Origin of the sequence: Embleya sp. NPDC056575, from assembly GCF_042793325.1 — a bacterium.
Classification (GTDB): domain Bacteria; phylum Actinomycetota; class Actinomycetes; order Streptomycetales; family Streptomycetaceae; genus Embleya.
Genome location: NZ_JBHTVA010000017.1, coordinates 1 through 56181, shown reverse-complemented (window position 1 = coordinate 56181; position 56181 = coordinate 1). Strand labels below are relative to the sequence as shown.

Annotated in this window: 62 protein-coding genes and 3 tRNA genes (1 of these 65 only partly in view); 60 read left to right on the top strand and 5 right to left on the bottom strand. The window is 69.0% G+C overall.

Features of this window, described 5'->3' with window-relative positions:
* The 8 genes from ACFRCG_RS15775 to ACFRCG_RS15740 all read left to right on the top strand — a co-directional run.
* Positions 1–2404, top strand: partial view of a DUF5682 family protein gene (locus ACFRCG_RS15775; RefSeq protein WP_380031815.1) — the 3' portion only. 1916 nt of this gene lie to the left of the window's left edge; 2404 of the gene's 4320 nt are visible here — the last part of the coding sequence; its start codon lies beyond the left edge, outside the window; the stop codon is at positions 2402–2404.
* On the top strand, positions 2401–4230 hold the full coding sequence (locus ACFRCG_RS15770) for a hypothetical protein (protein WP_380031814.1): 1830 nt from the start codon (positions 2401–2403) through the stop codon (positions 4228–4230). Before ACFRCG_RS15775 ends, ACFRCG_RS15770 begins: the two co-directional genes overlap by 4 nt.
* A 65-nt stretch (positions 4231–4295) precedes the next feature.
* Positions 4296–4368: transfer RNA gene (locus ACFRCG_RS15765), tRNA-Thr, on the top strand.
* 45 nt (positions 4369–4413) lie between these two features.
* A tRNA-Met gene (locus ACFRCG_RS15760) sits at positions 4414–4489 on the top strand.
* Positions 4490–4565: 76 nt separating this feature from the next.
* Positions 4566–4730, top strand: coding sequence for a 50S ribosomal protein L33 (gene rpmG, locus ACFRCG_RS15755; protein ID WP_004571794.1), 165 nt, complete (start codon positions 4566–4568; stop codon positions 4728–4730).
* 125 nt (positions 4731–4855) lie between these two features.
* On the top strand, positions 4856–5314 hold the full coding sequence (locus ACFRCG_RS15750) for a MaoC family dehydratase N-terminal domain-containing protein (protein WP_380031985.1): 459 nt from the start codon (positions 4856–4858) through the stop codon (positions 5312–5314).
* Between the two features lie 2 nt (positions 5315–5316).
* Entirely contained in the window at positions 5317–5745 is a 429-nt protein-coding gene (locus ACFRCG_RS15745; protein ID WP_380031812.1) for a MaoC family dehydratase, read from the top strand.
* Between the two features lie 81 nt (positions 5746–5826).
* Complete coding sequence (locus ACFRCG_RS15740; protein ID WP_380031810.1) at positions 5827–6879, top strand: UDP-N-acetylmuramate dehydrogenase; 1053 nt, start codon at positions 5827–5829, stop codon at positions 6877–6879.
* 909 nt (positions 6880–7788) lie between these two features.
* Here ACFRCG_RS15740 and ACFRCG_RS15735 read toward each other — a convergent pair.
* Together ACFRCG_RS15735 and ACFRCG_RS15730 are read right to left on the bottom strand one after the other, a co-directional pair.
* On the bottom strand, positions 7789–8862 hold the full coding sequence (locus ACFRCG_RS15735) for an adenosine deaminase (protein ID WP_380031808.1): 1074 nt from the start codon (positions 8860–8862) through the stop codon (positions 7789–7791).
* Between the two features lie 131 nt (positions 8863–8993).
* Positions 8994–10262, bottom strand: coding sequence for a pyridoxal phosphate-dependent aminotransferase (locus tag ACFRCG_RS15730; RefSeq protein ID WP_380031806.1), 1269 nt, complete (start codon positions 10260–10262; stop codon positions 8994–8996).
* A gap of 206 nt (positions 10263–10468) precedes the next feature.
* Here ACFRCG_RS15730 and ACFRCG_RS15725 point away from each other — a divergent pair.
* From ACFRCG_RS15725 to truA, 48 genes are all read left to right on the top strand, one after another.
* A tRNA-Trp gene (locus ACFRCG_RS15725) sits at positions 10469–10541 on the top strand.
* 119 nt (positions 10542–10660) lie between these two features.
* Positions 10661–10987: a preprotein translocase subunit SecE gene (gene secE / locus ACFRCG_RS15720; protein ID WP_078979280.1), complete on the top strand. Its 327-nt coding sequence runs from the start codon at positions 10661–10663 to the stop codon at positions 10985–10987.
* A 64-nt stretch (positions 10988–11051) separates the two neighbouring features.
* Entirely contained in the window at positions 11052–11927 is an 876-nt protein-coding gene (gene nusG / locus ACFRCG_RS15715; RefSeq protein ID WP_380031804.1) for a transcription termination/antitermination protein NusG, read from the top strand.
* Between the two features lie 172 nt (positions 11928–12099).
* Positions 12100–12534 (top strand): 50S ribosomal protein L11, encoded by a 435-nt coding sequence (rplK, locus tag ACFRCG_RS15710; protein WP_380031983.1) that lies wholly within the window; start codon positions 12100–12102, stop codon positions 12532–12534.
* A gap of 132 nt (positions 12535–12666) precedes the next feature.
* Entirely contained in the window at positions 12667–13383 is a 717-nt protein-coding gene (gene rplA, locus ACFRCG_RS15705; RefSeq protein WP_126636177.1) for a 50S ribosomal protein L1, read from the top strand.
* Between the two features lie 411 nt (positions 13384–13794).
* Positions 13795–14358 carry a 50S ribosomal protein L10 gene (gene rplJ, locus ACFRCG_RS15700; protein ID WP_380031802.1) on the top strand — a complete coding sequence of 188 codons (564 nt, stop codon included), beginning with the start codon at positions 13795–13797 and terminating at the stop codon, positions 14356–14358.
* Between the two features lie 93 nt (positions 14359–14451).
* Positions 14452–14835 carry a 50S ribosomal protein L7/L12 gene (gene rplL, locus ACFRCG_RS15695; protein ID WP_380031799.1) on the top strand — a complete coding sequence of 128 codons (384 nt, stop codon included), beginning with the start codon at positions 14452–14454 and terminating at the stop codon, positions 14833–14835.
* Positions 14836–15518: 683 nt separating this feature from the next.
* Positions 15519–18998 carry a DNA-directed RNA polymerase subunit beta gene (rpoB, locus tag ACFRCG_RS15690; protein ID WP_126636173.1) on the top strand — a complete coding sequence of 1160 codons (3480 nt, stop codon included), beginning with the start codon at positions 15519–15521 and terminating at the stop codon, positions 18996–18998.
* A gap of 138 nt (positions 18999–19136) precedes the next feature.
* Positions 19137–23012: a DNA-directed RNA polymerase subunit beta' gene (locus ACFRCG_RS15685; protein WP_126636172.1), complete on the top strand. Its 3876-nt coding sequence runs from the start codon at positions 19137–19139 to the stop codon at positions 23010–23012.
* A gap of 145 nt (positions 23013–23157) precedes the next feature.
* Positions 23158–23676 (top strand): DUF4190 domain-containing protein, encoded by a 519-nt coding sequence (locus tag ACFRCG_RS15680; protein WP_380031797.1) that lies wholly within the window; start codon positions 23158–23160, stop codon positions 23674–23676.
* 450 nt (positions 23677–24126) lie between these two features.
* Positions 24127–24501 (top strand): 30S ribosomal protein S12, encoded by a 375-nt coding sequence (rpsL, locus tag ACFRCG_RS15675; RefSeq protein ID WP_020549242.1) that lies wholly within the window; start codon positions 24127–24129, stop codon positions 24499–24501.
* On the top strand, positions 24501–24971 hold the full coding sequence (rpsG, locus tag ACFRCG_RS15670; protein WP_020549241.1) for a 30S ribosomal protein S7: 471 nt from the start codon (positions 24501–24503) through the stop codon (positions 24969–24971). Before rpsL ends, rpsG begins: the two co-directional genes overlap by 1 nt.
* A gap of 42 nt (positions 24972–25013) precedes the next feature.
* The gene (gene fusA / locus ACFRCG_RS15665) at positions 25014–27143 is read left to right on the top strand and encodes an elongation factor G (RefSeq protein WP_078975733.1); all 2130 of its coding nucleotides are present in this window, start codon (positions 25014–25016) and stop codon (positions 27141–27143) included.
* A gap of 132 nt (positions 27144–27275) precedes the next feature.
* Complete coding sequence (tuf, locus tag ACFRCG_RS15660; protein ID WP_380031794.1) at positions 27276–28469, top strand: elongation factor Tu; 1194 nt, start codon at positions 27276–27278, stop codon at positions 28467–28469.
* 523 nt (positions 28470–28992) lie between these two features.
* On the top strand, positions 28993–29301 hold the full coding sequence (gene rpsJ, locus ACFRCG_RS15655) for a 30S ribosomal protein S10 (RefSeq protein WP_020549238.1): 309 nt from the start codon (positions 28993–28995) through the stop codon (positions 29299–29301).
* 13 nt (positions 29302–29314) lie between these two features.
* Positions 29315–29959: a 50S ribosomal protein L3 gene (gene rplC, locus ACFRCG_RS15650; RefSeq protein ID WP_380005421.1), complete on the top strand. Its 645-nt coding sequence runs from the start codon at positions 29315–29317 to the stop codon at positions 29957–29959.
* 5 nt (positions 29960–29964) lie between these two features.
* Positions 29965–30642, top strand: coding sequence for a 50S ribosomal protein L4 (gene rplD / locus ACFRCG_RS15645; protein WP_078975730.1), 678 nt, complete (start codon positions 29965–29967; stop codon positions 30640–30642).
* A complete protein-coding gene (gene rplW / locus ACFRCG_RS15640; RefSeq protein WP_020549235.1) occupies positions 30639–30980 on the top strand; it encodes a 50S ribosomal protein L23 in 342 nt (113 codons plus the stop codon). Before rplD ends, rplW begins: the two co-directional genes overlap by 4 nt.
* 34 nt (positions 30981–31014) lie before the next feature.
* Complete coding sequence (gene rplB, locus ACFRCG_RS15635; protein WP_355532991.1) at positions 31015–31851, top strand: 50S ribosomal protein L2; 837 nt, start codon at positions 31015–31017, stop codon at positions 31849–31851.
* 11 nt (positions 31852–31862) lie between these two features.
* The gene (gene rpsS, locus ACFRCG_RS15630; RefSeq protein ID WP_020549233.1) at positions 31863–32144 is read left to right on the top strand and encodes a 30S ribosomal protein S19; all 282 of its coding nucleotides are present in this window, start codon (positions 31863–31865) and stop codon (positions 32142–32144) included.
* Between the two features lie 43 nt (positions 32145–32187).
* The gene (gene rplV, locus ACFRCG_RS15625) at positions 32188–32532 is read left to right on the top strand and encodes a 50S ribosomal protein L22 (protein ID WP_078979279.1); all 345 of its coding nucleotides are present in this window, start codon (positions 32188–32190) and stop codon (positions 32530–32532) included.
* Entirely contained in the window at positions 32532–33401 is an 870-nt protein-coding gene (rpsC, locus tag ACFRCG_RS15620; RefSeq protein WP_126636169.1) for a 30S ribosomal protein S3, read from the top strand. Before rplV ends, rpsC begins: the two co-directional genes overlap by 1 nt.
* Before the next feature lie 5 nt (positions 33402–33406).
* Positions 33407–33826 (top strand): 50S ribosomal protein L16, encoded by a 420-nt coding sequence (gene rplP / locus ACFRCG_RS15615; protein ID WP_020549230.1) that lies wholly within the window; start codon positions 33407–33409, stop codon positions 33824–33826.
* Positions 33826–34059 (top strand): 50S ribosomal protein L29, encoded by a 234-nt coding sequence (gene rpmC, locus ACFRCG_RS15610; RefSeq protein ID WP_020549229.1) that lies wholly within the window; start codon positions 33826–33828, stop codon positions 34057–34059. Before rplP ends, rpmC begins: the two co-directional genes overlap by 1 nt.
* Positions 34056–34337 (top strand): 30S ribosomal protein S17, encoded by a 282-nt coding sequence (gene rpsQ / locus ACFRCG_RS15605; protein WP_020549228.1) that lies wholly within the window; start codon positions 34056–34058, stop codon positions 34335–34337. The genes rpmC and rpsQ overlap by 4 nt, the downstream gene beginning before the upstream one ends.
* Before the next feature lie 62 nt (positions 34338–34399).
* Positions 34400–34768, top strand: a complete 369-nt coding sequence (gene rplN, locus ACFRCG_RS15600) for a 50S ribosomal protein L14 (RefSeq protein ID WP_078975728.1) — start codon at positions 34400–34402, stop codon at positions 34766–34768.
* A 15-nt stretch (positions 34769–34783) separates the two neighbouring features.
* Entirely contained in the window at positions 34784–35107 is a 324-nt protein-coding gene (gene rplX / locus ACFRCG_RS15595; protein ID WP_078979278.1) for a 50S ribosomal protein L24, read from the top strand.
* Complete coding sequence (gene rplE, locus ACFRCG_RS15590; protein ID WP_078975727.1) at positions 35107–35676, top strand: 50S ribosomal protein L5; 570 nt, start codon at positions 35107–35109, stop codon at positions 35674–35676. The genes rplX and rplE overlap by 1 nt, the downstream gene beginning before the upstream one ends.
* Positions 35677–35720: 44 nt before the next feature.
* On the top strand, positions 35721–35906 hold the full coding sequence (locus ACFRCG_RS15585) for a type Z 30S ribosomal protein S14 (RefSeq protein ID WP_020549224.1): 186 nt from the start codon (positions 35721–35723) through the stop codon (positions 35904–35906).
* 190 nt (positions 35907–36096) lie between these two features.
* A complete protein-coding gene (rpsH, locus tag ACFRCG_RS15580) occupies positions 36097–36495 on the top strand; it encodes a 30S ribosomal protein S8 (protein ID WP_020549223.1) in 399 nt (132 codons plus the stop codon).
* An 18-nt stretch (positions 36496–36513) separates the two neighbouring features.
* A complete protein-coding gene (rplF, locus tag ACFRCG_RS15575; protein ID WP_380031792.1) occupies positions 36514–37053 on the top strand; it encodes a 50S ribosomal protein L6 in 540 nt (179 codons plus the stop codon).
* A gap of 2 nt (positions 37054–37055) precedes the next feature.
* Entirely contained in the window at positions 37056–37439 is a 384-nt protein-coding gene (gene rplR / locus ACFRCG_RS15570) for a 50S ribosomal protein L18 (protein WP_380005417.1), read from the top strand.
* A gap of 46 nt (positions 37440–37485) precedes the next feature.
* Positions 37486–38091, top strand: coding sequence for a 30S ribosomal protein S5 (rpsE, locus tag ACFRCG_RS15565; protein WP_020549220.1), 606 nt, complete (start codon positions 37486–37488; stop codon positions 38089–38091).
* Positions 38091–38273 carry a 50S ribosomal protein L30 gene (gene rpmD / locus ACFRCG_RS15560; RefSeq protein ID WP_020549219.1) on the top strand — a complete coding sequence of 61 codons (183 nt, stop codon included), beginning with the start codon at positions 38091–38093 and terminating at the stop codon, positions 38271–38273. Before rpsE ends, rpmD begins: the two co-directional genes overlap by 1 nt.
* A gap of 1 nt (position 38274) precedes the next feature.
* Entirely contained in the window at positions 38275–38733 is a 459-nt protein-coding gene (gene rplO, locus ACFRCG_RS15555) for a 50S ribosomal protein L15 (RefSeq protein ID WP_380005415.1), read from the top strand.
* Between the two features lie 350 nt (positions 38734–39083).
* Positions 39084–40406 carry a preprotein translocase subunit SecY gene (gene secY, locus ACFRCG_RS15550; RefSeq protein ID WP_078975723.1) on the top strand — a complete coding sequence of 441 codons (1323 nt, stop codon included), beginning with the start codon at positions 39084–39086 and terminating at the stop codon, positions 40404–40406.
* Positions 40407–41060, top strand: coding sequence for an adenylate kinase (locus ACFRCG_RS15545; protein ID WP_380031790.1), 654 nt, complete (start codon positions 40407–40409; stop codon positions 41058–41060).
* A 94-nt stretch (positions 41061–41154) separates the two neighbouring features.
* Positions 41155–41946, top strand: a complete 792-nt coding sequence (gene map / locus ACFRCG_RS15540) for a type I methionyl aminopeptidase (protein ID WP_380031788.1) — start codon at positions 41155–41157, stop codon at positions 41944–41946.
* A 70-nt stretch (positions 41947–42016) separates the two neighbouring features.
* Positions 42017–42610, top strand: a complete 594-nt coding sequence (locus ACFRCG_RS15535) for a DUF1707 domain-containing protein (RefSeq protein WP_380031786.1) — start codon at positions 42017–42019, stop codon at positions 42608–42610.
* A 39-nt stretch (positions 42611–42649) separates the two neighbouring features.
* The gene (locus ACFRCG_RS15530) at positions 42650–43027 is read left to right on the top strand and encodes a DUF1707 domain-containing protein (RefSeq protein ID WP_380031784.1); all 378 of its coding nucleotides are present in this window, start codon (positions 42650–42652) and stop codon (positions 43025–43027) included.
* 236 nt (positions 43028–43263) lie between these two features.
* The gene (gene infA, locus ACFRCG_RS15525) at positions 43264–43485 is read left to right on the top strand and encodes a translation initiation factor IF-1 (RefSeq protein ID WP_018382544.1); all 222 of its coding nucleotides are present in this window, start codon (positions 43264–43266) and stop codon (positions 43483–43485) included.
* Between the two features lie 116 nt (positions 43486–43601).
* Positions 43602–43715: a 50S ribosomal protein L36 gene (gene rpmJ / locus ACFRCG_RS15520; protein WP_009740505.1), complete on the top strand. Its 114-nt coding sequence runs from the start codon at positions 43602–43604 to the stop codon at positions 43713–43715.
* A 187-nt stretch (positions 43716–43902) separates the two neighbouring features.
* On the top strand, positions 43903–44283 hold the full coding sequence (gene rpsM, locus ACFRCG_RS15515) for a 30S ribosomal protein S13 (protein ID WP_078975718.1): 381 nt from the start codon (positions 43903–43905) through the stop codon (positions 44281–44283).
* Between the two features lie 67 nt (positions 44284–44350).
* Entirely contained in the window at positions 44351–44752 is a 402-nt protein-coding gene (gene rpsK, locus ACFRCG_RS15510; RefSeq protein ID WP_020549211.1) for a 30S ribosomal protein S11, read from the top strand.
* Between the two features lie 28 nt (positions 44753–44780).
* Positions 44781–45407, top strand: coding sequence for a 30S ribosomal protein S4 (rpsD, locus tag ACFRCG_RS15505; protein ID WP_020549210.1), 627 nt, complete (start codon positions 44781–44783; stop codon positions 45405–45407).
* 99 nt (positions 45408–45506) lie between these two features.
* Positions 45507–46523 (top strand): DNA-directed RNA polymerase subunit alpha, encoded by a 1017-nt coding sequence (locus ACFRCG_RS15500; protein WP_020549209.1) that lies wholly within the window; start codon positions 45507–45509, stop codon positions 46521–46523.
* A 260-nt stretch (positions 46524–46783) separates the two neighbouring features.
* Positions 46784–47305, top strand: coding sequence for a 50S ribosomal protein L17 (rplQ, locus tag ACFRCG_RS15495; protein ID WP_380031782.1), 522 nt, complete (start codon positions 46784–46786; stop codon positions 47303–47305).
* Between the two features lie 99 nt (positions 47306–47404).
* On the top strand, positions 47405–48247 hold the full coding sequence (gene truA / locus ACFRCG_RS15490) for a tRNA pseudouridine(38-40) synthase TruA (protein ID WP_380031781.1): 843 nt from the start codon (positions 47405–47407) through the stop codon (positions 48245–48247).
* Between the two features lie 35 nt (positions 48248–48282).
* Here truA and ACFRCG_RS15485 read toward each other — a convergent pair whose 3' ends face one another.
* A complete protein-coding gene (locus tag ACFRCG_RS15485) occupies positions 48283–49344 on the bottom strand; it encodes a hypothetical protein (protein ID WP_380031779.1) in 1062 nt (353 codons plus the stop codon).
* Between the two features lie 356 nt (positions 49345–49700).
* On the opposite strand from ACFRCG_RS15485, the gene rplM reads away from it, so the two are divergent.
* From rplM to glmM, 3 genes are all read left to right on the top strand, one after another.
* Positions 49701–50144: a 50S ribosomal protein L13 gene (gene rplM, locus ACFRCG_RS15480; RefSeq protein WP_020549205.1), complete on the top strand. Its 444-nt coding sequence runs from the start codon at positions 49701–49703 to the stop codon at positions 50142–50144.
* A gap of 41 nt (positions 50145–50185) precedes the next feature.
* A complete protein-coding gene (gene rpsI / locus ACFRCG_RS15475; RefSeq protein WP_078975713.1) occupies positions 50186–50671 on the top strand; it encodes a 30S ribosomal protein S9 in 486 nt (161 codons plus the stop codon).
* A gap of 162 nt (positions 50672–50833) precedes the next feature.
* Positions 50834–52201 (top strand): phosphoglucosamine mutase, encoded by a 1368-nt coding sequence (glmM, locus tag ACFRCG_RS15470; protein WP_380031777.1) that lies wholly within the window; start codon positions 50834–50836, stop codon positions 52199–52201.
* A gap of 21 nt (positions 52202–52222) precedes the next feature.
* Here glmM and ACFRCG_RS15465 read toward each other — a convergent pair whose 3' ends face one another.
* Both ACFRCG_RS15465 and coaA read right to left on the bottom strand, forming a co-directional pair.
* Entirely contained in the window at positions 52223–53197 is a 975-nt protein-coding gene (locus ACFRCG_RS15465) for a DUF389 domain-containing protein (protein WP_380031775.1), read from the bottom strand.
* Positions 53198–53216: 19 nt separating this feature from the next.
* Positions 53217–54185: a type I pantothenate kinase gene (gene coaA / locus ACFRCG_RS15460; RefSeq protein WP_380031773.1), complete on the bottom strand. Its 969-nt coding sequence runs from the start codon at positions 54183–54185 to the stop codon at positions 53217–53219.
* 93 nt (positions 54186–54278) lie between these two features.
* Between coaA and glmS the strand changes: the two genes are divergently transcribed.
* Positions 54279–56129 (top strand): glutamine--fructose-6-phosphate transaminase (isomerizing), encoded by a 1851-nt coding sequence (glmS, locus tag ACFRCG_RS15455; RefSeq protein WP_380031771.1) that lies wholly within the window; start codon positions 54279–54281, stop codon positions 56127–56129.
* Positions 56130–56181: the final 52 nt, after the last annotated feature.

The following is a 56181-nucleotide window of genomic DNA, read 5'->3' as shown; positions in this document are numbered from 1 at the left end:
CCGCCTGGCCGCCGACGGCTCGCCGCTGATGTCCGCCGCCGCGGGCGCCGTCCGAGTCCTGCTCGGGCACGAGGACCCGACCACCCTCGGCGACCGGATCGGCTCCTGGATCGACACCGCGACCACCCCGGCGACCCGAGCCGAACTGACCCGCCGCCTCACCGGCCTGCTCACCGCGGCCGGTCCCCTCCTCCAAGCGGGCGGCCCGATCCTCACCCCCCTCCTGGACCGCGTCGACACCCTCCCCGACCGCCCCTTCCTGGACCGCCTCCCGGCCCTGCGTGGCGGCTTCGACACCCTCACCCCCGCCGCCCGGGACCGAGTCCTCGCCACCCTGGCCGACCACTTGGGCGACCGCGTCGACACCGACGCGGACCCCATCACCCTGGCCCTTTGGACCAGCACCGACCTGACAGCCAAATCAGCCCTGACCCAACGAGCCCTCCTCCCACCCTCCACCCCGGCACCCGACCCAACCAATCCGCAGCCCCCGAACGCCATCTCCGTCGCTTCCAACGAGGCGCGAGCCCAATCGGTCCACGCCGACGCCGAAAATCCCCAGCCCTCACATCCCAGCCACGCCCCGACCACCGGCAGCCCACAAACCCGACCCGACACACCAAACCCACAGCCCACGCCCGACGCCCAGAGCCGATCCGACGCCACTCCGCAGCCCCCGAACCCGACCCTCGCCCCGGCTCCCACCACCGGCGTCCCCCAAGCCCACCCCGCCCAGGCCGACGCGGCGGCTCCGCAGCCCGCAAACCCCGCTCTCACCCGGGTCCCCACCACCGGCGGCCCGCAGGACCAATCCGCCCCGGCCCACGCGCTGAATCCACAGCCCCCGAACCCCGCCCTCACCCGAGCCTCCTCCACCCCCGCCGGCAGCCCGGGGGACCAATCCGCCCCGGCCCACGCGGCGGCTCCGCAGCCCGCGAACCCCGCCCTCACCCCGGCCTCTTCCACCCCCGCCGGCGGCCCGCAGGACCAATCCGCCCCGGCCCACGCGGCGGCTCCGCAGCCCGCGAACCCCGCGCTCGCCGCCGGCGGTCCGCAGGACCGATCCGTCCCGGCCGACGCCGTGGCTCCGCAGCCCGCGAGCCCCGCGCTCGCCGCCGGCGGTCGGCAGGACCGATCCGTCCCGGCCCACGCCGTGGATCCGCAGCCCGTGAATCCCGCGTCCGCCGCCGTCCTTCCCGCTTCCGACGGGCGGCCGCGAGGCCGATTCGGCTCGGCCGATGCCGTAATTCCGCAGCCCGCAGGTCTCGCGGAACGGGTGGGCGGGTGGGCGCAAATCCACGACCTCCCCCCCGCCCAACGCTGGAAACTCATCCTCGGCCGCCAATCCGACCGCCTCCCCCCAACGGCATCCGGCATGGCCCGCGCGCTCGACGAGCTATACGGCACCGGCCAAGGCGAAGGCTCCCGCAGCGACCTCGGCGACGCCCCGGGCGCCGGCCGCGAAGCCCCCTACCCCGGCGTCCGCGAATGGTCCGAGGACCTGATCGCCCTCTTCGGCCCGGCCGTCCGCGAGGAGGTCCTGGCCGCCGCCGCGTCGGCGGGCCGCACCGATGTGCTCACCCATCTCGACCCCGCCGCCGCCCGCCCCTCCGTCGACCTGCTCAAGACCGTCCTGACCCACGCCGGCGGCCTCCCGGAGAGCAAACTCGCCCTCCTCCGCCCGCTGATCGCCCGCATCGTCGCCGAACTCGCCCGCGAACTCGCCACCCGGTTGCGCCCCGCGCTCACCGGCATCACCACCCCCAGGCCCACCCGCCGCCCCGGCGGCGCGCTCGACCTGCCGCGCACCCTGCGGGCCAACCTCACCACCGCCCGCCGCGCCGCCGACGGCTCGGTGCTCGTGGTGCCGGAGAGGCCGATCTTCCGCACCCGTGCGAGCCGCGGCAACGACTGGCGGCTGATCCTGGTGGTCGACGTGTCCGGCTCGATGGAGGCGTCGACCATCTGGTCCGCGCTCACCGCCTCGATCATGGCCGGCGTCCCGTCCCTGAGCACCCACTTCCTGACCTTCTCCACCGAGGTCATCGACCTCACCGGACACGTCCACGACCCCCTCGGCCTGCTCCTGGAGGTCAAGGTCGGCGGCGGCACCCACATCGCCGCCGGCCTGCGCGCCGCCCGCGACCTCGTCACCGTGCCCTCGCGCACCCTGATCGCCGTGGTCAGCGACTTCGAGGAGGGCTACCCGATCGGCGGCCTGCTCGCCGAGGTCCGCGCACTCGCCTCCTCGGGCTGCCACATCCTCGGCTGCGCGAGCCTGGACGACGCCGGTCGACCGCGCTACTCGACCGCCGTCGCCGGCCGACTGGTCGCCGCCGGCATGCCGGTCGCCGCGCTGAGCCCCACCGAACTGGCCCGCTGGGTCGGAGAGAAGGTCCGATGAGCACGCAGGGCCTCCCGCCGGTCGCCCCCGACGTCACCGCCGACATCGTCGAAGCACTCACCCCGCGCCTGCGCAAACGCCTCGACGCCGCGATCGGCAAACTCGCCGCCTGCCCGATCGAACACGACGGCGACACGGTGCGGATCACCGTCGGCGAGGACGCCGAACTGACCCTGTACATCCCGACCGGAGCCGTCACCACCACCGCCGACCTGCGCTGCAGCTGCCTGCTGGCCCCCGCCTGCGTACACCGCGCCGCAGCCGCCGCCGCGGCCCCGGTGGCCGAGCCCCAAGCCCCCGACGAAAACGCCACACCCGACGCGCCGGCGACGACCGAGCCCACGGATCCGGCGGAACCGGCGGAAGCAACCGCCGAGTCCGCCACCCCCGCCGAGCCCACGCCCGCCGAACGCACCGCCGCCGACGCCCTCTGGACCGCCGGCGCCGCGATCGTCGACGCCGGAGTCGACGGCGCCGGCGCCGTCCTCCAGGCCGGCCTGCTCCGCGCCGCGCACACCGCCCGCCTCGCCGGCCTGCACCGCGCCGCCGCCGCGGCCGTCACGGTGGCCACCGGCCTGCGCGCCGCCCGCGACCGCGACCCCGCGTACCGGCTCGCCGACCTCGTCGCCGCCATGCGCGAACTGCTCGACGTGGCCCACGCGTTGCGCACCCCGGCGGCGACCTACCCACAGTCCCTCGACGTCCTGCGCGGCACCTCCCGCCGCGCCTACGCCCCGGCCGGCTCGCTGCGCCTGTACGGCCTGTTCACCGAACCCGTCCTGACCGCCCGGGGGTTCGCCGGCGCGGTCACCACCACGGTCGACCCCGCCGGCACCCTGCGCACCATCGGCGACGTCGCCCCCGGCGGCGCCGAGCGAGCGATCGGCGCCGCCACCCGCGCGATCCGGCTCGGCGACACCTCGATCGACCCCGTCGCGCTCACCCGCGCCGGCCTCGTCGTCTCCGGTGCCACCGTCTCCGCCAACGGTCGGCTCGGCGCCGGCCAGGCCGTCCGCGCCGCGCGCGCGAGCGGCGCGGCCTGGACCGACGAACCGCTGCGCGCCCTGTGGGAGACGCCGCTGTCCGCCCAGATCGACCGGATCGTGGGCCACCGCGACCTGCCCCCCGACGACCGCCCCGCCGGCGCCGACCTGCTCTTCCTCGACGTCACCGTGCTCGGCACCACCCCCGGCGCCCGGGACCGCCTGCTCGCCGACTGCGCCGGGCAGTCCGTACACCTGCTCGTCGCGCACGCCGACCCCGTCTTCGCCTACCGCGACAACCTGCGCCTGCTCGCCGACCGCCCCGGACTGCGCCTGCGCGTGGTCGGCCGCCTCGAACCCGGCGCCGACCGGGCGATCCGGGCGCTCGCGGTCGGCGTCGCGCCCGGCGAGGGCCCGACCCTGCGGCTCGCCGAGGACCGCCTGGGCCGGATCGACCTGGGCCTGGAGCACCTGCACCGCGCCGACCTGCCCGCCGCCGACCCGACCCCGTCCATACCGGGCGCGGCCGAGGAACCCCCGCCCGCCCCGCTCTACCTGATGCACCGTCACGTCGAACGCGCGATCAGCGGCGGCCGTCCCGTCCTGGCCCTGGCCGGCTCCACCGCCGGCGACACCGCCCGCCTGCGCCGGGTGGGGCTGGCCACGGGGGCACTGCTCGTGGAGCGTCTGACGCACGTCGCGGCGGGCCGCGAACGGGATGTTTTCGGGCGTCTTCGCGCGGGCGACAACGACCTTTTGTCCGCTGCGTGGCTGGCCGCCGCCGTGTACGCGCAAACCGTGGAAGGGGCTCTGACCAGGGCTGTTTGGTCCACCGAGGGCTGAGGCGGGGGGCGTTGCGCCAATCGATTTCCGATCGGTGTCGGGCAGCGTGTATGGTTTTCCTGCTCGCCCCAATAGCTCAGTCGGTAGAGCGTCTCCATGGTAAGGAGAAGGTCTACGGTTCGATTCCGTATTGGGGCTCAGACGATGAGATCCCCGCTTGGCAACAGGCGGGGGCCTCGTCGAGGCGGCGTAGCTCAGACGGTAGAGCAAGCGGCTCATAATCGCTGTGTCACCGGTTCAAGTCCGGTCGCCGCTACCAAGCGAGCCGATTCGGGGGAGACTCCGCATCGGCTGCTTTTGCTGTATTCACCCCTGACCGCAAGGAAGGCACTCCAGTGGCTGCCACCGACGTCCGCCCGAAGATCACGCTGGCCTGCGTGGAGTGCAAGGAGCGGAACTACATCACCAAGAAGAACCGGCGCAACGACCCGGACCGTCTTGAGATGAAGAAGCACTGCCCCCGCTGCAACGCGCACACCGCGCACCGCGAAACCCGCTAGGCGTTTCGCACTCCGACACCGACGAGGCCACCCCCCACGAGGGGGTGGCCTCGTTGTCGTATTCTCCGCAGCGTTGCCCCGCCGGCTCGCCGGCCATCGCCGCCTCCACCAGGGAGAACCGCTTCATGCCGCTGGACGCGAAGTTCATCGGGCGGACCTACCCGCCCACCGAGCCGTACGAGGTGGGTCGGGAGAAGATCCGCGAGTTCGCCGCCGCGATCGGTGACCCCGATCCCGCGTACAACGACCCCGAGGCGGCCAAGGCGCTCGGCCACCCCGACGTGATCGCGCCGCCGACCTTCGCGATCGTGGTCACGATGCGCGCCGCGGACCAGGTCGTGTACGACCCCGAACTGGGCCTGGACTACTCGCGTGTGGTGCACCGCGACCAGAAGTTCACGTACACCCGACCGGTCCGCGCCGGCGACCGACTGACCGTGGTGACCACGGTGGACGACATCAAGTCCCTCGCGGGCAACGACGTCCTCACCACCCGCGCCGAAGTCAGGACCGTGGAGGGCGAGCACGTCGTCACCGCGCTGTCGAGTCTGGTGGCCCGCGCCGCCGACGAATCGGAAGGCTGACCATGACCGCCAAGATCTCCTTCGACGACGTCGCGGTCGGCACCCAACTGCCCACACGCAGCTTCCCGGTCACCCGGGAGACCCTGGTCCGCTACGCGGGCGCGTCGGGCGACTTCAACCCGATCCACTGGAACGGCCGGTTCGCGACCGACGTCGGCCTGCCCGACGTGATCGCGCACGGGATGTTCACCATGGCCGAGGCCGCCCGCGTGGTCACCGACTGGCTCGGCGACCCGGGCGCGCTGGTCGAATTCGGCGTGCGCTTCACCAAGCCGGTCGTGGTCCCGGACAGCGTCGAGGGCGCGACCATCGAGGTCACCGGCAAGGTCGCGGTGCTCCTGGACGACCGCCGGGCCCGCGTGGACCTCGTGGTCACCGCCGACGGTGCCAAGGTCCTGGGCGTACCCAGAGCCATCGTGCAACTGGCCTGAGCCCAGGCGCCGGGGTGCGCCCGGCGCCCCGGGGCGGCCGGCCCGAGCCCGGTGCCGGGCCGGTGATGCGAGAATCCAACGGTGCAGCCTGAAATCGACGCGCCCCTCGCCGCCCTGACCACCCTCCGCCTCGGCGGCCCGGCCCGTCGGCTCCACACGGCAACGACCACCGACGCGGTCCTGGCGATCGTCCGCGCCGCCGACGAGCAGGGCATCCCGCTGCTCGTGCTCGGCGGCGGCAGCAACCTGGTCGTCGGCGACGACGGCTTCGCCGGCGACGTGCTGCGGATCGCCACCACGGACCTGCGCATCGACGGCACCGAGCTGAGCGTGGACGCCGGCGTGCCGTGGGACGACGTGGTCACCGCCGCCGTCGACGCGGGCCTGTCCGGCATCGAATGCCTCGCGGGCATCCCCGGCAGCGCGGGCGCCACCCCGGTGCAAAACGTCGGGGCGTACGGCCAGGAGGTCGCCGAGACGATCACCTCCGTCGAGGTCTACGACCGCACCGAACGCCGCCCGCGCACGCTCACCGCCGCCGACTGCCGCTTCACCTACCGGCACAGCGTCTTCAAGGGCGACGACCGCTTCGTGGTGCTGCGGGTGCACTTCCGGCTGCACGACGACGACGGCCGCTCGGCCCCGATCCGCTACGCCGAACTGGCCCGCGTGCTCGGCGTCGAGCCGGGGGAGCGGGTCGCGCCGGCCGCCGCCCGCGCCGCCGTACTCGAACTGCGCCGCGGCAAGGGCATGGTCCTGGACCCCGCCGACCACGACACCTGGAGCGCGGGCTCCTTCTTCACGAACCCGATCCTGACCCACGACGCCTTCGCCGACCTCTTGGCGCGCGTCGCCCGACACCTGGGCCCCGACGTCACCCCGCCCCGCTACGCGTCCGGCGCCGACCACGTGAAGACCTCCGCGGCCTGGCTGATCGAACGGGCGGGCTTCACCAAGGGCTACGGCGAGGGCAGGGCCCGCATCTCCACCAAGCACACCCTGGCCCTGACCAACCGCGGCAAAGCCACCACGGAAGACCTCCTCGCCCTGGCCCGAGAGGTCCGCGACGGCGTAGCGACAACCTTCGGCATCACCCTGACCAACGAACCAGTCCTCATCAACGCCAAGCTCTGACCCACCCACCCCCAGCCCACAAGCCCGGGACACCCACCAAAGCCCGAAACCCGCCCACGCCCGCCCAGCCGCAAGGATCCACCGCCCCCGGGCCCACACAGAAGCCCCCAACCCACCGCCGCCCCACACCCAACCCCGGCACCCAACCGCCCCCGCACGGCCCCCTGCCCACGAGGCCCCTACCGCCCGGCGCCCAGCCCCCGGCGCCCGAGCCGAGCCGGCCGCCCCGGCCCCGGCTCACGAGGCCCCTACCGCCCGGCACCTACCGAAGCCCGCAGCCCACCCACGCCCACCACCCAACTCCCGGCGCCCGGGCCGAGCAGGCCGCCCGGGCCCTGGTTCACGAGGCCACTACCGCCCGGCGCCCGCCGAAGCCCGCAGCCCGCCCACGCCCGCCACCCAACTCCCGGTACCCGGGCCGAGTCGGCCAGCCGGGCCCTGGTTCACGAGGTCCCTACCGCCCGGCGCCCGCCGAAGCCCGCAGCCCGCCCACGCCCGCCACCCAACTCCCGGCGCCCGGGCCGAGTCGGCCGCCCGGGCCCTGGTTCACGAGGCCCCTACCGCCCGGCACCTACCGAAGCCCGCAGCCCACCCACGCCCACCACCCAACTCCCGGTACCCGGGCCGAGTCGGCCGCCCGGGCCCTGGTTCACGAGGCCACTACCGCCCGGCGCCCGCCGAAGCCCGCAGCCCGCTCACGCCCGCCACCCAACTCCCGGCGCCCGGGCCGAGTCGGCCGCACCGGCCCCGCTCGCGAGGCCTCGCCGCCCCCGGGCCCGCATCGCAGGGTGCAGTCCAGAGCCCACCCATGCCGCACACCCAGCCGTCGGCACCCGACCCGCGCCCCGACGCTCGCGGCCGCGGGGCCCGATTCGCTCACCGCCTGCCCGAATCCCGCAGCCTTTCACCTCACGCAGCGGGTGGGCGGGTGGGCACAAACCCCGCCCCCACCACCGCCCCGGGCTTCGCCAGCCACCCCTCCACCCCGTCCAGCAACGCCCGCTGCACCTCCGCCGGCGCCACCGAGCCCAGGATCGACTGCCGCGCCAACTCCGCCAACTCCGCGTCGGTGAAGTCGTGTTCGTCCCGGGCCAGCTCATACTGCGCGGCCAACCGCGACCCGAACAGCAGCGGGTCGTCCGCGCCCAGCGCGATCGGCACCCCCGCCTCGAACAACGTCCGCAACGGCACATCCGCCGCCTTGTCGTAGACGCCGAGCGCGACATTGGAGGCCGGACACACCTCGCACACGATCCGCCGCCGGGCCAATATCGCCATCAACTCGGGATCCTCCACCACCCGGATCCCGTGCCCGAGCCGCCGCGCCCCCAACACGTCCACGCAGTCCCGGATGCTGCGCGGCCCGTCCAACTCGCCGCCGTGCGGATTCGCGAACAGCCCCGCGTGCCGGGCGATCCCGAAGGCCCGCTCGAACGCCGGCGCCCGCCCGCGCCGCTCGTCGTTGGACAGCCCGAACCCGACCACGCCACGATCGGTGTACTGCGCCGCGAGCCGCGCGAGCGTACGCGCCTCCAATTGGTGCTTGGTGCGATTCGCCGCGATCACCACGGCGATCCCGATCCCCGTCGCCGCCCGCGCCGCCTCCACCGCGTCCAGCACGATCTCCACCGCCGGGGTCAGCCCACCCAGCCGCGGCGCGTACGAGGTCGGATCGACCTGGATCTCCAGCCACCCGGACCCCTCGGCCCGATCGTCCTCGGCCGCCTCACGGACCAGCCGATGCATGTCGTCCTCGGAGCGCACACACGAGCGCGCGATGTCGTACAGCCGCTGGAAGCGGAACCAGCCGCGTTCGTCGGTCGCCCGCAATCGTGGCGGCCGACCCGAGGTCAGCGAGTCGGGCAGCCGCACACCGTGCAGGTCCGCCAGTTCCAACAGGGTTTCCGACCGCATGGATCCCGTGAAGTGCAGGTGGAGATGAGCCTTCGGGAGGGTGCGGACATCGCGTGCGGGACGATCCATCCACAGATCATGGACCACCGGCCCCGCACGCGTGAGGGGTACCGCCGATGATCCCCCTGAAGGAGAGCGGAAACTTCGGCGGCGCCGACGTGAACGACGACGCGAACGTCGACACGAACGACGAACCGCGGCTACTTCGCCTCGGCCAGCAATTCCGCGATCCGGCGTACGCCCTCGACCAGGTCCTCGTCGCCGAGCGCGTACGACAGGCGCAGGTAGCCCGGAGTGCCGAACGCCTCGCCCGGCACCACCGCCACCTCGACCTCGTCCAGGATCAGCCCCGCCAACTCGGCCGAGGTCGCGGGGCGCGCGCCCCGGATCTCCCGGCCGAGCACACCCTTCACCGACGGATAGGCGTAGAAGGCGCCCTTGGGCTCGGGGCACTCGACGCCCGGGATCTCGTTCAACATCCGCACGATGGTGCGCCGGCGCCGGTCGAACGCCGTCCGCATCGTGTCCACCGCCGACAGATCCCCGCTCAGCGCGGCCAGCGAGGCGGCCTGGGCGATGTTGCAGACGTTGGAGGTGGCGTGCGACTGCAGGTTCCCGGCGGCCGCCACCACATCCCGAGGGCCGATGATCCACCCGACCCGCCACCCGGTCATCGCGTAGGTCTTGGCCACCCCGTTGACGATCACGCAGCGGTCCGCCAGCTCCGGCACCACCACCGGCATCGAGACGAACTCGGCGTCGTCGTAGACCAGGTGTTCGTAGATCTCGTCGGTCAGCACCCACAACCCGTGCTCGACCGCCCAGCGCCCGATCGCCTCGGTCCGCGCCCGCGAGTACACCGCGCCGGTCGGGTTCGACGGCGAGACGAACACCAGCACCTTGGTGCGCTCGGTCCGGGCCGCCTCCAACTGCTCGACCGACACGAGGTAGCCGGTGGTCTCGTCGGCGACCACCGCCACCGGGACGCCGCCCGCGAGCTTGATCGACTCGGGGTAGGTGGTCCAGTACGGCGCCGGCACCAACACCTCGTCGCCGGGATCGAGCAGGGCCGCGAAGGCCTCGTAGATGGCCTGCTTGCCGCCGTTGGTGACCAGGACCTGTGCCGGATCCACCGCCAGGCCCGAGTCGCGCAGCGTCTTGGCCACGATCGCCGCCTTCAACTCCGGCAGCCCGCCGGCCGGGGTGTAGCGGTGGAAGCGCGGTTCGCGACAGGCCGCGACCGCGGCGTCCACGATGTAGTCAGGCGTCGGGAAGTCCGGCTCTCCGGCGCCGAAGCCGACCACGGGACGCCCGGCGGCCTTGAGCGCCTTGGCCTTGGCGTCGACCGCGAGCGTCGCGGACTCGGCGATGGCGCCGACGCGGATCGAGACCCGTCGCCCGGCGGCGGACCCGGACCCGGACGCGGACCCGGACGCGGCGGACGGGGAGCTGGGGGTGGAAGCCGTCATGCCGGCCATCGTCGCATTCGTCCTCGCCGAGAGCACGCCGATTCCGCGCCGCGAGCACACCCGAACTTCGGTACCGTCACGGCACGGGTTCGACCTGACGCACCCGACCCCGTACACTCGACGCTTGGCGGTCCCAACCTGCGTGCTGCCGCGCCCGAAACCTGTGTTCTCGGGCCGGTGACTCCGCTAGGTTGATGACCAAACGAAGGGCACTAGCTCAATTGGCAGAGCACCGGTCTCCAAAACCGGGGGTTGGGGGTTCAAGTCCCTCGTGCCCTGCGATGTGCGAGAGCGGTCGATCCTCGGATCGACCGTGACGTGCACGCAGTCAGCGCAAACTGTCGGCGCCGACAACCCCGTCGGTGATCCACGGTCGGACCGGATCAGGTGAGGACGAGTTGACGGAGGCCCACGGCTCCACGGCTACGCCTGAGCACAGCAGCTCTGATGGCCACGGCTCCGACGACGTGCCCCCCGGCGGTCGCCGGGCCAATCGCCCGAAGGGCTCCTCGGGCAAGCCGGAGCAGAAGAAGAAAAACCTGTTCGCGCGGGCGGCTCTCTTCTACCGGCAGATCATTGCCGAGCTGCGCAAGGTCGTCTGGCCGACCCGCAACGAGCTGAGCACGTACACCACCGTGGTCATCGTGTTCTGTCTGATGATCATCGGAATCGTCTACGGACTCGACCTCGCCTTCGCGAAGGCCGCACTCGCCGTCTTCGGCTGAGCCCCGTCCCTCGCAGCGCGCCTGCAACGACCGTTCGACCCCCAGCCAGGAAGAAGCACCCAACGTGTCTGACCCGAACCTGTCCGCCGACAACTCCGCCGATGAGACGGGGACCCTGTCGGAGCAGGCGGAGGCCGCGGCTCCCGAGGACATCGCCCTCGAGGACGCGGCCGAGGCCCCGGCCGTCTCCACCGATGACGACGTGGAAGATGTCGAGGCCGGCGAGGAAGACGCCGAGGGCGCGGAAGCCGAGTTCGCCGACGACGAGGACGAGGACGACGACGAGTTCGCCGACGCGTCCGAGTCCGACGACGAGGCCGAGGCAGCCGAGGACGTCCCCGAGGGCGACCCCGTCGAGGACTTCAAGGAAGTCCTCCGTCGCGCCCCGGGCGAGTGGTACGTCATCCACTCGTACGCCGGCTACGAGAACCGGGTGAAGGCCAACCTCGAGTCCCGCACCACCTCGCTCAACATGGAGGACTACATCTTCCAGGTCGAGGTGCCGCAGGAAGAGGTCGTCGAGATCAAGAACGGTCAGCGCAAGACCGTCAAGCGCAACAAGTTCCCCGGCTACGTGCTGGTCCGGATGGACCTGACCAACGAGTCGTGGGGCGCGGTGCGCAACACCCCCGGTGTCACCGGCTTCGTCGGCAACGCGCACGAGCCCTTCCCGCTCACCCTCGACGAGGTCGTCAAGATCCTCGCCCCCGAGGAGGAGAAGGCGACCGGCGGCGGCAGCGGCGCCAAGAGCACCACCGAGGTCAAGGTGCTCGACTTCGAGGTCGGCGACTCGGTCACCGTCATCGACGGCCCCTTCGCGACGCTGCAGGCGACGATCAACGAGATCAACGCCGACTCGCAGAAGGTCAAGGGCCTGGTGGAGATCTTCGGGCGCGAGACGCCGGTCGAGCTCTCGTTCAACCAGATCCAGAAGAACTGATACTTCCCCCTGGTGGGGCCCCGGTTCGCCGGGGCCGCACCCGGGTGGTGGACAAGGCGCCCTCACAACGGTGGTTATCGTTGAGTGGGCGCCGCACCGCGTGGCGGGCCCGAACACGTCCGCGCTCCGCGTGGTGATCGGGACGTACATCTCGTCGAAGGACCCGGAAAAAATGCCTCCCAAGAAGAAGAAGCTGTCAGCGATCATCAAGCTGCAGATCAAGGCCGGCGCAGCCACGCCGGCCCCGCCGGTCGGCCCCGCGCTGGGTCAGCACGGCGTCAACATCATGGAGTTCTGCAAGGCCTACAACGCGGCGACCGAGTCGCAGCGTGGCGACATCGTCCCGGTGGAGATCTCGGTCTATGAAGACCGCTCCTTCACCTTCGTGACGAAGACGCCGCCGGCCGCGCGCCTGATCCTCAAGGCCGCCGGTGTCGAGAAGGGCTCGGGCGAGCCGCACAAGACCAAGGTCGCGAAGATCTCTCGCGAGCAGATCCGCGGCATCGCGCAGACCAAGATGGCCGACCTGAACGCCAACGACCTCGACGCCGCCGAGAAGATCATCTCCGGCACCGCGCGTTCGATGGGCATCACGGTCGAGGGCTGATCCAGCCCCCGCAGCACTCGGCAGTACCGAAACAGCGCGGGAAGGTGTGCGTACGCCCACCGACTCGCGGAGTGGAAGGGTCCGCGCGACCCGCTCCCACCACAACTCCTTTCAGAATTCCAGGAGCTTTCAGTGAAGCGCAGCAAGTCCTACCGCGAGGCCGACACCAAGGTCGACCACGAGCGTCTCTACTCGCCGCTCGAGGCCGTTCGCCTGGCCAAGGAGACCTCGCCCACCAAGTTCGCCGGCACCGTCGAGGTGGCCATGCGCCTGGGCGTCGACCCGCGCAAGGCCGACCAGATGGTCCGCAGCACGGTCATCCTCCCGCACGGCACCGGCAAGACCGCCCGGGTCCTGGTCTTCGCGACCGGTGACCGTGCCGAGGCTGCCAAGGCCGCCGGCGCCGACATCGTCGGCTCCGACGAACTCATCGACGAGGTCGCCAAGGGTCGGCTCGACTTCGACGCCGTCGTCGCCACCCCGGACCTCATGGGCAAGGTCGGCCGCCTGGGCCGCGTGCTCGGCCCGCGTGGTCTGATGCCCAACCCGAAGACCGGCACGGTCACGCCCGACGTGGCGAAGGCCGTGAACGAGATCAAGGGCGGCAAGATCGAGTTCCGCGTCGACAAGCACTCGAACCTGCACTTCATCATCGGCAAGACGACGTTCGACGACGCCCAGCTCGTCGAGAACTACGCCGCCGCCCTCGAAGAGGTGCTCCGCGCGAAGCCGTCGGCCGCCAAGGGCCGCTACATCAAGAAGGTCGGCGTCTCGACCACGATGGGCCCCGGCATCCAGGTCGACCCCAACCGCACCCGCAACCTCCTGGTGGAGGAAGAGGCGGTCTGATCCGCCCCGCACGCGAACGAGGCCCGGCACCCCACACGGCGTGCCGGGCCTCGGCACGTCCGGCCCCGGCGAAGCCCGCGCCGCCCGCCCGACGGAAAGCGATTTGCTCCGAACGAGTGCCGTCGCGTACCTTTATCCCAAGCCAAAGACCGTCGGTCGTTGTCGTCGCGCCGCAAGGCGGATCGACAAACGAAGGTTCCGCATCGCGGACGGCCTGCGCAGGTGTGAACGTGAGACGTTACCCCCGATACATACGGTTGCCGTGTGGATCGAGGATGTACGCCCCGTGCGCCTGCGCCGGGGCGTTTTTCGTGTGTGGACCCCTTCCGCCCCGCGGACCGGCGAATTCATCCGGCACAGGTCGACCGCCACGGTCGACCGGCAATCGCATCGCGGAAGGAGGCCAGCCCCATGGCGAGGCCCGACAAGGCGGCCGCGGTCGCCGAGCTCACGGACCAGTTCCGTGACTCGAACGCCGCAGTGCTGACCGAGTACCGCGGGCTCACCGTCGCGCAGCTCAAGGAGCTGCGTCGTTCGCTCGGTGAGAACGCGCAGTACGCCGTGGTGAAGAACACGCTGACCAAGATCGCCGCCAACGAGGCGGGCATCGATCAGCTGGACGACCTCCTCGAGGGCCCGTCCGCGATCGCGTTCGTCACGGGTGACCCCGTGGAGGCCGCGAAGAGCCTGCGTGACTTCGCCAAGGCGAACCCCCTTCTCGTCATCAAGGGCGGCGTCCTTGAGGGCAAGGCGCTCAGCGCCGACGAGATCAAGAAGCTCGCGGACCTCGAGTCCCGCGAGGTGCTGCTCGCCAAGCTGGCGGGTGCCATGCAGGGTTCCATGGCCAAGGCCGCGGCGACCTTCCAGGCTCCGCTCACGCAGTTCGCCCGCACCGCGGACGCGCTTCGGGCGAAGGTCGAGCAGGGCGGTGCCGGCGAGCCGGCTCCCGCCGCGGAGGCCGAGACCGCCGAGTAGTTCGGCAGTCGCGACCGACGTCGCCGGGGGCAGCGCCCCCGCCCATCCACACCACCCGGCACCAGCCGAATTGATCAGGAAGGAACGCCGATCATGGCGCTCACGCACGAAGAGCTCATCGAAGAGTTCAAGGCCATGCCCCTCATCCAGCTCGCGGACTTCGTGAAGCTGTTCGAGACCACCTTCGACGTCAAGGCCGCCGCCCCGGCCGCCGTCATCGCCGGCCCCGCCGGCGGCGGCGCCGCTGCCGAGGCCGTCGAGGAGCAGGACGAGTTCGACGTCATCCTCACCGGTGCCGGCGACAAGAAGATCCAGGTCATCAAGGAGGTGCGCGCGCTCACGAGCCTCGGTCTGAAGGAGGCCAAGGACCTCGTGGACTCCGCCCCCAAGGCGCTCCTGGAGAAGGTCTCGAAGGAGGCCGCCGAGAAGGCGAAGGCCGCCCTCGAAGGCGCCGGCGCCTCGGTCGAGGTCAAGTAATTCGACGCCGCCCATCCGGGCGGCATCACCGAAGGCGATCGTCCGTCAGGGCGGTCGCCTTCGGGCTTTTCGGGGCCGGTTTCGGGCTCGCCCGCACCCGGTCGGCCGGCTCCGGCGGGCCGTCGGAAGGGGTCGCGCGGCGCCCGATACGCCCCGATCGGCCTCGCCCGAAAGGGTGATACTCCCAACACCCTGAGCAGTCGCCGAACCCCCGCGCACCAGCGTCGTCGTGCCCTCGCCGAGGGCGTGCGCCACGGCGCGCGCCGCCGGTTCGAAGCGCGCCGTCCGGGCGTTGTCGGACCGGCGGTCTACCGTGTTTTCCCGGCTTCCCGAGGCTTCTCGCCAACTCGGTCGGCCGCTGTGACGAGACTCTCGCCGCAGGCCGCGAGTTCGGGACGGAGGTCCTGTTTTCTCGGCGCTCGGAAGGGTTCCGTCGGCCGTCAGGGGGAAAGCAACCCCTTGACGAACGGATCGGGGCGCGCAATTCTTCGGACGCACCCCTGAAGCACGGTTGCCGGATGGTTCACGAATCCGGGTGGTGGACCGGCCCTTCATAGGGGCTGGACAGCGGTGTGCCTTGTGGCTACACTGACCCTTTGCGCTGCCTATTGACTTATCCCGGTGTATGAACCCGGGCCGTCCAGTATGCGCATAGTGAGTCCGAGCCCTCGGAAGGACCCCTCTTGGCCGCCTCGCGCACCGCCTCCGCTACCAACCCCGGCGCCGCCACTGCCCCGCTCCGCATCTCCTTCGCCAAGATCAGGGAACCCCTGGAGGTTCCGAACCTTCTCGCGTTGCAGACCGAGAGCTTCGACTGGCTGCTCGGCAACAGTGCGTGGAAGGCACGGGTCGAGGCCGCCCTCGCGGGCGGACAGGATGTGCCCACCAAGTCCGGACTCGAAGAGATCTTCGAAGAGATCTCGCCGATCGAGGACTTCTCCGGTTCGATGTCCCTGACGTTCCGGGACCACCGGTTCGAGCCTCCGAAGAACTCCATCGAGGAGTGCAAGGAGCGCGACTTCACCTACTCGGCGCCGCTGTTCGTCACGGCCGAGTTCACCAACAACGAGACCGGCGAGATCAAGAGCCAGACGGTCTTCATGGGCGACTTCCCGCTCATGACCAACAAGGGCACCTTCATCATCAACGGCACCGAGCGTGTCGTGGTGTCCCAGCTGGTTCGCTCGCCGGGTGTCTACTTCGACAGCCAGGTCGACAAGACGTCCGACAAGGACATCTTCAGCGCGAAGGTCATCCCCTCGCGTGGTGCCTGGCTGGAGCTGGAGATCGACAAGCGCGACACCGTCGGTGTCCGCATCGACCGCAAGCGCAAGCAGAGCGTCACCGTGCTGCTGAAGGCGCTCGGCTGGACCGACTCCCAGATCCTGGAGGAGTTCGGCCAGTACGAGTCGATGCGCCAGACCCTGGAGAAGGACCACACCCAGGGCCAGGACGACGCGCTGCTCGACATCTACCGCAAGCTGCGTCCGGGGGAGCCGCCGACCCGCGAGGCCGCGCAGACCCTGCTCGAGAACCTCTACTTCAACCCGAAGCGCTACGACCTCGCCAAGGTCGGCCGCTACAAGGTGAACAAGAAGCTCGGGGTCGAGCAGGCGCTGGACGCCGGCGTCATGACCGTCGAAGACGTCATCGCGACCATCAAGTACCTGGTCAAGCTGCACGCCGGCGAAGAGGCCATGGAAGGCGCGTCGGGCCAGGAGATCGTGGTCGAGGTCGACGACATCGACCACTTCGGCAACCGTCGCCTGCGCAACGTCGGCGAGCTCATCCAGAACCAGGTCCGCACCGGCCTGGCCCGGATGGAGCGCGTCGTCCGCGAGCGCATGACCACCCAGGACGTCGAGGCGATCACGCCGCAGACGCTGATCAACATCCGGCCGGTCGTCGCCTCCATCAAGGAGTTCTTCGGCACCAGCCAGCTGTCGCAGTTCATGGACCAGACGAACCCGCTGTCGGGCCTGACCCACAAGCGTCGTCTGTCCGCGCTCGGCCCCGGTGGCCTCTCGCGTGAGCGGGCCGGCTTCGAGGTCCGCGACGTGCACCCCTCGCACTACGGCCGCATGTGCCCGATCGAGACCCCCGAAGGCCCGAACATCGGCCTGATCGGCTCGCTCGCCTCCTACGGCCGGGTCAACGCGTTCGGCTTCGTCGAGACGCCGTACCGCAAGGTCGTCGAGGGCCGGGTCACCGACGGCATCGACTACCTGACGGCCGACGAGGAGGACCGCTTCGTCATCGCGCAGGCCAACGCCCCGCTGAACGAGGACGACTCGTTCGCCGAGGCCCGTGTGCTCGTGCGTCGCCGCGGCGGCGAGATCGACTACATCCCCGGCGACGAAGTCGACTACATGGACGTCTCGCCGCGCCAGATGGTGTCGGTCGCGACCGCGATGATCCCGTTCCTCGAGCACGACGACGCGAACCGCGCGCTGATGGGCTCGAACATGATGCGCCAGGCGGTGCCGCTGCTGAAGGCGGAGTCGCCGCTGGTGGGCACCGGCATGGAGTACCGCGCCGCGGTCGACGCCGCCGACGTGATCACCGCCGAGAAGCCCGGCGTGGTGCAGGACGTCTCGGCCGACTACATCACCGTGATGAACGACGACGCGACGTACACCACGTACCGCGTGCAGAAGTTCATGCGCTCCAACCAGGGCACGTCCTTCAATCAGAAGGTCGTCGTCGACGAGGGCGCGCGGGTCGAGGCCGGCCAGGTGCTGGCCGACGGTCCGTGCACCGAAGAGGGCGAGATGGCCCTCGGCAAGAACCTCCTCGTGGCGTTCATGCCGTGGGAGGGCCACAACTACGAAGACGCGATCATCCTGTCGCAGCGTCTGGTGCAGGACGACGTCCTCTCCTCGATCCACATCGAGGAGCACGAGGTCGACGCCCGTGACACCAAGCTCGGCCCGGAGGAGATCACCCGGGACATCCCGAACGTCTCCGAAGAGGTCCTCGCCGACCTGGACGAGCGCGGCATCATCCGGATCGGCGCCGACGTCGTCCCCGGCGACATCCTGGTCGGCAAGGTCACGCCCAAGGGCGAGACCGAGCTGACCCCGGAGGAGCGCCTGCTGCGCGCGATCTTCGGCGAGAAGGCGCGTGAGGTGCGCGACACCTCGCTCAAGGTCCCGCACGGCGAGTCCGGCAAGGTCATCGGCGTGCGCGTGTTCGACCGCGAGGCCGGCGACGAGCTGCCGCCGGGCGTGAACCAGCTGGTCCGCGTCTACGTCGCGCAGAAGCGCAAGATCACCGATGGTGACAAGCTCGCCGGCCGGCACGGCAACAAGGGCGTCATCTCGAAGATCCTGCCGGTCGAGGACATGCCGTTCCTGGAGGACGGCACCCCGGTCGACATCATCCTCAACCCGCTCGGTGTCCCGTCCCGGATGAACCCGGGTCAGGTCCTGGAGACGCACCTCGGCTGGATCGCCAAGACCGGCTGGAGCGTCGAGGGCGACGACGAGGACTGGAAGGGTCGCCTCCGGGCGATCGCGGCCGACCAGGGTGCCCCCGGCACCAACGTCGCCACCCCGGTCTTCGACGGCGCGCGCGAGGAGGAGATCACCGGTCTCCTCGACTCGACCAACAAGACCCGTGACGGTGTCCGGCTGATCGACGGCACCGGCAAGGCGAAGATGTACGACGGCCGCTCCGGCGAGCCGTTCCCGCACCCGGTCTCGGTCGGCTACATGTACATCCTCAAGCTGCACCACCTGGTCGACGACAAGCTGCACGCCCGGTCGACCGGTCCCTACTCGATGATCACCCAGCAGCCGCTGGGTGGTAAGGCCCAGTTCGGTGGCCAGCGCTTCGGTGAGATGGAGGTGTGGGCGCTCGAGGCATACGGTGCCGCCTACGCCCTCCAGGAACTGCTGACCATCAAGTCCGACGACGTCCTCGGCCGCGTGAAGGTGTACGAGGCGATCGTCAAGGGCGAGAACATCCCGGAGCCGGGCATCCCCGAGTCCTTCAAGGTGCTCATCAAGGAGATGCAGTCGCTCTGCCTCAACGTGGAGGTCCTCTCCAGCGACGGTATGTCGATCGAGATGCGCGACACCGACGAGGACGTCTTCCGCGCTGCGGAGGAGCTTGGAATCGACCTGTCGCGGCGCGAGCCGAGCAGCGTCGAAGAGGTCTGAGGCTCCCTCCCGGGTCCGGCCGCGAGGCCGGACCCGGGATTTCGACCCCAGTCCTGATGAAGACACACACTGGTGGACACGGCACAGCCCCCGCCGTGACCGCCGGGACCAAACCCCGAAAGAGGGATTGACGAAACAGTGCTCGACGTCAACTTCTTCGACGAGCTGCGTATCGGCCTCGCTACCGCAGACGACATCCGCCAGTGGTCGCACGGCGAGGTCAAGAAGCCCGAGACCATCAACTACCGCACCCTGAAGCCGGAAAAGGACGGGCTCTTCTGCGAGAAGATCTTCGGTCCGACCCGGGACTGGGAGTGCTACTGCGGCAAGTACAAGCGTGTCCGCTTCAAGGGCATCATCTGTGAGCGCTGCGGCGTCGAGGTCACTCGCGCCAAGGTGCGTCGTGAGCGCATGGGCCACATCGAGCTCGCCGCGCCGGTCACGCACATCTGGTACTTCAAGGGCGTGCCCAGCCGCCTCGGCTACCTGCTCGACCTCGCCCCGAAGGACCTGGAAAAGGTCATCTACTTCGCGGCGTACATGATCACGTACGTCGACGACGAGCGTCGCCAGCGCGACCTGCCGTCCCTCGACGCCAAGATCTCGGTCGAGCGTCAGCAGATCGAGCAGCGCCGTGACGCCAGCGTCGAGGAGCGGCAGAAGAAGCTCGAAGCCGACCTCGCCGAGCTGGAGGCCGAGGGCGCCAAGTCCGACGTGCGCCGCAAGGTGCGCGAAGGCGCCGAGCGCGAGATGAAGCAGCTGCGCGACCGCAACCAGCGCGAGCTGGACCGGCTCGACGACGTGTGGACCCGGTTCAAAAACCTCAAGGTCCAGGACCTCGAAGGCGACGAGATCCTGTTCCGCGAGATGCGGGACCGCTTCGGCACCTACTTCATGGGCGGCATGGGCGCGCAGGCGCTCCAGCGTCGGCTGGAGTCGTTCGACCTCGACGCCGAGGCCGAGAAGCTGCGCGAGATCATCCGCACCGGCAAGGGCCAGAAGAAGACCCGCGCGCTCAAGCGCCTCAAGGTCGTCTCCGCGTTCCAGCAGACCCGGAACAGCCCCAACGGCATGGTCCTGGACTGCGTCCCGGTGATCCCGCCGGACCTGCGTCCGATGGTGCAGCTGGACGGTGGCCGCTTCGCGACCTCCGACCTGAACGACCTGTACCGCCGCGTGATCAACCGCAACAACCGCCTGAAGCGCCTGCTCGACCTCGGTGCCCCCGAGATCATCGTGAACAACGAGAAGCGCATGCTCCAGGAGGCCGTCGACGCGCTGTTCGACAACGGCCGCCGCGGTCGTCCGGTGACGGGTCCGGGCAACCGGCCGCTGAAGTCGCTGTCCGACATGCTCAAGGGCAAGCAGGGTCGTTTCCGGCAGAACCTGCTCGGCAAGCGTGTGGACTACTCCGCGCGTTCGGTCATCGTCGTCGGCCCGCAGCTCAAGCTGCACCAGTGCGGTCTGCCGAAGGCCATGGCGCTCGAGCTGTTCAAGCCGTTCGTGATGAAGCGCCTGGTGGACCTCAACCACGCGCAGAACATCAAGTCGGCCAAGCGCATGGTCGAGCGCGCCCGCCCCGTGGTGTGGGACGTGCTCGAAGAGGTCATCGCCGAGCACCCGGTGCTGCTCAACCGCGCGCCGACGCTGCACCGTCTGGGCATCCAGGCGTTCGAGCCGCAGCTCGTCGAGGGCAAGGCCATCCAGATTCACCCGCTCGTGTGCACCGCGTTCAACGCGGACTTCGACGGTGACCAGATGGCCGTGCACCTGCCGCTGTCCGCGGAGGCGCAGGCCGAGGCCCGCATCCTGATGTTGTCCAGCAACAACATCCTGAAGCCGGCCGACGGCCGCCCCGTCACCATGCCGACCCAGGACATGGTGCTCGGGCTGTTCTTCCTGACCTCCGAGCGGGAGAACACCAAGGGCGACGGGCGCGTCTTCGCGTCCACGGCCGAGGCGATCATGGCGTTCGACGCCCGTGAGCTCGACCTGCAGGCGAAGATCGAGCTGCGGCTGCCGGCGGGCACCGTCCCGTCGCGCGGCTGGGTCGCGCCCGAGGGCTGGGAGCCCGGTTCGCCGCTGCGCGTGCGCACCTCGCTCGGCCGCGCGTTGTTCAACGAGCTCCTGCCGGCGGACTACCCGTTCGTCGACGAGGAGATCGGCAAGAAGACGCTGTCGGTCATCGTCAACGACCTGGCGGAGCGGTACCCGAAGGTGGTCGTGGCGGCGACGCTCGACAACCTGAAGGAGGCCGGCTTCCACTGGGCCACCCGTTCCGGTGTCACCGTCTCGATCTCCGACGTCGTCGTCCCGCCGGCGAAGAAGGAGATCCTGGAGCGCTTCGAGGCCCAGGCCGAGAAGGTCCAGAAGCAGTACGAGCGCGGCCTGATCACCAAGGACGAGCGTCAGCAGGAGCAGATTCAGATCTGGACCAAGGCGACCAACGAGGTCGCCGAGGCGATGAACCTGAACTTCCCCAAGACGAACCCCATCTTCATGATGGTCGACTCGGGTGCTCGCGGAAACATGATGCAGATGCGCCAGATCGCGGGTATGCGCGGCCTGGTGTCGAACGCCAAGAACGAGACGATTCCCCGTCCCATCAAGGCGTCCTTCCGCGAGGGCCTGTCCGTGCTCGAGTACTTCATCTCGACGCACGGTGCCCGTAAGGGTCTGGCCGACACCGCGCTGCGTACCGCCGACTCGGGTTACCTGACCCGTCGTCTGGTGGACGTCTCGCAGGACGTCATCGTGCGCGAGGAGGACTGCGGCACCGACCGCGGTCTGGTGTTGTCGATCGCCACGCGTGGCGCCGACGGCGTGCTCCGCAAGGACGACGACGTCGAGACCAGCGTCTACGCCCGCAACCTGGCCGAGGACGTCGTCGTCGACGGCAAGGTGCTGGCCCCGGCCAACGCCGACCTCGGCGACGTGATCATCAACCACCTCGTCGCCGAAGGCGTCGAGTCGGTGAAGACGCGGTCGGTGCTGACCTGCGAGTCCAAGGTCGGCACCTGCGCGATGTGCTACGGCCGTTCGCTGGCCACCGGCAAGCTGGTGGACATCGGCGAGGCGGTCGGCATCATCGCCGCCCAGTCGATCGGTGAGCCCGGCACCCAGCTGACGATGCGTACCTTCCACACCGGTGGTGTGGCGGGTGACGACATCACCCAGGGTCTGCCCCGTGTCGTCGAGCTGTTCGAGGCGCGCACCCCCAAGGGTGTCGCCCCGATCAGCGAGGCGGCCGGTCGGGTCCGCATCGAGGACACCGAGAAGACCCGCAAGGTCGTCGTGGTGCCGGACGACGGTTCCGAGGAACTGGCGTACGCGGTCAGCAAGCGCTCGCGCCTGCTGGTCGAGGAGGGCGACCACGTCGACGTCGGCCAGAAGATGCTCGTCGGCGCGGTCAACCCGCACGACGTGCTGCGCATCCTCGGCCAGCGCGCGGTGCAGATCCACCTCGTGGCGGAGGTCCAGCAGGTCTACCGCTCGCAGGGTGTGTCGATCCACGACAAGCACATCGAGATCATCATTCGGCAGATGCTCCGCCGCGTGACGATCATCGAGTCGGGCGACGCCGAGCTGCTTCCGGGCGAGCTGGTCGAGCGCGGTCGCTTCGAGACGGAGAACCGTCGGGTCATGTCGGAGAGCGGGCACCCGGCCTCGGGCCGTCCGCAGCTCATGGGCATCACCAAGGCGTCGCTGGCCACCGAGTCGTGGCTGTCGGCGGCCTCCTTCCAGGAGACCACCCGGGTGCTCACCGACGCGGCGATCCACGCCAAGTCGGACCCGCTCCTTGGCCTGAAGGAGAACGTGATCCTGGGCAAGCTCATCCCGGCCGGTACGGGCATGCCCCGCTACCGCAACATCCGGGTCGAGCCGACCGAGGAGGCCAAGGCCGCCATGTACTCGATGTCCGGGTACGACGAGGCCGACTACTCCGCGTTCGGCTCCGGCTCCGGCCAGGCCGTCCCGCTGGAGGAGTACGACTTCGGCGGCTACCAGGGCTGATCCGTCCCGGTACCGGACAGGGCCGCCATCCTTCGGGGTGGCGGCCCTGTCGCGTGTCCGAGGCCGGGTGCCCGAAGGACTCTCCACGAGGGCCCCGGGAGTGCGACGATGCTCCCAACGCTCCGTCGTACCCCGGGAGAACCCCATGAGCACCCCCGGCGGGCCCGGCCCGTACGGCTCCTTCGGCGAACGACCCCCCGGCGACTCCGAGGGCCCTTACGGCGCCCCCGGCGGGCAGCCGCCGTACGGCGACCCCGCCTCGCCGTACGGTTACGGTCAGGCGGCGTACGGGCAGCCCTACGACCCGCACGCCCCCTACGGCCAACCGCCCTACGGCTACGGCTACTACCCGCAGCCCGGCTACGGCGGCTACCTGCCCCAACCCGGCACCAACGGCCTGGCCATCGCGTCGATGATCCTGGGCATCGTCTGGATCTACTGGATCGGCAGCCTGCTCGCGGTGATCTTCGGGCACATAGCCCTGGCCCAGACCGCCCGTACCGGCCAGGAGGGCCGCGGCATGGCGATCGCCGGCGTGGTGCTCGGCTGGGTCGGCATGGCGGTGCTCGCGCTGGTGGTCGTGGTGCTCATCGTGGATTCCGGGCACGGTCACGGGTATTCCGATTACCTCGGTCTGCTCGTCGGAGGGTGCGGCGTGCGCTGACCCGAGGCCCGGCCCGCCCGGGGGAGCGGCCCCGGGCGCTCGTTCGCCTCTTTCCGCGATGCCGGGTACGGTGGGGCCCGGAGAGTGACATATCGGCCCGAGCGAATCGGTGCTCCACCAGCGTGAGAGCCCCGGATTCCGTGGCGTGGTGGGGGTCTTTCTTTTCGCTTTGACCTCTGCTGCTGTGGTAGGTAGTCTCTCTCCTTGTGCCTGGGGTGTCCCCGGGCTCTTGTGCCTGCGCTCACCGCAATCCTGTCGGGATGCGTGCGTGAGAGGGCGCGGGAGACCGATCCGCAACCTCCTGAGCAAGCACACTCCCAAGACCGGGCGACACGCCCGACCGCGGGGGTCGAGCTTGCCGGTGGTTTCGGCGTCGACCGGGATGCAGGCCGATTCAGACATTGCAGTCGCTTCAAAAAGACCGCTCGGCACGAAGAAGACGGAGACGCGGTGCCCACGATCCAGCAGCTGGTCCGAAAGGGCCGCCAGGACAAGGTCGACAAGGCCAAGACTCCGGCGCTCAAGGGGAGCCCGCAGCGTCGCGGCGTGTGCACCCGTGTTTACACGACGACGCCGAAGAAGCCGAACTCTGCGCTTCGCAAGGTCGCGCGTGTGCGCCTCACGAGTGGCATCGAGGTGACGGCCTACATTCCCGGCGAGGGTCACAACCTCCAGGAGCACTCCATCGTGCTCGTTCGCGGTGGTCGTGTGAAGGACCTCCCCGGTGTCCGCTACAAGATCATCCGCGGTTCGCTCGACACCCAGGGTGTCAAGAACCGCAAGCAGGCGCGCAGCCGCTACGGCGCGAAGAAGGAGAAGAGCTAATGCCGCGTAAGGGCCCTGCCCCCAAGCGACCGGTCATCATCGACCCGGTTTACAACTCGCCGCTGGTCACCTCGCTGGTGAACAAGGTCCTGATGAGCGGCAAGCGCTCCGTCGCCGAGAAGATCGTCTATGGCGCGCTCGAAGGCTGCCGCGAGAAGACCGGTACCGACCCGGTCATCACTCTCAAGCGCGCGCTCGAGAACGTGAAGCCGACCCTCGAGGTCCGCAGCCGCCGTGTCGGTGGCGCGACCTACCAGGTGCCGGTCGAGGTCCGTCCGGGCCGCTCCACGACCCTCGCTCTCCGCTGGCTCGTCGGCTACTCCCGCGCCCGTCGCGAGAAGACGATGACCGAGCGTTTGATGAACGAGCTGCTGGACGCGAGCAACGGTCTGGGTGCCGCGGTCAAGCGCCGCGAGGACACCCACAAGATGGCCGAGTCCAACAAGGCCTTCGCGCACTACCGCTGGTAGTTCCACCCGCAACGACGAGAAGCCGAGAGAAGACAAGCCACGATGGCTACCACTGCTCTTGATCTGGCCAAGGTCCGAAACATCGGCATCATGGCCCACATCGACGCGGGCAAGACCACCACCACCGAGCGGATCCTGTTCTACACCGGGGTCAACTACAAGATCGGTGAGGTTCATGAGGGCGCTGCCACCATGGACTGGATGGAACAGGAGCAGGAGCGCGGCATCACCATCACGTCTGCCGCGACGACCTGTCACTGGACGCTCGACGACGTCGATCACACGATCAACATCATCGACACCCCGGGCCACGTCGACTTCACCGTCGAGGTGGAGCGTTCGCTGCGCGTGCTCGACGGCGCCGTCACCGTCTTCGACGGTGTCGCCGGCGTGGAGCCGCAGTCCGAGACCGTTTGGCGTCAGGCCGACCGGTACGGCGTGCCGCGCATCTGCTTCGTGAACAAGCTCGACCGCACCGGCGCCGAGTTCCACCGCTGCGTCGACATGATCGACGCGCGCCTGGGCGCGGTTCCGCTGGTCATGCAGCTGCCGATCGGCACCGAGATGGACTTCCAGGGCGTTGTCGACCTGGTCGCCATGAAGGCGCTGGTCTGGTCCGCCGAGGCGGCCAAGGGCGAGATGTACGACGTCGTCGACATCCCGGCCACGCACGTCGAGGCTGCCGCCGAATACCGCGGCAAGCTGCTCGAGACGATCGCCGAATACGACGACCAGATGATGGAGCTGTACCTGGAGGGCCAGGAGCCCGACACGGAGCAGCTGATCGCCGCGATCCGTCGCGCGACCATCGCGTCGACCAAGGGTGAGAACAAGGGCAAGCCCACGTTCACCCCCGTGTTCTGCGGTACCGCGTTCAAGAACAAGGGCGTCCAGCCCCTGCTCGACGCGGTCGTGCGCTACCTGCCGTCGCCGCTCGACATCGAGGGCATCCAGGGTCACGCGGTCAACAACGAAGAGGAAGTCATCGTTCGCCAGCCGAGCGACGACGAGCCCTTCGCGGGCCTGGCGTTCAAGATCATGCGTGACCCGCACCTCGGCAAGCTCACCTTCGTCCGGGTCTACTCGGGTGTCCTGGAAGCCGGCAGCTCCGTGCTGAACTCGGTGAAGGGCAAGAAGGAGCGCATCGGCAAGATCTACCGGATGCACGCGAACAAGCGTGAGGAGATCCCGTCGGTCGGCGCGGGCGACATCATCGCGGTGATGGGTCTGAAGGACACCACCACCGGCGAGACGCTCTGCGACCCGTCCAACGCGGTGATCCTGGAGTCGATGACGTTCCCGGCCCCGGTCATCGAGGTCGCGATCGAGCCGAAGTCCAAGGGCGACCAGGAGAAGCTGGGTGTCGCCATCCAGTCCCTCGCCGCCGAGGACCCCTCCTTCCAGGTGCACACCGAGGAGGAGACCGGCCAGACCATCATCGGTGGCATGGGCGAGCTGCACCTCGAAGTGCTCGTCGACCGGATGAAGCGCGAGTTCCGCGTGGAGGCCAACGTCGGCAAGCCGCAGGTGGCCTACCGCGAGACGATCCGCAAGGTCGTCGAGCGTGTGGACTACACGCACAAGAAGCAGACCGGTGGTACCGGTCAGTTCGCCAAGGTGCAGATCGCGCTCGAGCCGCTCGAGGGCGACGCGTACGAGTTCGTCAACAAGGTCACCGGTGGCCGCATCCCGAGGGAGTACATCCCCTCGGTCGACGCGGGCGCGCAGGAGGCCATGCAGTACGGCGTACTCGCGGGCTACCCGATGGTCGGCGTGCGTCTGACGCTGATCGACGGTGGCTACCACGAGGTCGACTCGTCCGAACTCGCCTTCAAGATCGCCGGTTCGCAGGCGTTCAAGGAAGCGGCTCGGCAGGCGTCGCCGGCTCTTCTCGAGCCGATGATGGCCGTCGAGGTCACCACGCCCGAGGACTACATGGGCGATGTGATCGGCGACCTCAACTCGCGTCGCGGCCAGATCCAGGCCATGGACGAGCGCTTCGGTGCGCGTGTCGTCAAGGCTTTGGTCCCGCTGTCGGAGATGTTCGGCTATGTCGGCGACCTCCGCAGCAAGACCTCGGGTCGCGCGAGCTACTCGATGCAGTTCGACTCCTACGCCGAGGTTCCGAGGAACGTCGCCGAGGAGATCATCGCCAAGTCGCGCGGCGAGTAATCACCGCAGGCGCGGCACCAGCGATACCTGGGGGACCCGGGGTCCGTGACCGGACTCCGGGGCCTCCGCCCCGGCTCACCCCCGATACCCGACGTCGTACGGCGTAAAGAACCAGTCCACAGGAGGACCCCAGTGGCGAAGGCTAAGTTCGAGCGGACTAAGCCGCACGTCAACATCGGCACCATTGGTCACATCGACCACGGTAAGACGACGCTGACCGCGGCGATTACCAAGGTGCTGCACGACGCGTACCCGGACCTGAACCCCTTCACGCCGTTCGACCAGATCGACAAGGCGCCGGAGGAGCGGCAGCGCGGTATCACCATCTCGATCGCGCACGTCGAGTACCAGACGGAGAACCGTCACTACGCGCACGTCGACTGCCCCGGGCACGCCGACTACATCAAGAACATGATCACCGGTGCCGCGCAGATGGACGGCGCGATCCTCGTGGTCGCCGCCACCGACGGCCCGATGCCGCAGACCAAGGAGCACGTGCTCCTGGCCCGCCAGGTCGGTGTTCCGTACATCGTGGTCGCGCTGAACAAGGCCGACATGGTGGACGACGAGGAGATCCTGGAGCTCGTCGAGCTCGAGGTGCGCGAGCTCCTCTCCGAGTACGAGTTCCCGGGCGACGACCTTCCGGTCGTGCGGGTCTCGGCGCTCAAGGCGCTCGAGGGCGACAAGGAGTGGGGTGGCAAGCTCCTGGAGCTGATGGCCGCCGTCGACGAGGCGATCCCGACCCCGCCGCGTGACACCGACAAGCCGTTCCTCATGCCCGTCGAGGACGTCTTCACGATCACCGGTCGTGGCACGGTCGTCACCGGCCGCATCGAGCGTGGCATCGTCAAGGTCAACGAGACTGTCGACATCGTCGGCATCAAGGAGACCAAGACCACCACCACGGTCACCGGCATCGAGATGTTCCGCAAGCTGCTCGACGAGGGCCAGGCGGGCGAGAACGTCGGTCTGCTCCTCCGCGGCATCAAGCGCGAGGACGTCGAGCGCGGCCAGGTCATCATCAAGCCGGGTTCGGTCACGCCGCACACCGAGTTCGAGGCCCAGGTCTACATCCTGTCGAAGGACGAGGGTGGCCGTCACACCCCCTTCTTCAACAACTACCGGCCGCAGTTCTACTTCCGTACGACGGACGTGACCGGCGTGGTGACCCTCCCCGAGGGCACCGAGATGGTCATGCCGGGTGACAACACCGGCATGGACGTCGCGCTGATCCAGCCGATCGCCATGGAAGAGGGCCTGCGTTTCGCCATCCGCGAGGGTGGCCGCACCGTGGGCGCCGGCCAGGTCGTCAAGATCAAGAAGTGATGAAATCCCGCCCGCCGGTCCACCTGGGTCGGCGGGCGGGACTTTGTCCGGATCGATTCCACCCCCTAGGTGGGACCGGATATCCATTGCTCGGGGGCTCTCTCCAACCCGGGGGAGCCGCTCGATTGGCCAAGCCCGCCATCGGTGGGGCATACTAGCCAAGTTGCTCGGATGGACAACGGGCTGCGCCGTGCCTGTCGCGAAGACGGTACGTAGCGCGCCCCCGTTGGCTCCGATCAATCGGTGGACTTCTGTCCTGCCACCCATGCAGCCGGCGTCGTCGCTTAGTGACCTCGTGCCGTCCTTTCGCTTGCCGCAGCGAAGGTGACGCCGAGCGTACGTTGCCCAGGCCCCCAGGCCGCCCGTAAGGGTTTCCAAGGGGCGCTTGTGAGCAACAAGGCGACACGCCCGACCGCGGGGGTCGGCGGGGAAGGGAAACCCCGAGGGGTTTTCAGCCCAAGTCTTCTCCCCGTGTCAGCGGGGGTGATCCGCAGCGGTACGAGAGAAGGAATTCGAAGCAGCCATGGCGGGACAGAAGATCCGCATCAGGCTCAAGGCCTACGACCACGAGGTCATCGACAGCTCGGCGAAGAAGATCGTCGAGACGGTGACGCGTACTGGTGCGCAGGTTGCGGGACCGGTGCCGCTGCCGACCGAGAAGAACGTGTACTGCGTCATCCGCTCGCCGCACAAGTACAAGGACTCGCGCGAGCACTTCGAGATGCGCACTCACAAGCGGCTCATCGACATCCTCGACCCCACGCCGAAGACGGTCGACTCGCTCATGCGTCTCGACCTGCCGGCCGGCGTCGACATCGAGATCAAGCTCTGAGGACGCACCGACGATGACGAAGCAGATGAAGGGCATCCTGGGCAAGAAGCTCGGCATGACCCAGGTCTGGGACGAGAACAACCGCGTCGTTCCAGTGACTGTGGTCGAGGCCGGGCCCTGCGTCGTGACCCAGGTCCGCACCGCCGAGGTCGACGGCTACTCCGCCGTCCAGATCGCGTTCGGCGCGATCGACCCGCGCAAGGTGAACAAGCCGCTCGCCGGCCACTTCGCCAAGGCCGGCGTGACCCCGCGTCGCCACCTGGTCGAGCTCCGTACCTCCGACGCCGGCGAGTACACGCCGGCCCAGGAGATCACCGCCGATGTGTTCGAGGCCGGCCAGAAGGTCGACGTCATGGGCACCTCGAAGGGCAAGGGCACGGCCGGTGTCATGAAGCGACACGGCTTCAAGGGTCTCGGCAGCTCGCACGGTACGCAGCGCAAGCACCGCTCGCCCGGCTCGATCGGTGGCTGCGCCACCCCGGGTCGTGTGTTCAAGGGTGTGCGCATGGCGGGCCGCATGGGCAACGAGCGCGTTTCCACCCAGAACCTGACCGTTCACGCCGTGGACGCGGAGAAGGGCCTGCTCCTGATCAAGGGTGCGGTCCCCGGTCCGAACGGCGGCCTGGTTCTGGTGCGCACTGCGGCGAAGGGTGTGTGAATCTCATGACCAGCATTGACGTTCTTTCGCCCGCCGGCGACAAGTCCGGGACGATCGAGCTCCCCGCGGGGATCTTCGACGTCCAGGTGAGCATCCCGACGATCCACCAGGTCGTCGTGGCGCAGCTCGCCGCCGCCCGTCAGGGCACGCACAAGACCAAGACTCGTGGCGAGGTCCGCGGCGGTGGGCGCAAGCCGTACCGCCAGAAGGGCACCGGTCGCGCCCGTCAGGGCTCGACCCGCGCGCCGCAGTTCGCCGGTGGTGGCGTCGTGCACGGTCCCGTGCCGCGCGACTACGAGCAGCGGACCCCGAAGAAGATGAAGGCGTCCGCCCTGCGCGGCGCCCTCTCGGACCGGGCTCGGCACGAGCGCATCCACTGCGTCTCCGCGCTGGTCGAGGGCGAGACGCCTTCGGTCAAGGCCGCGAAGACCCTCCTCGGCAAGATCAGCGAGCGCAAGAACCTGCTCCTGGTCGTCGAGAAGTCCGACACCGCCGCCTGGCTGAGCGCTCGCAACCTCCCGCAGGTGCACGTGCTCGAGGTCGGGCAGCTGAACACCTACGACGTGCTCGTCTCCGACGACGTGGTCTTCACGAAGGCCGCTCTGGAGCGCTTCATCGCCGGACCGGCGAAGGCCGCCTCGGCGGTCGCGGGCTCCGACGAGCTCGAAGGGAGCATCGCGTGAGCACCGACACCGTCGAGAGCACGACGAAGGTCACCAGCAAGACCTACACCGACCCGCGCGACGTGCTGCTGAAGCCGGTGATCTCGGAGAAGAGCTACGGGCTCATCGACGAGAACAAGTACACGTTCATCGTGCACCCCGACGCCAACAAGACCCAGATCAAGCAGGCCGTCATCGCGGTCTTCGGGGTCAAGGTCGAGAGCGTCAACACGATCAACCGCGTCGGTAAGCGCAAGCGCACCAAGACCGGTTTCGGCAAGCGCAAGGACACGAAGCGCGCGATCGTCACCCTTGCAGAGGGCGAGCGGATCGACATCTTCGGTGGACCCGTCGGCTGACGGCCGCTGATACGGACGAGGACTAAGAGAAGCCATGGGCATCCGCAAGTACAAGCCGACGACGCCGGGCCGTCGTGGCGCCAGCGTCGCCGACTTCGTCGAGATCACGCGGTCCGAGCCGGAGAAGTCGCTGGTCCGCCCTCTGCACAGCAAGGGTGGTCGTAACAACCACGGTCGCGTGACCGCTCGCCACCAGGGTGGCGGACACAAGCGCGCGTACCGACTGATCGACTTCCGGCGCAACGACAAGGACGGCGTTCCGGCCAAGGTCGCGCACATCGAGTACGACCCGAACCGCACCGCGCGCATCGCTCTCCTGCACTACGCGGACGGCGAGAAGCGCTACATCCTGTGCCCGAACAAGCTGAAGCAGGGCGACCGGATCGAGAACGGTCCGGGCGCCGACATCAAGCCGGGCAACAACATGCCGCTCCGGAACATCCCGGTCGGTACGGTCATCCACGCCATCGAGCTCCGGCCCGGTGGCGGCGCGAAGATCGCCCGCTCCGCGGGTGTCAGCGTGCAGCTGCTGGCGAAGGAGGGCGCCCACGCGACCCTCCGCATGCCCTCGGGCGAGATTCGCCTGGTGGACGTGCGCTGCCGGGCGACGATCGGCGAGATCGGCAATGCCGAGCAGTCGAACATCAACTGGGGCAAGGCCGGTCGCATGCGCTGGAAGGGCAAGCGCCCGACCGTCCGCGGTGTGGCGATGAACCCCATCGACCACCCGCACGGTGGTGGTGAGGGCAAGACCTCCGGTGGTCGCCACCCGGTGAGCCCCTGGGGCAAGCCCGAGGGTCGTACTCGTCGGCCGAAGAAGGCCAGCGACAAGCTCATCATCCGCCGCCGCAAGACGAACAAGAAGCGCTAGGAGCAGTCTCGATGCCGCGCAGTCTGAAGAAGGGACCCTTCGTCGACGGCCACCTCATCAAGAAGGTGGACGTACAGAACGACAAGGGCACCAAGAACGTCATCAAGACCTGGTCCCGCCGCTCGATGATCGTCCCGGCGATGTTGGGCCACACGATCGCGGTGCACGACGGCCGCAAGCACGTCCCGGTGTTCGTGACCGAGTCGATGGTCGGCCACAAGCTCGGCGAGTTCGCGCCGACTCGGACCTTCCGCGGTCACGAGAAGGACGACCGGAAGTCGCGTCGTCGCTGACGCGGCGAATCGCATGGATATCGAGATGAGCAAGGGGACGTCGATGGAAGCCAGGGCTCAGGCGCGGTACATCCGCGTCACGCCCATGAAGGCCCGCCGTGTGGTGGACCTCATCCGTGGCATGAACGCCGCGGAGGCCCAGGCGGTCCTGCGATTCGCCCCGCAGGCCGCGAGTGAGCCGGTCGGCAAGGTGCTGGACAGCGCCATTGCCAACGCCGGTCACAACCACAACCTGGACACGAACAACCTGTACGTGTCCTCCGCCTACGTGGACGAGGGTCCGACCCTCAAGCGTTTCCGTCCGCGGGCACAGGGCCGGGCGTACCGCATCCGCAAGCGCACCAGCCACATCACCGTGGTTGTCGCCGAGAAGGAGAGGACCCGCTAGTGGGCCAGAAGGTTAACCCGCACGGGTTCCGTCTCGGCATCACCACGGACTTCAAGTCCCGGTGGTACGCCGACAAGCTGTACAAGGACTACGTCGGCGAGGACGTCAAGATTCGTCAGATGATGACGAAGGGCATGGAGCGCGCCGGGATCTCGAAGGTCGAGATCGAGCGCACCCGTGAGCGCGTCCGCGTCGACATCCACACCGCCCGGCCGGGCATCGTCATCGGCCGTCGTGGTGCGGAGGCCGACCGCATCCGCGGTGAGCTGGAGAAGCTCACCGGCAAGCAGGTCCAGCTGAACATCCTCGAGGTCAAGAACCCCGAGGTGGACGCCCAGCTGGTCGCGCAGGGTGTGGCCGAGCAGCTTTCGAGCCGCGTGTCCTTCCGCCGCGCGATGCGCAAGGCGATGCAGAGCTCCATGAAGGCCGGGGCCAAGGGCATCAAGATCCAGTGCGGTGGTCGCCTGGGTGGGGCCGAGATGTCCCGCTCGGAGTTCTACCGCGAGGGTCGTGTGCCGCTGCACACGCTGCGCGCCAACGTCGACTACGGCTTCTTCGAGGCCCGTACGACGTTCGGTCGCATCGGTGTGAAGGTGTGGATCTACAAGGGCGACGTGAAGAACATCGCCGAGGTCCGTGCCGAGAACGCCGCGGCGCGTGCCAGCAACCGTCCCGCCCGTGGTGGCGCTCCCGAGCGTCCCCGCCGCGGCGAGGGTGGCGGCGGTCGTGGTGGCGAGCGCGGTGGCCGTGGTGGCCGCGGCGGACGTCCGCAGCAGAACGACGCGCAGGCCACCGGTTCCTCGGACACCGGTTCCGCGCCGGCGGCCGAGGCTGTGAACTCGGCGCCCGAATCCGGATCGGAGGCCTGACCCCGATGCTGATCCCCCGCAGGGTCAAGCACCGCAAGCAGCACCACCCCAAGCGTGGTGGCCGCGCCAAGGGCGGTACGGAACTGGCGTTCGGCGAGTACGGCATCCAGGCCCTCGGCCAGGCGTACGTCACCAACCGTCAGATCGAGTCCGCTCGTATCGCCATCACCCGGCACATCCGCCGTGGTGGCAAGGTGTGGATCAACATCTACCCCGACCGTCCGCTGACCAAGAAGCCTGCCGAGACCCGCATGGGTTCCGGTAAGGGCTCGCCCGAGTGGTGGGTCGCGAACGTCAAGCCCGGTCGGGTGATGTTCGAACTGTCGTACCCGAACGAGAAGGTGGCTCGTGAGGCGCTCACCCGCGCCGTGCACAAGCTGCCGATGAAGTGCCGGATCGTCCGGCGCGAGGCTGGTGAGGCGTGATGGCGGCCGTTACCAAGGCGTCCGAGCTCCGCGAACTCGGTGACGAGGAGATCGTCGCCAAGCTCCGCGAAGCCAAGGAGGAGCTGTTCAACCTCCGTTTCCAGGCGGCGACCGGGCAGCTCGAAAACCACGGGCGGCTCAAGGCTGTCCGTAAGGACATCGCCCGGATCTACACGCTGATGCGCGAGCGCGAGCTGGGCATCGACGTGCAGGAGACCGGAGGCGCGGCGTGAGCGAGAAGACTGAGATGACTGAAGCAGCCCGGGGATTCCGCAAGACCCGTGAGGGCCTCGTCGTCAGCGACAAGATGGACAAGACCGTCGTCGTCGCCGTCGAGGACCGCGTGAAGCACCCGATGTACGGCAAGGTCATCCGCCGCACGAACAAGCTGAAGGCTCACGACGAGCAGAACGCCTGTGGCGTCGGTGACCGTGTCGTCCTCATGGAGACTCGGCCGCTGTCCGCCAGCAAGCGCTGGCGCATCGTCGAGATCCTCGAAAAGGCCAAGTAGCGAGCGCCGGTCGCCCCACCATCCGTGGGTCGTGACCGCGACGTGACGATCAGGAGTTAGACGTGATCCAGCAGGAGTCGCGACTGCGAGTCGCCGACAACACGGGTGCGAAGGAGATTCTCTGCATCCGTGTGCTCGGTGGCTCCGGCCGGCGCTACGCGGGCATCGGGGACGTCATCGTTGCCACCGTCAAGGACGCGATCCCCGGTGGCAACGTGAAGAAGGGCGACGTCATCAAGGCGGTCGTCGTGCGGACGGTCAAGGAGCGCCGGCGTGTCGACGGCTCCTACATCCGCTTCGACGAGAACGCCGCCGTCGTCCTGAAGAACGATGGCGAACCCCGTGGCACCCGTATTTTCGGCCCGGTCGGCCGTGAGCTTCGCGAGAAGAAGTTCATGAAGATCATCTCGCTCGCGCCGGAGGTGCTCTAACCAATGGCGAAGGCGATGAAGATTAAGAAGGGTGACCTGGTACAGGTCATCACCGGCAAGGACAAGGGCAAGCAGGGCAAGGTCATCGCGGCCTACCCGACCCAGGAGCGCGTCCTGGTCGAGGGTGTCAACCGGATCAAGAAGCACACCAAGGTGGGTCAGTCCGCCAAGGGTGCCAAGACCGGCGGCATCATCACCCAGGAAGCGTCCGTCCACATCAGCAACGTGATGCTGGTCGTGGAGAAGGACGGTAAGAAGGTCCCGACCCGGACCGGCTTCCGGTTCGACGACGAGGGCAACAAGATCCGGTACGCCAAGCGGACCGGTGAGGACATCTGATGACGGTCACCACCGAGGCGCGTGAACTGCCGCGTCTGAAGCAGCGTTACCGCGAGGAGATCCTGGGCAAGCTGCGTGAGGAGTTCTCGTTCGAGAACATCATGCAGGTTCCCGGTGTCACCAAGATCGTGGTCAACATGGGTGTGGGCGACGCCGCCCGCGACTCCAAGCTGATCGACGGCGCGATCAAGGACCTGATGGCCATCACCGGCCAGAAGCCCCAGGTCACCAAGGCCCGCAAGTCCATCGCGCAGTTCAAGCTGCGCGAGGGTCAGCCGATCGGCGCGCACGTTACACTGCGCGGCGACCGCATGTGGGAGTTCCTGGACCGTCTGCTGTCGATCGCCCTGCCGCGTATCCGCGACTTCCGCGGGCTTTCGCCCAAGCAGTTCGACGGGCGCGGCAACTACACCTTCGGTCTCACGGAGCAGTCGATGTTCCACGAGATCGACCAGGACAAGATCGACCGCGTTCGTGGCATGGACATCACTGTGGTGACCACCGCCAAGAACGACGACGAGGGCCGCGCTCTGCTGCGTCTCCTCGGCTTCCCGTTCAAGGAAGCGTGAGCAGTCGCCTCGGCGGCTGAGGAACGCAACAAGGAGACTGAGACGTGGCGAAGAAGGCCCTGATCGCAAAGGCCGCCCGCAAGCCGAAGTTCGAGGTTCGCGGTTACACGCGCTGCCAGCGCTGTGGCCGTCCTCACTCGGTGTACCGCAAGTTCGGTCTGTGCCGTGTGTGCCTGCGCACCATGGCGCACGCCGGCGAGCTGCCGGGCGTCACCAAGAGCAGCTGGTAGTCCGCCGGCCGCCCCGGCGGCCGAGAGCTACCGCTACCGCAACAAATCGTTCGCCCGCTGGGCCGAGCGAGAACAGTAACGACGTCGTAGGTCCCGCACCGCAGTCGCCGTCCGCCGCCGTCCTTCGGGCCGGCGGCGGACGAGGGATCGCATGCCGGGAAACCACGGCGAGAAAGGCCTTGAGGCCGTCATGACCATGACCGACCCCATCGCAGACATGCTGACCCGTCTGCGGAACGCCAACTCGGCATACCACGACGATGTCGTGATGCCGTTCAGCAAGATCAAGTCGCACATCGCGGAGATCCTCCAGCAGGAGGGTTACATCCAGGGCTGGCGCGTCGAGGACGCGGAGGTGGGCAAGAAGCTCACCGTCGTCCTCAAGTACGGCCCGAACCGCGAGCGCTCGATCGCCGGCGTCCGCCGCGTGTCGAAGCCCGGTCTGCGGGTGTACGCAAAGTCCACGAACCTGCCGAAGGTACTCGGTGGCCTCGGCGTCGCGATCATCTCGACGTCGACCGGTCTCCTCACCGACAAGCAGGCGGCCAAGAAGGGCGTGGGCGGGGAAGTCCTCGCCTTCGTCTGGTAAGGGAAGGGAAGGAGAGCAATGTCGCGCATCGGACGTCTCCCCATCCCGGTTCCCACCGGTGTGGACGTCACCATCAATGGCCGCGAGGTTGTCGTGAAGGGCCCCAAGGGTTCCCTGTCGCACACCATCGCCGCCCCGATCGAGATCGCCAAGTCGGAGGACGGCACCCTCGCGGTGACCCGTCCCGACGACGAGCGTCGCTCGAAGGCCCTGCACGGGCTGTCCCGGACGCTGGTGGCGAACATGATCACTGGTGTGACCCAGGGATACATCAAGAAGCTCGAGATCAGCGGTGTCGGCTACCGAGTCCAGCAGAAGGGCTCCTCGCTGGAGTTCGCGCTCGGATTCAGCCACCCCGTGGTCGTCGAGGCCCCGGAAGGCATCACCTTCGCGGTCGAGGCCCCCACCCGTTTTTCGGTCGAGGGCATCGACAAGCAGAAGGTCGGTGAAATCGCCGCGAACATCCGCAAGCTGCGGAAGCCCGACCCGTACAAGGCCAAGGGCGTCAAGTACGCGGGCGAGGTCATCCGCCGCAAGGTCGGAAAGGCTGGTAAGTAGGCATGGCTGTCGGCGTGAAGACCGGCAAGGGCGTTGCGAAGAAGTCTGTCGCACGCAAGCGCCGGCACATCCGGGTGCGGAAGAAGGTTTCCGGCACCCCGCTGCGGCCCCGTCTCGTCGTGAGCCGCTCCACCCGTCACATGGTGGCGCAGGTTATCGACGACATCGCCGGCCACACTCTCGCGTCCGCCTCCACGATGGACCCGTCCATCCGTGGTGGTGAGGGCGACAAGACCGCCCAGGCCCGCAAGGTCGGCGAATTGGTCGCCGAGCGCGCGAAGGCCGCCGGTGTCGAGGCCGTCGTGTTCGACCGCGGTGGCAACAGGTACCACGGTCGCATCGCCGCTCTCGCGGATGCCGCACGCGGAAACGGGCTCACCTTCTGAGCCCGCTGCTCCGGACAAGCTTCGAACGACAGATGAGGACATTCTGATGGCTGGACCCCAGCGCCGCGGTGGCGGCGCCGGCGGCGGCGAGCGGCGGGACCGGCGGGATCGACGTGATGGTGGCGCAGCCGCCGAGAAGACCGCTTACGTCGAGCGCGTCGTCGCGATCAATCGCGTCGCCAAGGTCGTGAAGGGTGGACGTCGCTTCAGCTTCACCGCGCTGGTCGTGGTGGGCGATGGCGACGGCACCGTAGGTGTCGGTTACGGCAAGGCCAAGGAGGTGCCGGCCGCGATCGCCAAGGGTGTTGAAGAGGCCAAGAAGCACTTCTTCAAGGTCCCCCGTATCCAGGGCACCATTCCGCACCCGATCCAGGGTGAGAAGGCTGCCGGCGTCGTGCTCCTGAAGCCGGCCTCGCCGGGTACCGGTGTCATCGCCGGTGGCCCCGTGCGCGCCGTGCTCGAGTGCGCCGGCATCCACGACGTACTGAGCAAGTCGCTCGGTTCGTCGAACCCGATCAACATCGTGCACGCGACCGTCGCGGCGCTCCAGGGGCTCGTTCGCCCCGAGGAGATCGCGGCTCGTCGTGGCCTGCCCCTGGAGGACGTGGCCCCGGCCGCGCTCCTGCGGGCCCGCGCGGGGGTTGGTGCGTAATGGCACGTCTCAAGGTCACGCAGACCCGATCCAAGATCGGTGGCAGGCAGAACCAGCGGGACACTCTCCGTTCGCTCGGTCTCAAGCGCGTCCACGACGTGGTCGTCAAGGAGGACCGCCCGGAGATCCGCGGCATGATCGCGACGGTGTCGCACCTCGTCACCGTCGAGGAGGTCGACTGACATGGGTGCTGACAACCCGCTGAAGGTGCACCACCTGCGGCCCGCCCCGGGCGCCAAGACCGCCAAGACCCGCGTGGGTCGTGGCGAGGGCTCCAAGGGCAAGACCGCCGGTCGTGGTACCAAGGGCACCAAGGCTCGTTACCAGGTGCCGGCCCGCTTCGAGGGTGGGCAGATGCCGCTGCACATGCGGCTGCCCAAGCTCAAGGGCTTCAAGAACCCGTTCCGGGTCGAGTTCCAGGTCGTGAACCTGGACAGGATCGAGTCCCTGTACCCCAACGGTGGCGAGGTCACCGTCGAGGGTCTGATCGAGAAGGGCGCGGTTCGCAAGAACCTGCCCGTCAAGGTCCTGGGCACCGGCGAGATCTCGGTGGCCGTTCAGGTGAAGGCGCACGCCTTCTCCGGCTCCGCCAAGACCAAGATCGCCGCTGCGGGTGGTTCGGCCGACGAACTGTCGGTCTGACCCCTCGCGGACAAGGAATGACCGTCATGGCCCGTTCGGATCGGTACCGAACGGGCCTTGACGTCGTTGGAGGCTATAGCTCAGGGGCGTCACGCCGGTAAGGTGGTGACGCCCCTGTGGTTTGCTGTGCCGTGGGGGTGGGTTCATTGCGCCACCCCCTCACATGACTTGCTCCATATTTCACTTGTGTTGTGTCATGACGCAGGAACGTCGGGCCCGGGCGATACTTCCGGGCCGTCGGCGCTGTTATTGTCCGTGAGGTTCCTGTGAGGGACCTGACCAGTGGTCCTCTTCCCGGACCGACGACTCGATCGACTCGCCCCTGAGACGGGCGGGGCGCAGGAGGCAGTGTGCTCACCGCGTTCGCCAGGGCGTTCCGCACGCCCGACCTGCGCAAGAAGCTGCTGTTCACGTTGGCGATCATCGTCCTATTCCGGATCGGGTCGCACATCCCGGTACCCGGCGTCTCGTTCGAGATGGTGCGCTCTTGCGTAGAGGACTCCAACAAGAACAGCCTGTTCGGGCTCGTGAACATGTTCAGCGGTGGTGCGCTGCTGCAACTCACGATCTTCGCGCTGGGGATCATGCCGTACATCACGGCGAGCATCATCCTCCAGCTGCTCACCGTCGTGATCCCGCGTCTGGAGGCCCTCAAGAAGGAGGGCCAGGCCGGTACCGCGAAGATCACGCAGTACACCCGCTACCTCACCATCGCGCTGTCCGTGCTCCAGGCGACCGCGCTGATCGCCACCGCCCGCAGCGGCGCGCTGTTCTCCAGCGCCCGCAGCGCGACCTGCGACCCGCAGGGCATCGTTCCGGACGACTCGCTCTTCCGGGTGATCGTGATGGTCGTCGTGATGACGGCCGGCACCTCGACGATCATGTGGCTCGGTGAGCTGATCACCGACCGCGGCATCGGCAACGGCATGTCGATCCTGATGTTCGTCTCGGTCGCCGCCGGCTTCCCGGCCGCGCTGTGGACGATCAAGGAGCAGGGCACCATCGGCGACGGTTGGATCCCGTTCTTCACCGTCATCGCCATTGGCCTCGTGATGGTCGGCCTGGTGGTCTTCGTGGAACAGGCGCAGCGCCGGATTCCGGTGCAGTACGCCAAGCGCATGATCGGGCGTCGCGCCTACGGCGGGACCTCGACCTACATCCCGCTCAAGGTGAACCAGGCGGGCATCATCCCCGTCATCTTCGCCTCGTCGCTGCTCTACATTCCGGCTCTGATCGCGCAGTTCAGCGGTGGCAAGTCGGACTGGGCGGTGTGGATCGAACGACACTTCGTCAAGGGCGACCACCCGCTGTACATGATCACGTACTTCCTGCTGATCGTCTTCTTCGCGTTCTTCTACGTGGCCATCACGTTCAACCCCGAAGAAGTAGCCGACAACATGAAGAAGTATGGTGGCTTCATTCCGGGGATCCGCGCCGGCAGACCGACCGCGGAATACCTGAACTACATCCTCACCAGGATCACGTGGCCCGGATCGTTGTACCTGGGCATGATCGCGCTGGTACCCAGCATCGCGCTCGTGCTCTTCAACGCCAACCAGAACTTCCCGTTCGGCGGCACGAGCATCCTGATCATCGTGGGAGTGGGTCTGGAAACCGTGAAGCAGATCGAGAGTCAGCTCCAGCAGCGCAACTACGAAGGCTTCCTCCGCTAAATGCGTATCGTTCTCGTGGGGCCTCCCGGCGCGGGTAAGGGAACCCAGGCCCAGTACATCGCCGCCAACCTGTCGATTCCCGCCGTCTCGACAGGTGACATCTTCCGCGCCAACGTGAGCCAGGGCACTCCGCTCGGCCGCGAGGCGAAGACCTACATGGACGCGGGCAACCTCGTACCCGACGAGGTGACCATAGGCATGGTCCGGGAGCGCCTGGCGCAGCCGGACGTCGCCGGAGGTTTCCTCCTGGACGGGTTCCCGCGCAACACGGCGCAGGCCAAGGTGCTCGACGAGATCCTGGCCGAGAACGACACCGAGCTGGACGTGGTGCTCGAACTCAAGGTCGACGACTCGGAGATCATTCAGCGGATCTCGGGCCGTCGGCAGTGCCGGGCCAACGGACACGTCTGTCACATCCTGACCGACGCGCCGAAGGTCGCCGGCATCTGCGACGAGTGCGGCAGTGAGCTGTACCAGCGCGACGACGACCGCGAGGAGACCGTCCGGCACCGTCTGGACGTCTACAAGGAGCAGACCGAACCCCTGGTCGGCTACTACTCGGAGCGCAACCTCCTGCTGCCGATCCAGGCGACCGGTCCGGTCAAGGAGGTCACCGAGCGCGCGATGACCGCGCTTCGGGAGTTCGGCGGCTGATCGGCGCCGGCCGCGACAGACATCACACATGGGCGATCCGGGGAAACCCCGGATCGCCCATCGTGCTTTCAGTGGATGACAGGTGAGGACGGCCATGCCGGTGTTCAGGAAGCGGCACATGCGGATCGAACGCAAGACACCCGAGCAGATCGAGAAGATGCGTCGTGCCGGCGCGGTGGTGGCGAACACGCTGGCCCTGCTGCGCGAGGCGGCGGTGCCCGGGGTGACCACCGCCGATCTGGACACGCTCGCCGAGCGCTCGATCCGCGGCGCCGGGGCGATCCCCTCGTTCAAGGGCTACCACGGCTTCCCGGCGTCGATCTGCGCGTCGGTCAACGACGTGGTGGTGCACGGGATCCCGGACGAGACGCCGCTGCGGGACGGGGACATCGTCTCGATCGACTGCGGCGCGATCCTGGACGGCTGGCACGGCGACTCGGCGATCACGGTGCCGATCGGCACGGTGGTGCCCGAGGTGCTGGAACTGAGCCGGGTGTGCGAGCAGTCGATGTGGGCGGGCATCGAGGCGGCGGTGGCGGGCGGTCGGCTGACCGACATCAGCCACGCGGTGGAGAAGTCGATCCGGTCGCACCGGCTGCCGGGCGGCGCGAAGTACGGGATCGTCGAGGACTACGGCGGCCACGGCATCGGTACCGAGATGCACCAGGACCCGCACGTGCTCAACTACGGCCCGGGCGGCCGGGGTCCGCGCCTGGAGGTCGGGGTGTGCCTGGCGATCGAGCCGATGGTCACCCTGGGCAAGCCGGACACCTACACGCTGCCCGACGAGTGGACGGTCAAGACCACCGCCGGCGGCCACGCGGCGCACTGGGAGCACTCGATCGCGATCACCGCGAACGGGCCCGTGGTGCTCACCGCACCCTGAGGACAGACCCCCGCCGATGGTGGGGCTGGCCCCATGTACGGGGCCGCGGTGCCTGCCTAGTGTCGAAGGCATGGTGAGGCATCCGACGATGCGGGCATCCGACGTGGACCGTGAGGCGGCGGTGACGCTTCTGCGCGAGCACCATCTGGTCGGACGGCTGACGCTGGCAGAGTTCAACGAGCGTATGGGCGCGGCCATCGCGGCGGTGACCCTGGGGGATCTGGCCCGGTTGATCTCCGATCTGCCGCCTCCGGAGCATCTGGAGGCGGACGTCGAGGTGATCCGCGCGCGGATGGCCTACGAGGAGGCCCGCACCCGGGCGGCGCTCGCCCGGCCGGTGTCGGGTACGGAGCCGGCGACGTCGGTGCTGCCCGCGATGCCGTTCACGCCGCCGCCGTTGCCGCCGGTGCCGGCCGAGGTGCGGTGGTCGGCCGCCTCGGCGCGGCGCCCGGGCGACGGCTGGGCCACCGCGGCGCGGGGCCTGCGGGCGGCCTGGACGGTGTTGAACGCGGTCACCGCGCTGAACGTGGTGATCTGGCTGCTGGTCGCGGTCGCGGGCACGGGCGTCGTGTACTTCTGGCCGGTGTGGGTCTACGGGCCGGCGGCCGCGGTACTGGGTTCGATCCAGATGATCGTGTGGCGACACGGCCGCGCCGCGCCGTGACCCGGGCGGCGGCGGGCCGACCGGGACTACGCTCGGGGTATGGACCGTGATCCGAACGCCCCCGCGACGCCGGCGGACCGCGAACGTGTGACCGCCGAGCTGCGCGAGCACCTGGCGTCGGGGCGCCTGGCGCTGTCCGACTACCGGGCCAGCCTGGACGGGGTGCGCCGGGCGGTCACGGTGGGGGAGCTGGACGCGCTCGCGGCGAACCTGCCGGGTCGCGAGGATCGGGCCGAGACGGCGGGCACGACGCCGCCGGGATACGACCGCCCCGTCGAGGCGCCGTTTCGCGCGGGTGCCTACGGTCCGGCCGAGGAGCATCGGTCGCGGGTGTCCAACGCGATGTTGAACAAGGTGTGGTTGGTCGTGATGACCCTCGGCGTGCTGGTGTGGGCGCTGATCTACTTCGTGCGCTGATCCACGCGCGGCTCGTGCCCGGGCGGTGCGTCGGTGTGGGTGCCCGCGGGGGCGCCGGGCGCGGAATCCGCGGTTCCGGGGCCGGTTTCGCTTTCACCCGTCCAGTGGCTTAGACTGACTCGTCGGCTCACATGTAGCCAGGTTTGGCGCGCCCGTCATACGGGCGCCAAAAATTTGAGCTTCGTCATGTGCGCCGGGTAACGGTAGTTGATCCCGAGACACGAAGCGCGGAGGACATGCCCAAGAAGCAAGGGGCCATCGAAATCGAGGGCACCGTCATCGAGTCGCTCCCGAACGCCATGTTTCGCGTCGAGCTTCAGAACGGGCACAAGGTCCTCGCGCACATCAGTGGGAAGATGCGGATGCACTACATCCGGATTCTTCCGGACGACCGGGTCGTCGTGGAGCTGAGCCCTTACGACCTGACCCGCGGCCGGATCGTCTACCGCTACAAGTAGGCGAGCCCCGGTCCCGCCCACGCCGTGCGTGGTGTGTGGGGCCTGGCAGCAAACCGACAACCGACTCGGCGACGGCGGCGTGCCCGCACGCCTTCGTCACACGTACCGGAGAAATCATGAAGGTCAAGCCGAGCGTCAAGAAGATCTGCGACAAGTGCAAGGTGATCCGCCGTCACGGCCGGGTCATGGTGATCTGCGAGAACCTGCGCCACAAGCAGCGCCAGGGCTGAGCGGCACCACCCCCCTTCGCACAACGAGCGATCGACGCGCGACGCACCCCGTAAGAGCCGCAGCACCCGACCCCCGCCCCGTGCGGGACGCCACCCTCGGCCGGAGGCCGAGGACCGAGCGCATCCCCCGTGGATCCGCCGGACCGGTGCTGGGCCAGACCTCCGACTGAAACCAGGAGCCACACATATGGCACGCCTCGTCGGCGTCGACCTCCCCCGTGACAAGCGGGTCGAGGTCGCTCTGACCTACATCTTCGGCGTCGGGCGCACTCGTGCGCTGGACACGCTGAAGAACACCGGTGTCAACCCCGACACCCGCGTCCGCGATCTCGCCGAGGACGACCTGATCAAGCTTCGCGACTGGATCGAGGGCAACTACCGCGTCGAGGGTGACCTCCGCCGCGAAGTCGCCGCCGACATCCGCCGCAAGGTCGAGATCGGTTGCTACGAAGGTCTGCGTCACCGTCGCGGTCTTCCCGTCCGCGGTCAGCGCACCCACACCAACGCGCGTACCCGCAAGGGCCCGCGCCGCGCGATCGCCGGCAAGAAGAAGCCGGGCAAGAAGTAGTCCGCGTACGACGGATCACGCGGTCCTCAATTCGTAGCGGACCGACGACCTCAGGAGTTTTCAGCAGATGCCTCCCAAGAGCCGCGCGGGCGCCAAGAAGGTGCGCCGCAAGGAAAAGAAGAACGTCGCTCACGGGCACGCCCACATCAAGAGCACGTTCAACAACACCATCGTTTCGATCACGGACCCCAGCGGCAACGTGATCTCGTGGGCCTCCGCGGGCCACGTCGGCTTCAAGGGCTCGCGCAAGTCGACCCCCTTCGCCGCGCAGATGGCCGCCGAGTCCGCCGCGCGTCGTGCGCAGGAGCACGGCATGCGCAAGGTCGACGTTTTCGTCAAGGGCCCGGGCTCCGGTCGGGAGACCGCCATTCGTTCGCTGCAGGCCACCGGCCTGGAGGTGGGCTCCATTCAGGACGTCACCCCCGTGCCGCACAACGGCTGCCGCCCCCCCAAGCGCCGCCGCGTCTGACCAGCAGCTGACTAGGAGTTAAAGAACAATGGCGCGTTACACCGGCGCGGACTGCAAGCGCTGCCGTCGCGAGAAGATGAAGCTGTTCCTCAAGGGCAGCAAGTGCGAGGGCCCGAAGTGCCCGATCGAGATTCGCCCCTACCCGCCGGGCGAGCACGGTCGTGGCCGTACCAAGGACAGCGAGTACCTGCTGCAGATGCGCGAGAAGCAGAAGTGCGCGCGCATCTACGGCGTTCTCGAGAAGCAGTTCAAGGGCTACTACGAGGAAGCGAACCGTCGCCAGGGCAAGACCGGCGAGAACCTGCTTCGCATCCTCGAGTCGCGCCTGGACAACGTGGTCTACCGCGCGGGCTTCGCCAAGTCGCGTGACCACGCCCGTCAGCTCGTGCGCCACGGTCACATCGTGGTCAACGGCGTCAAGACGGACATCCCGTCGTTCCGGGTCTCCGACAACGACATCATCGAGGTCCGCAAGGACTCGGTCGAGCTGACCCCGTTCGTGGTCGCCCGCGCCGAGGCCGGCGAGCGCACCGTCCCGGCCTGGCTCGAGGTCATCCCGGGCAAGATGCGTATCCTCGTGCACTCCCTCCCGGCGCGTCAGGTCATCGACACGCAGGTGCAGGAGCAGTTGATCGTCGAGCTCTACTCCAAGTAGCGGCTCTTCGGAACGGGCGGACCGGGCACACTCCGGTCCGCCCGTATCCTTGTTCTCACTGGCGTCATATAGCGGACGCCAATGACATGGAGGCACCCCATGCTTATCGCCCAGCGGCCGACCCTCACCGAGGACGTCGTCGACGAATACCGCTCGCGGTTCGTCATCGAGCCCCTCGAGCCCGGCTTCGGCTACACGCTCGGCAACTCGCTCCGTCGTACCCTCCTCTCCTCGATCCCGGGCGCTGCCGTCACCAGCATCCGGATCGACGGTGTCCTGCACGAGTTCACCACCGTGCCGGGCGTCAAGGAGGACGTCACCGACCTCATCCTGAACATCAAGCAGCTGGTCGTCTCCTCGGAGCACGACGAGCCGGTCGTGATGTACCTGCGCAAGCAGGGCCCGGGTGTGGTCACCGCCGGCGACATCGCGCCGCCGGCCGGTGTCGAGGTGCACAACCCCGACCTGGTCCTGGCCACGCTGAACGCCAAGGGCAAGCTGGAGATGGAGCTGACCGTCGAGCGCGGTCGCGGCTACGTCTCCGCGGTGCAGAACAAGCAGGCGGGCCAGGAGATCGGCCGCGTGCCGGTCGACTCGATCTACTCGCCGGTGCTCAAGGTCACCTACAAGGTCGAGGCGACCCGTGTCGAGCAGCGCACCGACTTCGACAAGCTGATCGTCGACGTCGAGACCAAGCAGTCCATGCGTCCGCGTGACGCGATGGCCTCCGCGGGCAAGACCCTGGTCGAGCTGTTCGGTCTCGCGCGCGAGCTGAACATCGACGCCGAGGGCATCGACATGGGCCCGTCGCCGACCGACGCCGCGCTCGCGGCCGACCTGGCGCTGCCGATCGAGGAGCTCGAGCTCACGGTCCGCTCCTACAACTGCCTCAAGCGCGAGGGCATCCACACCGTGGGTGAACTGGTCGCGCGCAGCGAGGCCGACCTGCTGGACATCCGCAACTTCGGTGCGAAGTCCATCGACGAGGTCAAGGCGAAGCTCAACGGGATGGGTCTGGCCCTCAAGGACAGCCCGCCCGGGTTCGACCCGACCGCCGCCGCGGACAGCTTCGGCGACGAGGACGACCACGGCTTCGCGGAGACCGAGCAGTACTGATTGCCGCGCCCACCGCGACTGCGGGGGGTTCCGGGGGGTCGTCCCCCCGACAGGCACAGTGCGGAGACCGAGCAGTACTGATTGCCGCGCCCACCGCGACTGCGGGGGGTTCCGGGGGGTTGTCCCCCCGACAGGCACAGTGCGGAGACCGAGCAGTACTGAGCAATTCCCTCGGGAGTTGCCGCCACCCGGGCCGACCGGCCCGGGTGGACTGACGCCGGTACCTGATACGGCCGGCGCAGGAATATCAAGGAGAGAACATGCCCAGGCCCACCAAGGGTCCGCGCCTCGGCGGCGGCCCGTCCCACGAGCGGCTGATCCTGGCCGGTCTCGCGACGGCGCTGTTCGAGCACGGTCGCATCACCACGACCGAGGCCAAGGCGCGCCGGCTGCGTCCCGTCGCCGAGCGACTGATCACCAAGGCGAAGAAGGGCGACCTGCACAACCGTCGCCAGGTGCTCACCGTCGTTCGTGACAAGGGCGTCGTGCACACGCTGTTCGAGGAGATCGGTCCGCGCTACGCGAACCGTCCCGGCGGCTACACCCGCATCACCAAGATCGGCACCCGCAAGGGCGACAACGCGCCCATGGCGGTCATCGAGCTGGTCGAGGCGCTGACCGTGGCGCAGACCGCGGTCGGCGAGGCCGAGGCCGCGACCAAGCGCTCGGTCAAGGAGCAGGAGAGCGCCAAGGTCGAGACGGCGAAGGCCGTCGAGACCGAGGAGGCGCCCGCCGCCGAGGCCGCCGAGGCCGAGGAGAGCAAGGACGCCGACAAGGCCTGAGGCCGGGTCGGACGCTCCAGGCGTTCCGAATCACCGTGCGAGCCCGTTCTCCGTATCCGTACGGAGGGCGGGCTCGCGCCATGTCCGGAGGTGGATGACGTGGTGCGCTTGCGCATCGATCTGTCGTACGACGGCACCGAGTTCGCCGGGTGGGCCCGTCAGCGCGAACTGCGCACCGTGCAGGGGACGTTGGAGAGCGCGCTGACCACGGTGCTGCGGCTGGCGGAGCCCGCGCAGCTGACCGTGGCCGGGCGGACCGACGCGGGGGTGCACGCACGGGGCCAGGTGGCGCACCTGGACGTGCCCGACGAGGTGTGGGTCGAGCTGGGCGAGGTGGCGCTGCGCCGGGTCACCGGGCGGCTGCCGCGGGATCTGCGGGTGCGCGACATCACCGTGGCGCCGGCCGGGTTCGACGCGCGGTTCGGCGCGATCTGGCGGCGCTACGCGTACCGGGTGTGCGACGCGCCGGGCGGGGTGGACCCGCTGCGCCGGGGCGACGTGGTGTGGCACGACCGGCCGCTGGACGAGGACCGGATGAACGAGGCGGCCGGGCGGCTGATCGGCGAGCACGACTTCGCGTCGTTCTGCCGCCGGCGCGAGGGGGCCACGACGGTGCGCTGCCTCCAGGACTTCTCCTGGGCCCGCGAGACGCCGACCGGGGCGGACGTGGGTCCGGCGTATCGCCCGGTGATCGTGGCGACCGTGCGGGCCGACGCGTTCTGCCACAACATGGTGCGCTCGCTGGTCGGCGCGATGTTCGCGGTGGGTACCGGGCGCAAGCCGCCGACCTGGCCGCTGGAGGTACTGGGGCGCGCGGTGCGCGACTCGGGCGTGCATGTCGCGCCCGCGCACGGGCTCACCCTGGAGGAGGTGGCGTATCCGGCCGACGAACTGCTCGCGGACCGGGTGAGCGCCACCCGGCGGCGCCGCGACGGCAGCTGAGCGCGGGGGCGGCCCGGCGCCGCCCCCGATGTCGCTCAGCCCTGGATCTGCTCCAGCGCCTTGCGCCGGTTCTCGTCGTCGATCTGCTTGGAGATCGCCTCGCCGCGCGCGGTCAACGAGTTCCACAGGAACTTGTCCACGTCGTCCTGGGCCTGCGCCATGGTCTTGTCGTCGCCGACCGGGTCCTTGCCGTCGGCGTACCAGTCGAGGGTGAACAGGCCGTAGCGGCCCACCGAGTTGCGCAACTTGCCGTGCTTTTGCTTCTTGGCGTCCAACACCTTGACCCCGGGACCGGCCAGCGGCAGCAGTTCACCGCCGTCCTTGCCGTTCTTGACCGCGTTCGCCTTGTCCTCGGACGGGAACGAGGCCACCGCCGCGGTGGAGAGCACCCCGTTCGGGCCGATCACGGCCAGTCGGATCAGCTGCGTGCACTGCTGGTCGCGGGCCGCCGTGCCGAGCTTGGCGTCGGTGCCGTCGGAGCACGTGTTGTCCAGCTTGCCCGCGGCCACCGAGTACTGCCGTCCGTTGACGGTGAACTTCTGGTTGGGGAACAACGATTCGACGGTGAAGGGCGCGGTGTCCAGGGCGGGGTCGGCGAGCACCGCGCGGGCGGGCGGCGGCGGGGGTACGGTCGGCGCCGGGCGGAACGTCGGCTTCTCCGGGGCGAACGTCGCGGCGGACGGGCCGCCGGAGGCGCCGGGGCCGGCCTTCTTGTCGTCGTCACCGCCGGAAAGCGTCATCGCGGCGGCGACCACACCGCCGACCAGGGCCAGTCCGAGCACGGTGCCGCCCACGGCGAACAGCAGCCTGCGGCGCCGGGCGGCCGAGTCCCGCTCCTCCGCCAACCGGCTCCAGTCCGGGCCGCTCGACCCGCCCGCGCCGCCGAACTGCTGTTGCCCCGCGGGCTGTTGGGCCTGCGACGGGGGTTGCGCGAAGGGCTGTTGGGGCTGCTGTTGCGGCGGTTGCCCCTGGGATCCGTGCGCATGCGAGGGAAACGGGTCCCACGCGTGTTGCGGCTGCCCCGGCGTACCGGGCCCGCCCGGGCGTACGCTCCATGGGCGTTGCCCGTCGTCCCCGGGTGTTCCGACCCCCGACACATCCGCCCCCTGCAAGGAAATGACCCGCCCCGGCTCCCCATGTGCCGACGCCCCGGCCGTTCGGCGCATCGTACCCACCCATCGATGTGGTGAGCGTCGGCGTGGCACGGTCGGAGCACCCCCGGTGATGGCTTACGCTGGAGAGGGGCATGAGCAAATCATCGCCCCATTGCTCGTTTTGACCGGCACCCCCTTGACCCGGTATTGTGCCGGTTCGTTGTGCGTATTGGCTTGCTTGAGTGGAGTCGGTACGCCGGGCCGCCGGCCACCGGAGTCCGCATGGTTCGGAATCATCTCCCGGACAGCCAGTCGGCATCCGTCAGCACACACTCACGAAGAAGCGAAGGCTATCGACCGTGCGCACGTACAGCCCCAAGCCCGGCGACGTCCAGCGTCAGTGGCACGTCATCGACGCGACCGATGTCGTGCTCGGCCGTCTGTCCACCCAGGCTGCTGCCCTGCTCCGGGGTAAGCACAAGCCGGTGTACGCGCCGCACGTCGACACCGGCGATTTCGTCATCATTGTGAACGCCGACAAGGTTCACCTGTCGGGCAACAAGCGCAGCCAGAAGATGGCGTACCGCCACTCCGGCTACCCGGGTGGCCTCCGCGCCGTCCGCTACGACGAGCTGCTGGAGAAGAACCCCGAGAAGGCCGTGGAAAAGGCCATCAAGGGCATGCTCCCGAAGAACACCCTGGGTCGGCAGATGTTGTCGAAGCTCAAGGTGTACCGCGGTTCCGAGCACCCGCACTCGGCGCAGCAGCCGGTTCCGTTCGAGATCACCCAGGTCGCGCAGTAGTCACGGCCACCGCCTGACGAACGAATAGTTTGAGGAGAACAGTGGCCGAGACCATTGCAGAAACCCCGATCGAGGAGACCGAGGGTCTTCCGCTCGAGAGCTACACCTCCGAGTCGCTCGCGTCGCGCTTCAGCGAGCCGCAGGCGGGCGCGGCCACCGGCCGCCGCAAGGAGGCCGTCGCGCGCGTTCGCATCGTGCCCGGCACCGGCAAGTGGAAGATCAACGGGCGTTCGCTCGAGGAATACTTCCCGAACAAGGTGCACCAGCAGCTGGTCAACGAGCCCTTCAAGGTGCTCGAGCTGGACGACCGCTACGACGTGCACGCCCGCATCCACGGTGGCGGCGTCTCCGGCCAGGCCGGCGCGCTGCGTCTGGGTGTGGCCCGTTCGCTGAACGAGGCCGACGTCGAGGCGAACCGCCCGGCGCTCAAGAAGGCCGGCTTCCTGACCCGTGACCCGCGTGCCACGGAGCGCAAGAAGTACGGTCTGAAGAAGGCGCGCAAGGCGCCTCAGTACAGCAAGCGCTAAACAGCCCGCAGCACCCTCTGCGGCTGTTCGCAGCGTCATTCAGGCCCCGGGGGCACGGTTCGTGCCCCCGGGGCCTGATGCTTTTTTCCGGCGCCTCTCCTGGAGGAGCGGCGCCGAGAGGTAGTGTCCGAGACATCCGGAATGTATGCGGGAGATCCAACTGTGGGACGACTCTTCGGTACGGACGGCGTGCGTGGCCTGGCGAATGGCCGGCTGACCGCGGAACTGGCGCTCGACCTGGCGGTCGCCGCCGCGCGGGTGCTCGGATCACGCGGCCGGGACGGGATTCCGCAATCAGGGCACGGCCGCAGGCCGTTCGCCGTGGTCGGTCGTGACCCGCGGGCGTCCGGGGAGTTCCTGGAGGCCGCCGTGGTCGCCGGGCTCGCGGGCGCGGGTGTGGACGTCTACCGTGCCGGCGTGTTGCCGACGCCGGCGATCGCCTACCTGACCGGGCTGCTCGGCGCGGACCTGGGCGTGATGCTCTCCGCGAGCCACAACGCGATGCCGGACAACGGGATCAAGTTCTTCGCGCGCGGCGGGCACAAGCTGCCCGACGAGGTGGAGGACCGGATCGAGGCGCTGCTCGGCACCGAGTGGGAGCGGCCGACCGGCTCCGCGGTCGGCCGGGTGCAGGACCACCCCGAGGGTCACGAGCGCTATGTCGAGCACCTGCTGTCGTCCCTGCCGCACCGCCTGGACGGGCTCAAGGTGGTCGTGGACTGCGCCAACGGCGCCTCCTCGGCGGTCGCGCCGGACGCGCTGCGCCGGGCCGGCGCCGAGGTGATCGCGATCCACGCCGAGCCCGACGGTCTGAACATCAACGACAATTGCGGCTCCACGCACATGGACGCGCTCGCGGCGGCCGTGGTCGAGCACGGCGCCGACGCGGGCATCGCGCACGACGGCGACGCCGACCGGTGCCTGGCGGTGGACGCGCGCGGCGAGTTGGTCGACGGCGACGCGATCCTGGCGGTGCTCGCGCTGGCCATGCGTGACGGCGGGCATCTCGTGGACAACACGTTGGTGGCCACTGTCATGTCCAACCTCGGGCTCAGGCTGGCCATGCAGGCCGCGGGCATCAAGATGGTGGAAACCGCGGTCGGCGACCGCTACGTACTGGAGGCCATGCAGGCCTCTGGGCTCTCGCTGGGCGGCGAACAGTCGGGCCACGTGGTGCTGTTGGAGCACGCGACCACCGGCGACGGCACGCTGACCGCGCTGCGCCTGCTCGCGCGCGTCGCGGAGACCGGCAAGCCGCTGCACGAGTTGGCGTCGGTGATGACCCGCCTGCCGCAGCAGTTGGTCAACGTCGCCGGCGTGGACCGCACCCGGGTGCACACCACCCCCGAACTCGCCCGCGCCGTCGCGCTGGTGGAGGAGCGGCTGGGCGTCACCGGCCGGGTGCTGCTGCGTCCGTCGGGCACCGAGCCGCTGGTCCGGGTGATGGTCGAGGCCGAGACCCACGACCAGGCGCACGACGAGGCCGCGCATCTGGCCGAGGTGGTACGCACGTTGCTCGCGCTGGAGTAGGGCGGTCGAACTCGCGCGAGTTCACGACGATTCGGCGGCTCCCGGCGCGACGGCCGGGGGCCGCCGCCCGGTGCGCGCGGTGTGGAGGTTCCACAGGCCGCGCTGGACGAGCAGGGTCATGGTGCCGGCGATGACGATGGCGACCAGGTTCAGGCCGAGTTGGACCAGCGAGCCGCCCGCCTGCGCGTAGTCGGTGTACCAGATCGCGACCGAGGCGTTCGCGGCGGCGGGCACGGTGGTGACCGAGATCAGCACACCGATCAGCGCGCCGGACTTGGCGCTGGTCAACGAGAGCATGCCCGCGACACCGGCCAACAGCGCGACCCAGAACGACAACCAGTCCGGTTGATAGATGAACTCGGTGAGCGGGCGCGGGCGTTCCAGCATGTCCCGCTCGAACAGGTCGAGCGCGCCCAGGAGCCCGGTGAAGGCCATGGTGGCCAACATGGCGACCGGGAAGCCGACCAGCAGGGCGAGCCCGGAACGGGCGGCGAGCCGGGGCCGGCGTTGCACCGCGGCCACGCACAGTCCGGCCAGCGGGCCGAACTCGGGGCCGACCACCATCGCGCCGACGATCAGGATCGCGTTGTCCAGCAGCACGCCGCACGCCGCGATCATGGTGGCCACCGTCAAAAAGGCCAGGAACGTCACCGAGAGGGTGGACTCCTCGGAGGTCGCCTCCTCGATCTCCTCCCAGACTACGGAGTCGGCGCTCTCGCCCGGCGCGTCCCGCTCCGCCTCGTCGGCGGAGCGCGACAACATCACGTCCAGGTCCTCGAGCGCGATCGAGCCGTCGCGGTGCAGGTCCAGCGCGCGCAGTTCGGCGAGCACCGAACTGGTGGCCTCACGGGCGAGGTCGCAGGAGATCACGTCGCCCGCGGGCTGCACCGCGGCGCCCGGCCAGATCACCAGGTGAGTGGCTCCGGGTTCGGCGAGCAGCAGGTCGCGCACGGCGGCGCTGCGCTCCACGGGGACGATCAGACGAAGATGAAACATCCCGTGAAGGTATCCGGGTTCACAACTTGCGCAGCCGCAGCCGGCTCACCGCGTGCTCCGCATCCTTTTGCAGCACCAGCGTGGCGCGCCCGCGGGTGGGGCGGATGTTCTGCACGAGGTTGACCTCGTTGATCGTCGTCCATGTGTTCTCCGCGTAGCGCAGCGCGTCGTCGGGCGTCATCACCGCGTACTTGCGGAAGTACGAGGCCGGGTCGCGGAACGCGGTCTGGCGCAGCTTGAGGAAGCGCTCCAGGTACCAGCGGCGGATGTCCTGGGTGCGCGCGTCCACGTACACGCTGAAGTCGAAGAAGTCGGACAGCGCGAGCCGGGGGCGCCCGTCGGCGGTCGGCGACGCCGGTTGCAGCACGTTGAGGCCCTCGACGATCAGGATGTCGGGCCGGTGGATGGTCAACCGCTCGTTCGGCACGATGTCGTAGGTCAGGTGCGAGTAGACCGGCGCGGTGACCTCGGGCTTGCCCGCCTTGACGTCGGCCACGAAGCGCACCAGGGCCCGCCGGTCGTAGGACTCGGGGAACCCCTTGCGGTGCATGATGCCGCGGCGCTCCAGCTCCTCGTTGGGGTACAGGAAGCCGTCGGTGGTCAGCAGTTCCACGTGCGGGTGGTCGGGCCAGCGGGCGAGCAGTTCGCGCAGGATGCGCGCGGTGGTGCTCTTGCCGACGGCGACGCTGCCGGCGACGCCGATCACGAACGGTATCCCCGGGTTCTCGCCGTTGCCCAGGAACGTGGTCAGCGCGCGACCCAGGCCCCGGGTGGCGCCGACGTAGAGGTTGAGCAGGCGCGACAGCGGCAGGTAGACGTCGGAGACCTCGTCCAGGTCCACCACGTCGCCCAGGCCGCGCAGGCGCTCGAGTTCGTCCGCGGTCAGCGGCAGCGGCGTCCCGGCCCGAAGTCGGGTCCAGGCGGCGCGGTCGAGTTCGACGAAGGGGGACAGGTCGCGAGCCGGTCCCTGAGCCGCGAAGGAATGCACCCGCTCATTGTCGCCAGTGGGCGCGGGCCGCCCGTCGCCGGGCCGTCGAACGTGTTTCCGCCGGCTCGATGCGGACCCCGTAGGCTGGCCCCCATGTGCGGGATTGTGGGATATGTGGGCGCTCAATCGGCGCTGGATGTGGTCATCGGCGGGCTCAGGCGGCTGGAGTATCGCGGCTACGACTCGGCCGGGGTGGCCGTGCTCGTCGACGGTGCGCTGGTGAGCGAGAAGCGGGCCGGGAAACTGGCCAACCTCGTGGACGCGCTGACGCAGTCGCCGCTTCCGGTGGGGACGTGCGGCATCGGTCATACGCGGTGGGCCACACACGGCGCGCCCAACGACGTGAACGCGCATCCGCACCTGGACAACGCGGGTCGGGTCGCGGTCGTGCACAACGGGATCATCGAGAACTTCGCGGCGCTGCGGGCCGAGTTGGCCGAGCGCGGGCACAAGCTGGCCTCCGAGACGGACACCGAGGTCGTCGCGCACCTGCTGGCCGAGGAGTTCCCGGGCGCGGGGCAGGACCTGGCCGAGGCGATGCGCCGGGTCTGCCGTCGCCTGGAGGGTGCGTTCACCCTGGTCGCCACGCATGCCGACGCCCCCGACGTGGTGGTCGGCGCACGCCGCAACTCCCCGCTGGTGGTCGGTCGCGGCGTCGGCGAGAACTTCCTCGCCTCGGATGTGGCCGCGTTCATCGAGCACACGCGCGAGGCGATCGAGCTGGGCCAGGACCAGGTCGTGGAGCTGCGCCGGGACGGCGTCACGGTGACCGACTTCCACGGCGCGCCGGCCGCGTTTCGCGAGTACCACGTCGACTGGGACGTGTCGGCCGCGGAGAAGGACGGCTACGACTACTTCATGCTCAAGGAGATCGCCGAGCAGCCCAAGGCGGTCGGCGACACCCTGCTCGGCCGGATCGGCACCGACGGGCGCCTGGTGCTCGACGAGGTGCGGATCGCCGACGAGGTGCTGCGCGAGATCGACAAGGTGGTGATCATCGCCTGCGGCACCTCGTTCCACGCGGGCCTGATCGCCAAGTACGCGATCGAGCACTGGACCCGGGTGCCCTGCGAGGTCGAGCTGGCCAGCGAGTTCCGCTACCGCGACCCGATCCTGGACCGGCAGACGCTGGTGGTGACCATCTCGCAGTCCGGCGAGACGATGGACACCCTGATGGCCCAGCGGCACGCCCGCGAGCAGGGCGCCAAGGTGCTGGTGATCTGCAACACCAACGGCTCGACGATGCCGCGCGAGGCGGACGCCGTGCTGTACACGCACGCCGGCCCCGAGGTCGCGGTGGCCTCGACGAAGGCGTTCTTGACCCAGCTGGTCGCGTGTTACCTGGTCGCGCTGTACCTGGGCCAGGTGCGCGGCACCAAGTGGGGCGACGAGATCACCGAGGTGATCGAGCAGCTCGCGGCGATGCCCGAGATGGTGGACAAGGTCCTGGACACCATGGAGCCGGTGCGCGAGCTGGCGCGATCGCTCAAGGACGCGGGCTCGGTGTTGTTCCTGGGCCGGCACGTGGGCTACCCCGTGGCCCTCGAAGGCGCGCTCAAGCTCAAGGAACTGGCGTACATGCACGCCGAGGGCTTCGCCGCGGGCGAGCTCAAGCACGGCCCGATCGCGCTGATCGAGGAGGGCCTGCCGGTGGTCGTGGTGGTCCCGTCGCCGCGCGGGCGCTCGGTGCTGCACGACAAGATCGTGTCCAACATCCAGGAGATCCGGGCCCGGGGCGCGCGCACCATCGTGATCGCCGAGGAGGGCGACGAGGCGGTCGTGCCGTACGCCGACCACCTGGTACGCATCCCGGCCACGCCGGTGCTGTTGCAGCCGCTGGTGTCCACGGTGCCGCTCCAGGTGTTCGCCTGTGAGCTGGCCACGGCCAAGGGCCACGAGGTGGACCAGCCGCGCAACCTGGCGAAGTCGGTCACGGTCGAGTAGTCCGTTCCGCTCGTCGGCCGCCCCGCGCCCTCCTCGAACGAGGGGGCGCGGC

What these genes read in the sequence shown, in the direction of transcription:
- rpmJ (WP_009740505.1), top strand. Translation starts at nt 43,602, where the DNA reads ATGAAGGTCAAGCCGAGCGTCAAGAAGATCTGCGACAAGTGCAAGGTG.
- rplJ (WP_380031802.1), top strand. Translation starts at nt 13,795, where the DNA reads ATGGCGAGGCCCGACAAGGCGGCCGCGGTCGCCGAGCTCACGGACCAG.
- glmS (WP_380031771.1), top strand. Translation starts at nt 54,279, where the DNA reads ATGTGCGGGATTGTGGGATATGTGGGCGCTCAATCGGCGCTGGATGTG.
- ACFRCG_RS15535 (WP_380031786.1), top strand. Translation starts at nt 42,017, where the DNA reads ATGGTGAGGCATCCGACGATGCGGGCATCCGACGTGGACCGTGAGGCG.
- rplK (WP_380031983.1), top strand. Translation starts at nt 12,100, where the DNA reads ATGCCTCCCAAGAAGAAGAAGCTGTCAGCGATCATCAAGCTGCAGATC.
- fusA (WP_078975733.1), top strand. Translation starts at nt 25,014, where the DNA reads ATGGCTACCACTGCTCTTGATCTGGCCAAGGTCCGAAACATCGGCATC.
- infA (WP_018382544.1), top strand. Translation starts at nt 43,264, where the DNA reads ATGCCCAAGAAGCAAGGGGCCATCGAAATCGAGGGCACCGTCATCGAG.
- rplL (WP_380031799.1), top strand. Translation starts at nt 14,452, where the DNA reads ATGGCGCTCACGCACGAAGAGCTCATCGAAGAGTTCAAGGCCATGCCC.
- rpsJ (WP_020549238.1), top strand. Translation starts at nt 28,993, where the DNA reads ATGGCGGGACAGAAGATCCGCATCAGGCTCAAGGCCTACGACCACGAG.
- ACFRCG_RS15500 (WP_020549209.1), top strand. Translation starts at nt 45,507, where the DNA reads ATGCTTATCGCCCAGCGGCCGACCCTCACCGAGGACGTCGTCGACGAA.
- rplR (WP_380005417.1), top strand. Translation starts at nt 37,056, where the DNA reads ATGGCTGTCGGCGTGAAGACCGGCAAGGGCGTTGCGAAGAAGTCTGTC.
- rplD (WP_078975730.1), top strand. Translation starts at nt 29,965, where the DNA reads ATGACCAGCATTGACGTTCTTTCGCCCGCCGGCGACAAGTCCGGGACG.
- ACFRCG_RS15745 (WP_380031812.1), top strand. Translation starts at nt 5,317, where the DNA reads ATGACCGCCAAGATCTCCTTCGACGACGTCGCGGTCGGCACCCAACTG.
- rpmC (WP_020549229.1), top strand. Translation starts at nt 33,826, where the DNA reads ATGGCGGCCGTTACCAAGGCGTCCGAGCTCCGCGAACTCGGTGACGAG.
- rpsD (WP_020549210.1), top strand. Translation starts at nt 44,781, where the DNA reads ATGGCGCGTTACACCGGCGCGGACTGCAAGCGCTGCCGTCGCGAGAAG.
- rplF (WP_380031792.1), top strand. Translation starts at nt 36,514, where the DNA reads ATGTCGCGCATCGGACGTCTCCCCATCCCGGTTCCCACCGGTGTGGAC.
- rplO (WP_380005415.1), top strand. Translation starts at nt 38,275, where the DNA reads ATGGGTGCTGACAACCCGCTGAAGGTGCACCACCTGCGGCCCGCCCCG.
- ACFRCG_RS15465 (WP_380031775.1), bottom strand. Translation starts at nt 53,197, where the DNA reads ATGTTTCATCTTCGTCTGATCGTCCCCGTGGAGCGCAGCGCCGCCGTG.
- rpsG (WP_020549241.1), top strand. Translation starts at nt 24,501, where the DNA reads ATGCCGCGTAAGGGCCCTGCCCCCAAGCGACCGGTCATCATCGACCCG.
- ACFRCG_RS15750 (WP_380031985.1), top strand. Translation starts at nt 4,856, where the DNA reads ATGCCGCTGGACGCGAAGTTCATCGGGCGGACCTACCCGCCCACCGAG.
- rpsH (WP_020549223.1), top strand. Translation starts at nt 36,097, where the DNA reads ATGACCATGACCGACCCCATCGCAGACATGCTGACCCGTCTGCGGAAC.
- rpsS (WP_020549233.1), top strand. Translation starts at nt 31,863, where the DNA reads ATGCCGCGCAGTCTGAAGAAGGGACCCTTCGTCGACGGCCACCTCATC.
- rplQ (WP_380031782.1), top strand. Translation starts at nt 46,784, where the DNA reads ATGCCCAGGCCCACCAAGGGTCCGCGCCTCGGCGGCGGCCCGTCCCAC.
- ACFRCG_RS15730 (WP_380031806.1), bottom strand. Translation starts at nt 10,262, where the DNA reads ATGACGGCTTCCACCCCCAGCTCCCCGTCCGCCGCGTCCGGGTCCGCG.
- rpsK (WP_020549211.1), top strand. Translation starts at nt 44,351, where the DNA reads ATGCCTCCCAAGAGCCGCGCGGGCGCCAAGAAGGTGCGCCGCAAGGAA.
- rplP (WP_020549230.1), top strand. Translation starts at nt 33,407, where the DNA reads ATGCTGATCCCCCGCAGGGTCAAGCACCGCAAGCAGCACCACCCCAAG.
- rplE (WP_078975727.1), top strand. Translation starts at nt 35,107, where the DNA reads ATGACGGTCACCACCGAGGCGCGTGAACTGCCGCGTCTGAAGCAGCGT.
- rpsM (WP_078975718.1), top strand. Translation starts at nt 43,903, where the DNA reads ATGGCACGCCTCGTCGGCGTCGACCTCCCCCGTGACAAGCGGGTCGAG.
- rplB (WP_355532991.1), top strand. Translation starts at nt 31,015, where the DNA reads ATGGGCATCCGCAAGTACAAGCCGACGACGCCGGGCCGTCGTGGCGCC.
- ACFRCG_RS15680 (WP_380031797.1), top strand. Translation starts at nt 23,158, where the DNA reads ATGAGCACCCCCGGCGGGCCCGGCCCGTACGGCTCCTTCGGCGAACGA.
- map (WP_380031788.1), top strand. Translation starts at nt 41,155, where the DNA reads ATGCCGGTGTTCAGGAAGCGGCACATGCGGATCGAACGCAAGACACCC.
- rpmD (WP_020549219.1), top strand. Translation starts at nt 38,091, where the DNA reads ATGGCACGTCTCAAGGTCACGCAGACCCGATCCAAGATCGGTGGCAGG.
- ACFRCG_RS15735 (WP_380031808.1), bottom strand. Translation starts at nt 8,862, where the DNA reads ATGGATCGTCCCGCACGCGATGTCCGCACCCTCCCGAAGGCTCATCTC.
- ACFRCG_RS15770 (WP_380031814.1), top strand. Translation starts at nt 2,401, where the DNA reads ATGAGCACGCAGGGCCTCCCGCCGGTCGCCCCCGACGTCACCGCCGAC.
- rpsE (WP_020549220.1), top strand. Translation starts at nt 37,486, where the DNA reads ATGGCTGGACCCCAGCGCCGCGGTGGCGGCGCCGGCGGCGGCGAGCGG.
- rplV (WP_078979279.1), top strand. Translation starts at nt 32,188, where the DNA reads ATGGAAGCCAGGGCTCAGGCGCGGTACATCCGCGTCACGCCCATGAAG.
- rplX (WP_078979278.1), top strand. Translation starts at nt 34,784, where the DNA reads ATGAAGATTAAGAAGGGTGACCTGGTACAGGTCATCACCGGCAAGGAC.
- rplC (WP_380005421.1), top strand. Translation starts at nt 29,315, where the DNA reads ATGACGAAGCAGATGAAGGGCATCCTGGGCAAGAAGCTCGGCATGACC.
- ACFRCG_RS15530 (WP_380031784.1), top strand. Translation starts at nt 42,650, where the DNA reads ATGGACCGTGATCCGAACGCCCCCGCGACGCCGGCGGACCGCGAACGT.
- ACFRCG_RS15545 (WP_380031790.1), top strand. Translation starts at nt 40,407, where the DNA reads ATGCGTATCGTTCTCGTGGGGCCTCCCGGCGCGGGTAAGGGAACCCAG.